The sequence below is a fragment of the Paraburkholderia graminis genome (assembly GCF_003330785.1).
GTDB lineage: Bacteria > Pseudomonadota > Gammaproteobacteria > Burkholderiales > Burkholderiaceae > Paraburkholderia > Paraburkholderia graminis.
Genome location: NZ_CP024934.1, coordinates 3841039 through 3896643, shown reverse-complemented (window position 1 = coordinate 3896643; position 55605 = coordinate 3841039). Strand labels below are relative to the sequence as shown.

At 61.1% G+C, this 55605-nt stretch carries 59 protein-coding genes and 1 riboswitch (2 of these 60 cut by a window edge); of the genes, 24 read left to right on the top strand and 35 right to left on the bottom strand.

Annotation, left to right across the window (positions count from 1 at the left end):
* The 17 genes from CUJ91_RS17595 to CUJ91_RS17520 all read right to left on the bottom strand — a co-directional run.
* On the bottom strand, positions 1 to 35 hold the beginning of the coding sequence (locus CUJ91_RS17595) for a tail fiber protein (protein WP_114156596.1). Its footprint begins 1555 nt before the window's first position; only the first 35 of its 1590 coding nucleotides appear in the window; it begins with the start codon at positions 33 to 35; the stop codon falls past the left edge of the window.
* A gap of 3 nt (positions 36 to 38) precedes the next feature.
* Complete coding sequence (locus tag CUJ91_RS17590; protein WP_114156595.1) at positions 39 to 581, bottom strand: phage tail protein I; 543 nt, start codon at positions 579 to 581, stop codon at positions 39 to 41.
* Positions 574 to 1488, bottom strand: a complete 915-nt coding sequence (locus CUJ91_RS17585) for a baseplate J/gp47 family protein (protein ID WP_114156594.1) — start codon at positions 1486 to 1488, stop codon at positions 574 to 576. Before CUJ91_RS17585 ends, CUJ91_RS17590 begins: the two co-directional genes overlap by 8 nt.
* Entirely contained in the window at positions 1485 to 1847 is a 363-nt protein-coding gene (locus CUJ91_RS17580) for a GPW/gp25 family protein (protein WP_114156593.1), read from the bottom strand. The genes CUJ91_RS17585 and CUJ91_RS17580 overlap by 4 nt, the downstream gene beginning before the upstream one ends.
* On the bottom strand, positions 1844 to 2503 hold the full coding sequence (locus CUJ91_RS17575) for a phage baseplate assembly protein V (RefSeq protein ID WP_114156592.1): 660 nt from the start codon (positions 2501 to 2503) through the stop codon (positions 1844 to 1846). The genes CUJ91_RS17580 and CUJ91_RS17575 overlap by 4 nt, the downstream gene beginning before the upstream one ends.
* An 84-nt stretch (positions 2504 to 2587) precedes the next feature.
* Complete coding sequence (locus tag CUJ91_RS17570) at positions 2588 to 3046, bottom strand: phage virion morphogenesis protein (protein ID WP_114156591.1); 459 nt, start codon at positions 3044 to 3046, stop codon at positions 2588 to 2590.
* Entirely contained in the window at positions 3043 to 3486 is a 444-nt protein-coding gene (locus CUJ91_RS17565) for a phage tail protein (RefSeq protein ID WP_114156590.1), read from the bottom strand. Before CUJ91_RS17565 ends, CUJ91_RS17570 begins: the two co-directional genes overlap by 4 nt.
* Positions 3479 to 3712, bottom strand: a complete 234-nt coding sequence (lysC, locus tag CUJ91_RS34860; RefSeq protein WP_244230948.1) for an Rz1-like lysis system protein LysC — start codon at positions 3710 to 3712, stop codon at positions 3479 to 3481. Before lysC ends, CUJ91_RS17565 begins: the two co-directional genes overlap by 8 nt.
* Positions 3603 to 4055 carry an Rz-like lysis system protein LysB gene (gene lysB / locus CUJ91_RS17560; protein WP_114156589.1) on the bottom strand — a complete coding sequence of 151 codons (453 nt, stop codon included), beginning with the start codon at positions 4053 to 4055 and terminating at the stop codon, positions 3603 to 3605. The genes lysC and lysB overlap by 110 nt, the downstream gene beginning before the upstream one ends.
* On the bottom strand, positions 4052 to 4858 hold the full coding sequence (locus tag CUJ91_RS17555; RefSeq protein WP_114156588.1) for an N-acetylmuramidase domain-containing protein: 807 nt from the start codon (positions 4856 to 4858) through the stop codon (positions 4052 to 4054). The genes lysB and CUJ91_RS17555 overlap by 4 nt, the downstream gene beginning before the upstream one ends.
* On the bottom strand, positions 4855 to 5121 hold the full coding sequence (locus CUJ91_RS17550; RefSeq protein WP_114156587.1) for a phage holin family protein: 267 nt from the start codon (positions 5119 to 5121) through the stop codon (positions 4855 to 4857). The genes CUJ91_RS17555 and CUJ91_RS17550 overlap by 4 nt, the downstream gene beginning before the upstream one ends.
* A gap of 2 nt (positions 5122 to 5123) precedes the next feature.
* A complete protein-coding gene (locus tag CUJ91_RS17545; RefSeq protein ID WP_114156586.1) occupies positions 5124 to 5465 on the bottom strand; it encodes a putative holin in 342 nt (113 codons plus the stop codon).
* A 15-nt stretch (positions 5466 to 5480) separates the two neighbouring features.
* Positions 5481 to 5687 (bottom strand): tail protein X, encoded by a 207-nt coding sequence (locus tag CUJ91_RS17540; protein WP_114156585.1) that lies wholly within the window; start codon positions 5685 to 5687, stop codon positions 5481 to 5483.
* Entirely contained in the window at positions 5687 to 6178 is a 492-nt protein-coding gene (locus CUJ91_RS17535) for a head completion/stabilization protein (protein ID WP_114156584.1), read from the bottom strand. The genes CUJ91_RS17540 and CUJ91_RS17535 overlap by 1 nt, the downstream gene beginning before the upstream one ends.
* 102 nt (positions 6179 to 6280) lie before the next feature.
* On the bottom strand, positions 6281 to 6967 hold the full coding sequence (gpM, locus tag CUJ91_RS17530; RefSeq protein WP_114156583.1) for a phage terminase small subunit: 687 nt from the start codon (positions 6965 to 6967) through the stop codon (positions 6281 to 6283).
* A gap of 14 nt (positions 6968 to 6981) precedes the next feature.
* The gene (locus CUJ91_RS17525; RefSeq protein ID WP_114156582.1) at positions 6982 to 7998 is read right to left on the bottom strand and encodes a phage major capsid protein, P2 family; all 1017 of its coding nucleotides are present in this window, start codon (positions 7996 to 7998) and stop codon (positions 6982 to 6984) included.
* Between the two features lie 42 nt (positions 7999 to 8040).
* The gene (locus CUJ91_RS17520) at positions 8041 to 9075 is read right to left on the bottom strand and encodes a GPO family capsid scaffolding protein (protein ID WP_114156581.1); all 1035 of its coding nucleotides are present in this window, start codon (positions 9073 to 9075) and stop codon (positions 8041 to 8043) included.
* Between the two features lie 151 nt (positions 9076 to 9226).
* Here CUJ91_RS17520 and CUJ91_RS17515 point away from each other — a divergent pair, with 151 nt between their 5' ends.
* Together CUJ91_RS17515 and CUJ91_RS17510 are read left to right on the top strand one after the other, a co-directional pair.
* Positions 9227 to 11002, top strand: a complete 1776-nt coding sequence (locus CUJ91_RS17515) for a terminase ATPase subunit family protein (RefSeq protein WP_114156580.1) — start codon at positions 9227 to 9229, stop codon at positions 11000 to 11002.
* On the top strand, positions 11002 to 12048 hold the full coding sequence (locus tag CUJ91_RS17510) for a phage portal protein (RefSeq protein WP_114156579.1): 1047 nt from the start codon (positions 11002 to 11004) through the stop codon (positions 12046 to 12048). Before CUJ91_RS17515 ends, CUJ91_RS17510 begins: the two co-directional genes overlap by 1 nt.
* Positions 12049 to 12142: 94 nt before the next feature.
* Here the strand turns inward: CUJ91_RS17510 and CUJ91_RS34015 are convergent, their stop codons facing one another.
* The 4 genes from CUJ91_RS34015 to CUJ91_RS17495 all read right to left on the bottom strand — a co-directional run bounded on the left by CUJ91_RS34015 (position 12143) and on the right by CUJ91_RS17495 (position 16698).
* A complete protein-coding gene (locus tag CUJ91_RS34015) occupies positions 12143 to 12805 on the bottom strand; it encodes a hypothetical protein (RefSeq protein WP_153067634.1) in 663 nt (220 codons plus the stop codon).
* A gap of 2 nt (positions 12806 to 12807) precedes the next feature.
* Positions 12808 to 13863: a DUF262 domain-containing protein gene (locus CUJ91_RS17505; protein ID WP_114156578.1), complete on the bottom strand. Its 1056-nt coding sequence runs from the start codon at positions 13861 to 13863 to the stop codon at positions 12808 to 12810.
* A 155-nt stretch (positions 13864 to 14018) separates the two neighbouring features.
* Complete coding sequence (locus tag CUJ91_RS17500) at positions 14019 to 15041, bottom strand: hypothetical protein (protein ID WP_114156577.1); 1023 nt, start codon at positions 15039 to 15041, stop codon at positions 14019 to 14021.
* Positions 15031 to 16698 (bottom strand): HsdM family class I SAM-dependent methyltransferase, encoded by a 1668-nt coding sequence (locus tag CUJ91_RS17495; protein ID WP_114156576.1) that lies wholly within the window; start codon positions 16696 to 16698, stop codon positions 15031 to 15033. The genes CUJ91_RS17500 and CUJ91_RS17495 overlap by 11 nt, the downstream gene beginning before the upstream one ends.
* Before the next feature lie 570 nt (positions 16699 to 17268).
* On the opposite strand from CUJ91_RS17495, the gene CUJ91_RS17490 reads away from it, so the two are divergent.
* A complete protein-coding gene (locus CUJ91_RS17490; RefSeq protein ID WP_153067633.1) occupies positions 17269 to 18627 on the top strand; it encodes an SRPBCC family protein in 1359 nt (452 codons plus the stop codon).
* A 380-nt stretch (positions 18628 to 19007) separates the two neighbouring features.
* Here CUJ91_RS17490 and CUJ91_RS17485 read toward each other — a convergent pair whose 3' ends face one another.
* From CUJ91_RS17485 to waaC, 4 genes are all read right to left on the bottom strand, one after another.
* Positions 19008 to 20402 (bottom strand): O-antigen ligase family protein, encoded by a 1395-nt coding sequence (locus CUJ91_RS17485; RefSeq protein WP_114156574.1) that lies wholly within the window; start codon positions 20400 to 20402, stop codon positions 19008 to 19010.
* A 97-nt stretch (positions 20403 to 20499) separates the two neighbouring features.
* Positions 20500 to 21489 carry a glycosyltransferase family 4 protein gene (locus CUJ91_RS17480; protein ID WP_114156573.1) on the bottom strand — a complete coding sequence of 330 codons (990 nt, stop codon included), beginning with the start codon at positions 21487 to 21489 and terminating at the stop codon, positions 20500 to 20502.
* 77 nt (positions 21490 to 21566) lie between these two features.
* Positions 21567 to 22691 (bottom strand): glycosyltransferase family 4 protein, encoded by a 1125-nt coding sequence (locus tag CUJ91_RS17475; protein ID WP_114156572.1) that lies wholly within the window; start codon positions 22689 to 22691, stop codon positions 21567 to 21569.
* Positions 22688 to 23656, bottom strand: coding sequence for a lipopolysaccharide heptosyltransferase I (gene waaC / locus CUJ91_RS17470; RefSeq protein WP_114156571.1), 969 nt, complete (start codon positions 23654 to 23656; stop codon positions 22688 to 22690). The genes CUJ91_RS17475 and waaC overlap by 4 nt, the downstream gene beginning before the upstream one ends.
* A gap of 762 nt (positions 23657 to 24418) precedes the next feature.
* Between waaC and CUJ91_RS17465 the strand changes: the two genes are divergently transcribed.
* The 4 genes from CUJ91_RS17465 to CUJ91_RS17450 all read left to right on the top strand — a co-directional run bounded on the left by CUJ91_RS17465 (position 24419) and on the right by CUJ91_RS17450 (position 28098).
* Positions 24419 to 24850 (top strand): outer membrane protein, encoded by a 432-nt coding sequence (locus CUJ91_RS17465; protein WP_244230947.1) that lies wholly within the window; start codon positions 24419 to 24421, stop codon positions 24848 to 24850.
* A 154-nt stretch (positions 24851 to 25004) separates the two neighbouring features.
* Positions 25005 to 25197, top strand: a riboswitch (yybP-ykoY riboswitch).
* Positions 25198 to 25333: 136 nt separating this feature from the next.
* Complete coding sequence (locus tag CUJ91_RS17460) at positions 25334 to 26344, top strand: sodium:calcium antiporter (protein WP_114156570.1); 1011 nt, start codon at positions 25334 to 25336, stop codon at positions 26342 to 26344.
* Positions 26345 to 26483: 139 nt separating this feature from the next.
* Entirely contained in the window at positions 26484 to 27260 is a 777-nt protein-coding gene (locus tag CUJ91_RS17455; protein ID WP_244230946.1) for an acetyltransferase, read from the top strand.
* A 100-nt stretch (positions 27261 to 27360) separates the two neighbouring features.
* Positions 27361 to 28098: an LbetaH domain-containing protein gene (locus CUJ91_RS17450; protein WP_114156569.1), complete on the top strand. Its 738-nt coding sequence runs from the start codon at positions 27361 to 27363 to the stop codon at positions 28096 to 28098.
* Positions 28099 to 28200: 102 nt separating this feature from the next.
* Here the strand turns inward: CUJ91_RS17450 and CUJ91_RS17445 are convergent, their stop codons facing one another.
* From CUJ91_RS17445 to CUJ91_RS17425, 5 genes are all read right to left on the bottom strand, one after another.
* Positions 28201 to 29346 (bottom strand): DegT/DnrJ/EryC1/StrS family aminotransferase, encoded by a 1146-nt coding sequence (locus CUJ91_RS17445; RefSeq protein WP_006050877.1) that lies wholly within the window; start codon positions 29344 to 29346, stop codon positions 28201 to 28203.
* Between the two features lie 38 nt (positions 29347 to 29384).
* Positions 29385 to 31760: a tetratricopeptide repeat protein gene (locus CUJ91_RS17440; protein ID WP_114156568.1), complete on the bottom strand. Its 2376-nt coding sequence runs from the start codon at positions 31758 to 31760 to the stop codon at positions 29385 to 29387.
* 217 nt (positions 31761 to 31977) lie between these two features.
* Positions 31978 to 32277, bottom strand: coding sequence for a flagellar protein FliT (locus CUJ91_RS17435; RefSeq protein ID WP_006050879.1), 300 nt, complete (start codon positions 32275 to 32277; stop codon positions 31978 to 31980).
* A 17-nt stretch (positions 32278 to 32294) separates the two neighbouring features.
* Positions 32295 to 33821 carry a flagellar filament capping protein FliD gene (gene fliD, locus CUJ91_RS17430; protein ID WP_114156567.1) on the bottom strand — a complete coding sequence of 509 codons (1527 nt, stop codon included), beginning with the start codon at positions 33819 to 33821 and terminating at the stop codon, positions 32295 to 32297.
* 137 nt (positions 33822 to 33958) lie between these two features.
* Positions 33959 to 35131 carry a flagellin gene (locus tag CUJ91_RS17425; protein WP_006050881.1) on the bottom strand — a complete coding sequence of 391 codons (1173 nt, stop codon included), beginning with the start codon at positions 35129 to 35131 and terminating at the stop codon, positions 33959 to 33961.
* 265 nt (positions 35132 to 35396) lie between these two features.
* Here CUJ91_RS17425 and CUJ91_RS17420 point away from each other — a divergent pair, with 265 nt between their 5' ends.
* Both CUJ91_RS17420 and rpsU read left to right on the top strand, forming a co-directional pair.
* Positions 35397 to 36338, top strand: a complete 942-nt coding sequence (locus tag CUJ91_RS17420; RefSeq protein ID WP_114156566.1) for an aldo/keto reductase — start codon at positions 35397 to 35399, stop codon at positions 36336 to 36338.
* 361 nt (positions 36339 to 36699) lie between these two features.
* On the top strand, positions 36700 to 36912 hold the full coding sequence (gene rpsU / locus CUJ91_RS17415; RefSeq protein WP_006050883.1) for a 30S ribosomal protein S21: 213 nt from the start codon (positions 36700 to 36702) through the stop codon (positions 36910 to 36912).
* A 125-nt stretch (positions 36913 to 37037) separates the two neighbouring features.
* Here the strand turns inward: rpsU and CUJ91_RS17410 are convergent, their stop codons facing one another.
* Positions 37038 to 37463 carry a hypothetical protein gene (locus CUJ91_RS17410; protein WP_006050884.1) on the bottom strand — a complete coding sequence of 142 codons (426 nt, stop codon included), beginning with the start codon at positions 37461 to 37463 and terminating at the stop codon, positions 37038 to 37040.
* Between the two features lie 369 nt (positions 37464 to 37832).
* Positions 37833 to 38465, bottom strand: a complete 633-nt coding sequence (locus tag CUJ91_RS17405; RefSeq protein WP_114156565.1) for a DNA-3-methyladenine glycosylase I — start codon at positions 38463 to 38465, stop codon at positions 37833 to 37835.
* 101 nt (positions 38466 to 38566) lie between these two features.
* On the opposite strand from CUJ91_RS17405, the gene CUJ91_RS17400 reads away from it, so the two are divergent.
* The gene (locus CUJ91_RS17400) at positions 38567 to 39457 is read left to right on the top strand and encodes a glucosamine kinase nucleotide-binding domain-containing protein (protein ID WP_114156564.1); all 891 of its coding nucleotides are present in this window, start codon (positions 38567 to 38569) and stop codon (positions 39455 to 39457) included.
* A gap of 155 nt (positions 39458 to 39612) precedes the next feature.
* Positions 39613 to 40434 (top strand): Cof-type HAD-IIB family hydrolase, encoded by an 822-nt coding sequence (locus CUJ91_RS17395; RefSeq protein ID WP_114156563.1) that lies wholly within the window; start codon positions 39613 to 39615, stop codon positions 40432 to 40434.
* A 127-nt stretch (positions 40435 to 40561) separates the two neighbouring features.
* On the opposite strand, the gene CUJ91_RS17390 is transcribed toward CUJ91_RS17395, so the two are convergent.
* Positions 40562 to 40888, bottom strand: coding sequence for a PXPV repeat protein (locus CUJ91_RS17390; RefSeq protein WP_006050889.1), 327 nt, complete (start codon positions 40886 to 40888; stop codon positions 40562 to 40564).
* A 385-nt stretch (positions 40889 to 41273) separates the two neighbouring features.
* The gene (aqpZ, locus tag CUJ91_RS17385) at positions 41274 to 42014 is read right to left on the bottom strand and encodes an aquaporin Z (protein WP_114156562.1); all 741 of its coding nucleotides are present in this window, start codon (positions 42012 to 42014) and stop codon (positions 41274 to 41276) included.
* 294 nt (positions 42015 to 42308) lie between these two features.
* Between aqpZ and CUJ91_RS17380 the strand changes: the two genes are divergently transcribed.
* Entirely contained in the window at positions 42309 to 42611 is a 303-nt protein-coding gene (locus CUJ91_RS17380; protein WP_006050891.1) for an H-NS histone family protein, read from the top strand.
* A 304-nt stretch (positions 42612 to 42915) separates the two neighbouring features.
* On the opposite strand, the gene CUJ91_RS17375 is transcribed toward CUJ91_RS17380, so the two are convergent.
* A complete protein-coding gene (locus CUJ91_RS17375) occupies positions 42916 to 43980 on the bottom strand; it encodes a glycosyltransferase family 4 protein (RefSeq protein WP_006050892.1) in 1065 nt (354 codons plus the stop codon).
* 708 nt (positions 43981 to 44688) lie between these two features.
* On the opposite strand from CUJ91_RS17375, the gene flhD reads away from it, so the two are divergent.
* The 12 genes from flhD to CUJ91_RS17315 all read left to right on the top strand — a co-directional run.
* A complete protein-coding gene (flhD, locus tag CUJ91_RS17370) occupies positions 44689 to 45009 on the top strand; it encodes a flagellar transcriptional regulator FlhD (RefSeq protein WP_006050893.1) in 321 nt (106 codons plus the stop codon).
* A 49-nt stretch (positions 45010 to 45058) separates the two neighbouring features.
* Entirely contained in the window at positions 45059 to 45619 is a 561-nt protein-coding gene (gene flhC, locus CUJ91_RS17365) for a flagellar transcriptional regulator FlhC (protein ID WP_006050894.1), read from the top strand.
* A 243-nt stretch (positions 45620 to 45862) separates the two neighbouring features.
* Positions 45863 to 46723 (top strand): flagellar motor stator protein MotA, encoded by an 861-nt coding sequence (motA, locus tag CUJ91_RS17360; protein ID WP_006050895.1) that lies wholly within the window; start codon positions 45863 to 45865, stop codon positions 46721 to 46723.
* A 19-nt stretch (positions 46724 to 46742) separates the two neighbouring features.
* Positions 46743 to 47750: a flagellar motor protein MotB gene (motB, locus tag CUJ91_RS17355; RefSeq protein ID WP_006050896.1), complete on the top strand. Its 1008-nt coding sequence runs from the start codon at positions 46743 to 46745 to the stop codon at positions 47748 to 47750.
* An 84-nt stretch (positions 47751 to 47834) separates the two neighbouring features.
* Complete coding sequence (locus CUJ91_RS17350) at positions 47835 to 48212, top strand: response regulator (protein WP_006050897.1); 378 nt, start codon at positions 47835 to 47837, stop codon at positions 48210 to 48212.
* Between the two features lie 84 nt (positions 48213 to 48296).
* Positions 48297 to 50597 carry a chemotaxis protein CheA gene (gene cheA, locus CUJ91_RS17345; protein WP_114156561.1) on the top strand — a complete coding sequence of 767 codons (2301 nt, stop codon included), beginning with the start codon at positions 48297 to 48299 and terminating at the stop codon, positions 50595 to 50597.
* A 63-nt stretch (positions 50598 to 50660) separates the two neighbouring features.
* Positions 50661 to 51191, top strand: a complete 531-nt coding sequence (locus CUJ91_RS17340; protein ID WP_006050900.1) for a chemotaxis protein CheW — start codon at positions 50661 to 50663, stop codon at positions 51189 to 51191.
* A 42-nt stretch (positions 51192 to 51233) separates the two neighbouring features.
* A complete protein-coding gene (locus tag CUJ91_RS17335) occupies positions 51234 to 53156 on the top strand; it encodes a methyl-accepting chemotaxis protein (protein WP_006050901.1) in 1923 nt (640 codons plus the stop codon).
* 15 nt (positions 53157 to 53171) lie between these two features.
* Positions 53172 to 53360 (top strand): hypothetical protein, encoded by a 189-nt coding sequence (locus tag CUJ91_RS34630; protein ID WP_029970958.1) that lies wholly within the window; start codon positions 53172 to 53174, stop codon positions 53358 to 53360.
* Entirely contained in the window at positions 53357 to 54316 is a 960-nt protein-coding gene (locus CUJ91_RS17325) for a CheR family methyltransferase (protein ID WP_053858878.1), read from the top strand. The genes CUJ91_RS34630 and CUJ91_RS17325 overlap by 4 nt, the downstream gene beginning before the upstream one ends.
* A complete protein-coding gene (gene cheD, locus CUJ91_RS17320; RefSeq protein WP_053858877.1) occupies positions 54313 to 55134 on the top strand; it encodes a chemoreceptor glutamine deamidase CheD in 822 nt (273 codons plus the stop codon). The genes CUJ91_RS17325 and cheD overlap by 4 nt, the downstream gene beginning before the upstream one ends.
* A gap of 5 nt (positions 55135 to 55139) precedes the next feature.
* Positions 55140 to 55605, top strand: the 5' portion of a protein-coding gene (locus CUJ91_RS17315; protein WP_029970956.1) for a protein-glutamate methylesterase/protein-glutamine glutaminase. It continues 623 nt past the right edge of the window; only the first 466 of its 1089 coding nucleotides appear in the window; the start codon lies at positions 55140 to 55142; its stop codon lies beyond the right edge, outside the window.

Sequence of the window (55605 nt, the reverse complement as noted above, 5' to 3'; positions counted from 1 at the left end):
CCGGCGTCGGTGATGGTGATGAGAGTTCCGGCCATAGGTCAGATATCCGAGAGAGAAAGACGGCGATACAGCGCGGGCCGAACGGCCGCCGCGACGCGCTGCGTGCCTTGCATTGAAAAGCCTTGCGTGAATGAGTAGTGCGCGCTCACGGGCTTGGTGCGATCGATTTCCGCGATGATGTCGGCGACGAGTGCCGCGGTCGGTGCTTGCCCTTCTCGCGAGCTAACCGTGAGCACTACGTCGAACGTGCCGGGCACGCCGCGAGGCGTCATCTCGAACCATTCGCGCAGGGCGATGTTTGCGCCGAACGCTGCGACGACTTCGCGCACGGCAGCGGCCGTGCCGTTCTTGCGCGCGATCGGAATGGCGGCCTTCACGCGGGCGCGCTTGGTCTGTTCGGACCAATAGTCTTTCCATGCGTCGACGCCGAGGTGCCACGCAAGCCACGGCAGCAGCGGCAACGGGATCGCATCAGGGTCCATCAGCACGGCGAGCGGTGACGGGATATCGCTAATGCGTGCCGCGACGCGCGCAAGGTTGCGCTCGTGCGTGGTCGAGTTCGGCGGGAGCAGATCACTCATTGTTGTAGATGCCTCCGTCCACCAGCTCGATCGCCGTGCAATACGGCGCTTCCTGTTTCGTAGCGGGAATGTCGGCGGCCGGCTCGGTTAGTAACACCTTTTGCACGCCGGCCGCGCGCGCAGCGGCATAAACGCCGTCGAGCGTGATCGCCATGCCGAGCTTGTGCATGTCGTCGGTGTACTTCTTCACGTTCTTCTGTGCCTCGGCGAGTGCGACAGAGCGATCGGGGCCGGCGAAGAAAATGAGCGTCGCGCGCACGGCATAGCGCTTGATGGTCGCGCTCTGCACGGTCACGAAATCAGTGAGCGGTCGCACGTTGTCGGACGCGAGCGCGACGCGCACCTTTTCGACGAGCGCATCGTCGGCCGTGCCGTCGCCTTCGCGCGAGAGCACCGTAACGACGACTTCTTTCGGCGCAGGGCTTACGGCAGACGCATCGAGCACGCGGCCGTCAGCGTTGCGAGCGTGCGAGATGTAAGCGCCTTCGGGGCCGGCAACGGAAAAGCCTTGCGGCGCGAGCTGCACGCGCGCGCGCAAATCGGGGTCTTCTTCGTAGACCGCTTCGATATCGTTCGCCGGGTCGGCCGGCGTGATTTCGAGGCGTTCGATTTCAAACAATGCGGCAAGGTGTTCGAGGTCTTTGCCCTTCGCATAGGCCAGCATCACGGCGCGCGCGGCGTCGTTCACGCGCTGGCGCAACACGATTTCGCGATAGGCGTTTTCCTGCAAATGAATGTTCATCGGCTCGGACTCGAGCGCGAGCGCCGCCGCGACTTCGGCTTGCTTGTCGGCCGGATACAGCGCGACGAGCGCCGCCTTGCGCTCGGCGAGCAGCGTTTCATAGTCGATTGTTTCGACAATATCGGGCGATGAAAGACGCGACAGATCGATCGGCGTAGCGCTCATGCCGCACCCCCGTTCGTGAGCTGCACGCGCGTCGACACGGGTTCGCCGGTCTCGGTGGTGGTGCCTTCAATGTCGACGACTTGCACACCCGCGCCGGTGTCGCTCAGCTCGGTCGAGAGCTGCACGCGCGACAGGCGCAAGCGCGGCTCCCATTGCATCAGCGCGGTCGCGATCGCGGCATACAGGCGCACGCGCGTCGCGCCATTGTTCGGCGCGTCGACCAGCTCGGGCAGCTCGGAACCGAAATCGCGACGAGCGATGCGCGTGCCGATCGGCGTCGTCAGAATCTTCGAGAGGGATTGATACAGGTGGGCGATTCCGGCCGTTGCGCGGCCGGTCGATGCGTTCATGCCTCTCATAGCGGTTCGCTCACGTTGTTGCCGTCGCCTTGTTCCTTGTGCGTGTGGTGCGCCAAGCTCTTGCCGCCGGCGATCACGTCATCACTCACGGCGACGGTGCCGGTAATGACAGCAGCGGGGCCGCCGCTTGTGCCGGCCTTGCCGCTCATGCCGTTCTCGAACACGAAAGCGCCCTTAACCAGCATGTTTCCCGTGACGGTCGTTTGCTTTGCGTCGAGCGTCACATCGTCGGCCTTAACCGTCGCGGTTTTAGTCGTGACGTTGACCGCGCCGGGGGCGGTGATGTTGACGGTTCCACCATCGGGAAAGACGGCGTTGAGAACATGGGCGGCCATGTCGTATTCGATCGATGCGCCGTCGCGATAGACGCGCATATGTTTCGCCGGGTCAGTGCTCGGCGGGGGGAAATCTTCGGAAAAGTAACCGCGCATCGCGAGAGCTTGCGCAGGGTCGCCGCTCGGGCAAAACAGCACTACGCCTTCGCCGATCGAGGGCGCGAGCCACTCGATCGTTTCTCCGGCAGAAGGCACGAACCATTGAATCCAGTCGGTATGTAAATCGCCGCTCACTACACGGCATAGCGCGCCGTCAACCGACTCAACGGTGCCTTTGCGTATGCAGTTTAGAAATTGGCGTGAGGATTCGTTTGCGTTCATGGCTCCATGTTGCCGAGCACGCACGCGCGAGTCGACACGCTGCATTTGTTAGCGCGTCGGGTACAAACTTAGGGAGCCGAATGGTTAAGGCGAGATGTGTTTGAGCAGTAGATCGCGGATCATTTCGCGGTCGGCGTCGGTGAATCCGAGCAGCACGCGGGCCGGGTAGGTGTATTGCGGGCCGCCCGGCGCGACGCGATCGCTTTCGCCGAATTGGTGGATGCGCGCCACGCGTGCGACGCGGCCGGCGAATCCGATCGCGAGGCCTTGCGCGTCAGACTCGGCACGCAGAAAGCGCGCTTGCCGTAGCCTCGCGAACATCGCCGCACGCTTGATGCGGCCGGCCTTGTCGCGCAGGTGTTTCGGGCGCGGCTTGCGCTTCTCGTATGCGCTCCCGTCCGGGTTGCGCTGCTGCCCGATGCGCGTGCGTTGGCTTCGCGTCAGCTCGCGGCCGATATCGCGCAGAGCAGCGCGACGAGCGGCCGGTGAGAGCTGCGACAGCAGCCCGCCCGCCCACGATTCGAGTGCGCTTAGTTCGTTCATAGCGCCGAGGGATCGTAAAGGCCGCTCACTTCCCATTCGGGAACAGGTTCGTCGACGTGCGTGATGGTCTGAGCGCCGTTGGCGTCGGTGCCGACGACGACGCTTTCAGTGAGCTTGAGCTTGATCGACAGATCGACCGTCGTTTGCGTCAGTTGCTCGGCTTCGAACGAAATGCCCGTTTTGCGCAAATCGTCGTTCGTGAGCAGGTCCGATTGATTGCGCTTGATCCACACCATCAGCGCGGCGAACACGATATCGGCGTCGCCGGTGAAGTCGAGCAGCATCACGTTAAGCGTATAAGCGTAATCGAACGAGCCGGATGCCGCGCCCGTGGCGATGATGTTGCCGGCGTCGATGAATATGAGCAGCTTGTCGGGGTCGGTCGTGAGCGACGGCACGGCCGCATTGAGCGCCTTGCGCAGACTGTTCGCCTTATTCATGGTCGAGGCCGGGAAGGGAAAGAGCTTTCGATTGGCAATCGACGATCAGATCGACACGGGCCGCGCATTCGCCCCATGCCGCCTCTGTGATATCGAGCGCGCGGCGCAGCTCGTCGTTAGTGCGCGGTGCCGTCGCCGGCAGCGTGCAGCGCGCGACGGGCGCGCATTGCAAGGTATTCGTCGGCTCCGGTGATCGCGGGGCGGCCGTACAGGCGCACAACGTCATCAGGCAAAGCGCCATCAGCCCATGCGCGCAACGCTTCGTTTTCATGTTTCAACGCCTCAAAGTCGGTTTCGGACTGCGCGAGGCTAGCCGCGATGCCGGCGCGCTTCGCGTCGAGCTGCGCGAGCGCCTTCGCGTGCTCGCGCTCTTTATGCTGTAGATCGGCGATCGTCGCGTCGCGCCGGCCGACCGTCTCTTGCGCGGTGCGCGCTGTGTTCTGTGCGTCGACCAGCTCGGCGCGCAGCGACTTCACGTAAAACCAGCCGGCCGCGATCGCGAGCACGACGAGCGCGATCGCGGCAGCGCGCAGGGCGATCGGCGCGAGGCGCGCGGCGATCGCATTCATGCCGCAGCCTTTTCGCGCTCGGCATACGTCGCGTATGCCTGGGCGAGCTTCGCGTCGTACAGATTGCGCGCGTAATCGGGGCCGTTGTAGCCCTTGGCGAACGCGGTCCACTTCCTACCCCTCAGCGCGGAAAGCAAGGCCGTGTCGGCCGCGATAAACCGCACGAAAGCGTCGAGGTGATCGGCTTCGCTTCGTTGCATGCGTGCGACCCAATCGGCGACACTCGAATATTCGAGCGCTTGCCAGTGATAGCCCATGATTTGAAACGCGCCCCAGCTCGCCGACTCGTGCGCGGTGTCGGCGTCGATGCGCTCGGCGATCGCAAGGCGCGTGTACTCGGCCGCCTTGCCCATGTACCCGCCGGCGGTGCTCGATACGAGGTTCGGATATCGAGCGGCGAGCGCATCAACATCAAAGCCGCGTGCCTTCAGGCGCTTATAGAACACATGCCGCTCGAAAAGGATCGCCGGCCGGCCATCGGGCAAGAAACCTTCGCCGCGCGATTCCACTTCGTTGACCGCGCGGATCGCCGCGACGGATACGCCGAGCGTGTCGGCCGCTTTCACGAGGTCATCGTCGGACAGGTGCCGAGGCAGTGCGACGCCGGCCAGGGCAATGAGAGTTTTCGGGCCGGCGATGCCGTCGATCACGAGGCCGCGCGCTTTCTGGAGGGCCATAACCGCGGATTCGGTGTCATGGTCGAAAACGTGCGTCTCTGCGACAGGAAAGCCGGCGCGCGTGAGGCGCTTTTGTAGCAACGCCACTTCGTCGCCGATATCGCCCTTTCTCAAAATCATCGTCATTCGCTCCGCAGCAGGCGCGCAACGTTGCCGCGTGCGCCAAAAATGAGAACAGTGAAAAGAACGGCGCGAGCCGCTTCGAACATGCCGACCGCTTTCGCATGTACGGCCAGCTCGATCGCCGAGCCGCCGAGCGCGACGAGCATCAGCCAGGCGAACCATGAAACGTGATGCCGGTGCCGCGCTCCGTCGCGGCGATAGGCGAGGATGCGCAGCGCCGCGACGCTGTACGCGATCAATGCAATCAGTGCGAGGGGGTTGGTCATGGTCAGCCCTTTCGAAACAGCGACAACAGGTCGAAAGACTTGATGCGCTCGATCAGTTGCAGAGTGACGGTGATCGCCAGTGCAGCAGCGAAGAAAGCCGCAACGCCAGTGCTCGTGATCGGCGTGTGATTCACCACATCGGGCGCGGCCAGATAGCCGGCGATCAGCGAAATCACGAGATAGGCGAAGCGCTTGGCAAGCGTCAGGTCTTTCGACGTGACGACGACGAGCGCCGCGCCCGTGAAAGCGCCGATGAGCGCATTGCCGTCGATGCCGGGGAACAGGCTTGCGAAGCCGATGCCGGCCGACACAGCGGCGAGGGTGGTGGTGCTTGGTTCGGCCATGTTGGCGACTCCGGGTTAATCGAAAAGGTTGACGAGCTGGATCGTTGTTTGATCGTTCGGCGGGTCGGGAAGATCGACCGCGAGGCCGAGGGGCAGCACGGGGCCGTAATCGGCGAGACCGGCATTCATTTCGAGCGTGGTTTCGACGACGCCTTGCGTGCGGCCGAGGTAGCGGAAACAGAGGGCGTCGACCGTATCGCCCTGTTGTGCATAGACGCGCATCAGATCAGCTCGACCGTTGTGCGCGCAACGCCGCGCATGTCGTTGATCGCCTGGCGCGCGTTGCGGCGATCGGCGTCGATCGTCGTCACCAGCTCGTCGGCGTCGTTCGCGCCCGACTTCGTGCTATCGAAATCGCGATACTTCTCGGTGAGGTCCGCGCGCGCGAGGAAATAGACCGCTCGCCGATAGCGCGCGAGCTGCACGCTTTCGCCGCCGATCTTGTCGGCCGGCAGCTCGGCGAGCGACGCGACGCCGGCCGCTTCGTGTTCCGCGCGCCAGCTCGCCAGCTCGCGATTTACTTCGTCGATCGCGGCGATCGCCGCATCGCGCAGTCGCGCCGTTGTGACGGTGCCGGTAAGGCGCACGGCTTCGCGCATGTGCGCGAGGTCGACAGAGGGAAACCATGCGACGTTGCCGATCGTCAGCGCGTCGGCCGGCGGTGCCGGCTCGGGCGTGGTGGTGGGTTCTTCGATCGCGTTAAAGCTCGTCATGGCATCAGCTCGGAAAAGGTGGGCGGTGGGCCGGCGTCGGATCGCGTAGACCGTCAGGCGTTGCGATCGTCGGCCGGCGCCGCCCAGGCCGGGGTGGGCTCTTTACGTGCGGCCGGCGTCGGTGCCGGCCGCATTGCTCGCTTTCTCAATGCGGGCAATGTCCTGTTTCACGCCGGCGCGCTCGTCCAGTTCGAGCGCGCGGCGCAGGTGTTCGAGTGCGGCCGGCGAATTGCCGTCGCGCTCGAGCGTGTAACCGATCGCCTTGTGCAGCTTGGCGCGCACTTGGTCGTGCATGTCGTGCGATTCGGTGAGCTGCGCGACTTCCATGAGCTGCGCGACGCTCACGCGATCGCCGTTCGCGTCTTTCTTGAACGATGAAAGCGAAGCCTCGGCGAATTCCTCGGCGACCGCGGTCGATAGCGTGCGGTCGTATTGATCGGGCAGCGTCATCCGGTTCGCGATCGCATAGCGGGCGATATCGAGCGCGCCGGCGAAGTCGCCCACGTCGACGCGCCAGATCATCACGGTCGTTAAAACATCGTCCTGTGCGCCCCGCCCGCCACTCAGCGCGCCCGCAACGTATTCGACGTAATCGGGCAGCAGCTCTGCGCGCTTCACTTCGATCTTGCGCGCAATCGACTTGATTTCCTTCAGTCGGCGTTTGTCGATCGCGAGCTTGGCAAGCATCAGCTCGTAAGCGCTTCCGACCATCGTTTCGCCCGCGCCGGCCGAGGCCGACGCGAGCTTTGCCGATACGCGCTGAAAGTGGCGTTGTGCGGGGCTAGTCATCGCTTGTTGCTCCTTTACGCCGCCGGCGTGATTTCGATGTTCTCGGCAACAGCAGCGCGGCCGAGGTCTTCGACGACATACGCATCGTTGGACGATTCGTAGTTCTCGATACGGTCTCGCTTCGCGTTGTCGACGATCGTGCGACGGCGCGCGCCGTCTTGGAAATACAACGACAGGTTGTCGAAACTCGTCACGAACACGGCATTAGCCGGGAAGAAAGGAACCGTGACGGCCGGCAAGTTGCCGATGCGCTTTTGGCTCTGGATCACGTCAGCGGCAAGCATTTCGCTCGGCGCTTGCGGTTTGTTGATGAGCGGGAAGTACTTGTCATGCAGCAGGCCACGGCCGCACATCACGACCAGCGCGGTGTCGTCCTGGTGCCACGGGTCGATCATGCTCGCCACCAGATCGATAACGAGCGCATCGAGGTTCGCATAGTCGCCGTTTGCGCCGACGATGATCTTGCCGGCCGTCTTTGCGCCTTCGTCCATCACGCGTTGCGGGGCTTGGTCGCGCATGCGTTGCAGCCAGCCTTTATTGACATCCTGCAACATCGGGTTAGCTGCGCGATCGGACGTTGCCGAACGCTTCGTGCCGTTGAAACCGATCGCAATGCGGTCGAGCGCTTGACGGCGCACGATCACGTCGCGAATGCGGGTCTGGAAATCGGCAAACTTCGCCCATGCGTCGAGCTTCGCATAGCTCAGATGCGAATCGAAGTTCGTTTGCGTGCAGTTGTAGCCGTTCTCGTCGAGGTCGGACACATCGGCCGTTGCGCGATCCTTCAGCGTGGTGTCGGTCGTGCTCGCGATCGGCGAGCCGATGCCCAGGCCGAGCTTTGCGCCTTGTTGATCGGTAACGCCGATCATGTTGACGCGCTTGAGGAAATCGCTCGATTCCTGAATGCGGGTTTCGAGCTTTTGCTGCACGCTCGGCGCGACGGCGAATTTGTGCGTAGCGTTGTTGATGCCGTTGAGCTTGGCAATCGCGTCGAGGAAAGCGTCGAACGCGAAGCGGGTTTCTTTACGCATGTGGTGTGTTCTCCGTTGCAGTGAAAAGGGGTGATTGCCTGTTTAGCAATCGGTCGTGACGGTGCCGCCGGCCGAGCCGGTCGACGCGGGGCGTTGCACGCCGCTCTCGGTTTTCGAGAGCTGCACTTGCAGCTCGTCGAACGCTTTGCGATCGGCTTCGCGCGCCGTGTTCAGCTCGGCGACTTGCTTCGTGAGCGCTTCGATCGTTTCGCCTTGCGACTTCGTGACCGTCGCCAGCTCAACGCACGTTTGCGCCAGCTCGCTAAATTGCTTGTCGTCCCGTTTCTTCGAGCTGGACAGAATTTCTTTGACGCTGGACAGCAGCGCGCCGATTGCCGAGGGCTTCTCGGCTTCTTCAAACTCGATCACGGTTTCAGCGCCAGCCGTGAAAAGGTTCGTCGGCGATACCTTGCGGCCGGCGAACGGCGAGGCGGCCGGGTTCTGAGCTGCGAAAGAAAGGATTTCGGTGCCGAGGCTCGCGGGGCTATCGGTCACGGCCAAGCCGATCAGATAGGCCTGTTTCGTGTCGGCGAAAGACGGGTCGATTTCGCACGAGGTGTAAATCTTTTGCTTCGCCTTCGTCATGGCGACCAGCTCGGCAGTCGGCTCAATTTGCGCGAACAGTCCGAGCTTGCCGGCGAATTCGCCCGTCAGCTCTTGCGTTTCGACCGCGAGCACGTCGCCATACGCCTTGAACGGGCCATCGGGCAGCACGCCGCGAAAGTGTTCGAGGTTCACGCGTGCGCCGTATTTCGTCGGCGAGTAGTTCGCGGCAATCTGTTCGAGCCATGCGCGTTCGATCACGCGGCCGTCAGTCGTCGCGCCTTCGACGGCGATGCGGAACATCTTCGATTTCGCGAGCTTCGTCGCGTCGGCCGATGCGGTCGAGCCGATCGCCATAGCGCCGAGGCCAGCAGCGCCGGCGATGCTCATGCCGTGACCGCTCAAAAACGCGAGCACATCGGCGTGATTGGGAACAGCGTTCGCGGCGAGCGTCGCCGCGTTTGCGTCCATCGTGACAGCGAGCGCGATCGCCGCGACGGCGAACGACATAAGCGACAGCTTGCGAAATTGCATTGTTAGGTCTCCAACAGGTTCGGGAAGGGTTCAGCGTGAGTTGATATCTTGCGATCGCGGCCGAAAGCGCTCAACGTTTCGCGTTTGTTCGCGCTTCCGGTACATATGGGCGTGCGTGCTTGCGCGCGCGCGGCGCGGGAAACTTGGGGCCATGATCGATAAAGCCGATATCGCCCCTACCCTTGATTCGAACGCCGACCCTCGGCGGCTTGCACGCGCTCTCTACTGGCAGGGTTGGCGCATCACGTCCGTCGCGAATGAATTGCAGCTCAAACGCGCGACGGTCGAGGCATGGAAACAGCGCGACAAGTGGGACGAGGCGCAGCCGATCGAGCGCATCGAGTCGTCGCTTGAAACGCGCCTCGCGGTGCTCATTGCCAAGCCGGTAAAGACGGGTAACGACTTCAAAGAAATCGACTTGCTCGGCCGTCAGGTCGAACGGCTCGCGCGCGTGCGCAAGTACGGCGAAACGGGGAAAGAGAGCGACCTAAACCCGAACATTGAGGCACGCAACAAAGCGCCGCGCAAAGAGAAGGTGCGCAACGATTTCAGCGACGAGCAGATCGCGCGGCTTCACGAGGCGTTTCTCGATTGCCAGTTCGGCTATCAAAAGGTGTGGTATCGCAACGGCGACAAGCGCACGCGCAACATTCTCAAGTCACGGCAGATCGGCGCGACGTTCTATTTCGCACGCGAAGCGTTAGACGATGCCTTGCAGAGAGCGCGGAATCAGATTTTTCTCTCGGCGAGCAAAGCGCAGGCACACGTTTTCAAGTCATACATTCGGCAGTTCGCCGCCGAGGCCGCCGAGGTCGAGTTAACCGGCGATCCGATCATTTTGCCGAACATGGCCGAGTTGATTTTTCTCGGCACGAATTCGCGCACGGCGCAGAGCTATCACGGCAATTTCTATTTCGACGAATACTTTTGGGTGAGTGGTTTTCGCCAGCTCAACAAAGTCGCGTCGGGAATGGCGATGCACAAGAAATGGCGAAAGACGTATTTCTCAACGCCGTCGAGCATCACGCACGAGGCTTACACCTTCTGGACTGGCGAGCACTACAACAGGGGGCGCGCAAAAGCCGATCACATTCATATCGACACGTCGCACTCGGCGCTCGCTCGCGGCCGGCTTTGCGAGGATCGCCAGTTTCGGCAGATCGTGACAGTCGAGGATGCCGTCGCCGGCGGTTGCGACTTGTTCGATATCGACGAGCTGCGGCTTGAATACAGCGCGCAGGAATACGCGAATCTGTTGATGTGCCAGTTTATCGACGACACGGCATCGCTCTTTCCGCTCGTCGAGCTGCAACGTTGCATGGTCGACTCGTGGGAGGAATGGGCCGACGATTTCAAACCGCTCGCGCCCCGCCCTTTCGGCTTTCGTGCGGTATGGGTTGGCTATGACCCGGCGCTTTCCGGCGACTCGGCCGGCCTTGTCGTCGTCGCCCCGCCGGCGGTGCCGGGGGGCAAGTTCCGCGTGCTGCACAAGCAGCAATTTCGCGGCATGGATTTCGAGGCGCAGGCCGAGGCGATACACGCGATCACGAAGCAATACACCGTCGAGTACATGTCGATCGATACGACCGGCATCGGCCAGGGCGTTTATCAGCTCGTCAAGCAGTTCTATCCGAGCGCGGTCGCGCTCAACTATTCGCCAGAAGTAAAGGGCCGGCTCGTGCTGAAAGGCTTGTCGGTCATCAGCAAGGGCCGGCTCGAATTCGATGCCGGTTGGACAGACCTGGCGCAATCCTTCATGGCGATTCGAAAAACCATGACGGCCAGCGGTCGAAAGGTGACATATGAGGCGAGCCGCAGCGAAGAAACAGGACATGCCGATTTAGCGTGGGCGTGCCTGCACGCGCTCGATAACGAGCCGCTAGAGGGCGTGACCGCAAACAATACCAGCATCATGGAGTTCTCTTAATGAGCAAGCGCAAGCGCAGCAACTACGCATCGAGCACGACGCCGGCGGCCACGTCGACGCCGGCACGGGCCGAGGCCTTCACGTTCGACGATCCGGTGCCGGTGATGGATCGGGCCGAGATTCTGGATTATGTGCAGGCTTACGCGGTCGGCGATTGGTATGAGCCGCCGGTATCGTGGTCGGGACTGGCAAAGACGTTTCGCGCCGGCGTGCATCACGGCTCGGCGATCTACTTTAAGCGCAATGTGTTGTCGTCGACGTTCATTCCTCACAAGTTGCTATCGCGTGAGGAGTTCGACAAGTGGTCGCTCGATTTCCTCACGTTCGGCAACGGGTACATCGAGAAGCGAAAAAACCGCCTCGGCAGTGCGATCGCGCTCAAACGGGCGCCGTCGAAATACATGCGCCGGCGAGCCGACTTGCAACGCTTCGTGCAGCTCAACGGATACCAGCAGATCGAACACGAGTTCGAGCCGGGTTCGGTGCATCACTTGATGGAACCGGACATTAATCAGGAAGTGTACGGCTTGCCTGAATATCTCGGCGCGCTGCACTCGGCTTGGTTGAATGAATCGGCGACGCTCTTTCGCCGTAAGTATTACGAGAATGGTTCGCACGCCGGGTTCATTCTGTACATGACTGATGCGGCGCAAAGTCAAAGCGATGTCGACAAGATGCGCGAGGCGTTGAAAAACAGCAAAGGGCCGGGGAATTTCCGTAACCTTTTCATGTACGCGCCGAACGGCAAGAAAGACGGCATACAGCTCATTCCAGTTTCCGAGGTCACGGCGAAAGACGAGTTTTTCAACATCAAGAATGTCACGCGCGACGACTTGCTCGCGGCGCATCGTATCCCGCCGCAACTCATGGGTATCGTGCCGAGCAATACGGGCGGGTTTGGCGCGGCCGACACGGCCGCCGAGGTGTTCGGTGCGAATGAAATCGCGCCCCTGCAACGGCGCTTCACACAGCTCAATGATTGGATCGGCGAGGAGGTGGTTCGCTTCAATCCCTATTCGATTAACGTGCCGAAATCCGCTGGGTAGGCGCGTGGTTGGAGGTTGATCGAGGGCACTTTGGCACAAGTCGGCCGAAGCCGGCTTGTCTGGAACCACTCATAGGGCGACTACAAACTCGCCGCTACGAAATCGCCGCGAGAGCGGCATCGCGCAATTCCTCAACGGCGTGAAACACAAGGTAATCCCGCGTACTTGGCTCAACCCAATACAGAGACTGAATTGGATGAGTCGTTGGGAAGACCATAAATCTGGACCAGAGAACTAGTAAATCGGCACGCGTTTGTAGATTGTTGTGTGCCGCAGCGTTTCGAATGAGCTGCAACGCTTTGGCACTTCGATGCGCGGATGAAAATGCAGCCATAAGTTGCGCTTCGTTGGATGGCTGAAGCCGTGGGATCACCTTCGTAAGCGAGTCGACATCGCCCCACGTGGGTTCGTAACGTAGGACGGTATTTGTTGGACCCCAGAACGGCGGATTTGGCTTCTTTTTCGCGTTGATTGCCGCCCCGGATACGTGCGGCTCTGTCGCGGCTTGTGGGTGCGGTGTGATATTCACCCCCGCTCCGTCGATGGTTCCGAGACATGATTCAATTACACACGAGCGGCAAAAAATGGCCCACGCCTGCCACAAGCGCGAAAGCACGCCCTCAAGCAAGCATTCATCGTCGGTAACGAAATCCGCCGATGCGGAGATACTCGACCTAGCAGTCGTAAAGTCCCTGAGGCATTCGACGAGTAGATCGAATTCATCACACAGCGCCGTCCACGTGTCATAGAGACTCATGGCTATTGGGCAAACTCGCCAAGAAGTGCTCGGCACAACCACTTCACGCGGATTGCTCTTTGCGGGCCGCGATTACCACCTTCTGATGCCGCTCTTACATATTCGCTGAACTCGCCGACGTCCTTTTCCTCATGTGCGGCGGCGAGTCGCCTAATGGATTCAACAGCTCTACCTGCATCGGCAAAATACTCTCCGGAAGGCGCGATTCCGGTTGAGGCCTCTGCACCCGGCAGCCCGAAACGATTGTGGATCAATGCACAAAGCAACGAATGGAAAACGTGAGGTTTTGTCGCGTATGTATCTTGAATCGCTGAGAGATGCTCAAGAGTGGCCTGAAAGGCGCCCATGATCCTTTCGTCGACGCGCTGAAGATCTTCGAACCCCGTGTCATTTCGTTTATATAGGCTGCGCAGTTTGGCGGGACTTGTGCTAACAATGCCCTCTTCAACGGCGAGTGCAAGGTCAGAGATGAATTCAGCGTCAGCCATCCGGACAATTTGGCGGCTTGTCAGCACCTTCCAGTCGATCAGGACCGATCCGATGCGATCAAGCGTTTCATTCACCCAATCCTTGAATTCGCCGAAGAACTCGCTGTGTCGTTTTTCCGCTTCATTCAATGGCAGTGTGAACGCGTTCATGCGCCTGAACATTTGCAGAATCTCGGACCGATCTGCATTTCGGATGACGTCTACAGATACCGTGTATGACCAGAACACTTCGTGAATTGCTTCCGGCAAATCCTCGAAGCGTTTCCCCTCGTATTCACGCGCGTTTCGTCCGAGAGCAAACTTGCCGTCAACGAATTCGACAATGGTACTCAGCCGTTGCTGACCGTCGACGATTTCGCGTCGAGGTTTTCTCGTGCTCTTGTCGACGTACTCATGAAAGTACACTTTCGGAAAAGGAAAGTCCCGGAGGATTGTGTCGATAAAGTAGCTTTTTGCGGCCGGTGGCCACAACCCGCCCCCGCGTTGGTATTCCGGATTCACAATAAGAACACGGTTTCTAAACCAGTCTACCAACTCGGCAAGCGAGTATTTACCTTCTTCGACCTTCATTGTTAGTCCTTATGGTCCTCAGACCGATCACCGTATTACCTGACTAATTTCTGCAACACGCAGCACATCGATGTGGAGCGCTTAGGTCCGGTGCACACTGACACTCGAACATTCAGCCGCACATGAAACTTAACAGAGCCCTCCAGCGACGGTCGTTATCGTAGCTCGGGCGAAGCACGTCGTCGTCGCGCTTCCTCGTGCATGTTGACCGGCGTAGCGGCAAGAACACGCGTGACCATCGCTGCGAGGAAGCGGTCAGGTGTGAGATCGTCTGGAATCTTTTGTTCGACTATGGTCACTTTGGGGAGTTGCCCAATCTCTCGGTCAACTTCCGACTCGGGGACGATGGCCGGTGCATCCTCTTCGCCGACCAATTCAGGCCCAGGTTCCGGCACGCCTTCAGGGGGCCGCTCTTCCCCGGTATCGGGGATTGCGGCTTCGTCTGAGTATTCCATCAAGACGAGGCAGGTCGCGTGGTATGCATCGTCCTCACGTCCGAGTTTCGCGAGCAAGTCGAATAACCAATCGGCAGTTTTCGGCTCCTTTTGGAGGATGTCGGAGCGAAGTCCAAACACAAAGCCGAGGGCGGCTAGGGGGTGCCTCAACCGCAGATTCTTAGCGTCGCCGTACGACTCCTCAATTCGATTCGGTGCGTTTTTGCCGTAGGAGGAATCCATGCGCTTCGTCGAAATCAGCAACTCGGGCCCCGTTGCCCAGTCCGTGATGATGACGTCAACCTGCTTAAGGTAGTTCTTGCCAAGGATGGATGCGCTGGAGGATGTAACGTCAGGAATCGAAGGTTGGCTGTTCACGCGATCCGCCACAGCATCCCGGATCTTGCGAGGCAATGCCTTCAGCAAGGACGCTACAGCGGCCGGCAGGATGCGCGGATGGACGGGGCGTGGCCAAGCCTGATCAGAGTCGAAGCCAGCCCGTCGCAACTCATAGCTCAGCCATACATCAAGGGCTAAGGCCGGGACTCCGGACTGGGTCCCGGCCTTTAAGTAAAGGGGAACGCCCAACAGTTTGACAAGCGTGTTGTAGTCCGGCGCGAAGCGCAACTGGCCGTCGGCGTTCTTGATCCAGGGGTTGCTGTGCACACCGCCGGGAGCGGCGAGGGAGACGATTCGGTCGAAAATGACCCACGCTGCTGCTTTCGCGGATTGTTTAGCGGCCACTGGCTCCCCTCATCGTTCGGCGGTTGGCTAGTTCTGCTCGGGCTTCCCGGATTTGCTTGATCCGTTTTGCCGTTAAGTCACCGCAGCCCGCAAGAACGACTTTATCGACAACATTTACGGCGTCGAGCAGCCTACCTTCGCTTAAGATCTCAGCGACTTCTTGCTTGATTGTGCGAAGCGCATCTGCTTGGGCCAAGATCAACGCGGGCGAGGGCATTGCCCAGACGTCTGCTTCCTTCGGCTCAATCTTCAAAATCCCGCCACCGTACGCGCGCCCCACCATCTCTGCATGCAGCAGCGTGACCGAGTTCAGGCTCGCTAGCGGCAAAAGTTCGCGTCCGAGTTCACGGTTTTTTGCATCGAGGTAGACGCCGTGGACCGAGTTGAGGTGGCGGGCCCCAGCGTCATTTGCTGTGAGTCGGGGCGTGTCTGCGTTCATGCAAGTCAATAACAGGTCCGCAGCGGGAACGAGTGGCACTTGATACCAAGTCTTTCGGACGCGGCACTTGTATGCGGTGTCGACGCCAGTTCGGTGGCCGTTTTCGATGTATGCCGCTGCTTCAGCCGAGGGTGGATCGCTCGGATAAAAAAGGTAGGTAGCGTGCCCTTCGCGGCCCAACTTGGCAAGCATGGCGTTGGAGAGCGAGAGACCCCGCAGGTGAGAACTTCCAGGCGGCGAGAGGCGCAGCAACTCGTTGCGGCGCAGGCCAAGCTCCTTCACACGCTGAGGCGAGAGCGTGAAGAATTTGTTGTTGCCCGTGACGATGCCGAGGGTGGTATCACCCCACGTCTCCAGGCTAGTAAAGAGTCCTCGCTGCAGTAGCTTGTGCAGCGGCTCGATAGCCTTGGGGTCGATGAGGCTGCTAGTCCACTTGGCCGCCGGGTCAGTCGGCGTCCAGATTAGTCCTGCGCCAAGCGACGCAAGGTCAGTGGCGTTCTTCGATTGCCGGATGGTCGCGTGATGTGCGGGGCCTTCGAGATAACCGTCGGCTAGTAGCAGCACGACGTCGGCCTCGGCCTCAGGGAACACCCGTTCGTCAAAGAGCACGAGCTGCACGTCGCGGAAGCGGTTGAAAAGAAAACGGCGCACCGGAGCCGCGTAGTTCACTGAAAGCAACTCGGCCGGGAGAACGAGCCCGAGCCGCCCACCCTGTTTCAGGAAAAGAGCTGAGTGAATAGTGAATGCGGCCCAGCTGGACGCGAGGCCGGTGAGCGAGACGCCACCCCGGAGGGCAGCCTCGCGGGATCGAGCACGCGATTCGCCCGAAAAGTCTTGGTATCGGATGTAAGGCGGGTTGCCGATCACAGTGTCGTAGACCGGTTCAGGCTCGACCGAAAAAAAGTCACTGTGCCGGATTTGCGCTTTGCCACCAGCCTCCCGCACGCGTTGGTTGGCGACGCGGGCGCTGTGGCCGTGAATCTCGACACCGTCAACGGTCGGGCGGGCATCCATACTCGGCGCCAGCTCGCGAAGGCGGTTCACGGCGGCGACGAGGAAAGCAGCATCGCCTGCAGATGGCTCCAGCACCAAGTCGCTCGGCGTGCGAATGGCCCATTTCGCCAAGAACCGGGTTATCTCGTCAGGTGTAAAGAATGCGCCTCGTTCCTTGCGGAGAGCCGGCGTGTCGTCGGGATGGATGGAGCGCGCGAGGGTCACCTGCAAATCCTGGGGGCAGCGGCACGGACCTCAAAGCGGAGACCTTCCGCGCCGGCTTCGCTGGGGTGAGAGTTCATTGTCAAGTTACCTTCTTGTTTACCAAACTGTTCCGCTGCCCTGACGGTAAGGACGTACTCACCGAGTCCAAGCGTCCTAGCCCGCGCAATTTTAGCTCGGTTGCAGAGCGGTCGTCGAGGTGATGACCGCTTCCCAGTCCGCGGCGATTGTATCGGCGGTGCCGCAAAAAAAGAGATCAGCACGAACCGCGGTGAAACGCGGTCCCCCCCGCGCCTGCCGTGGTCGCTTAGAAGGCGCTTTTTGCTGCAGCACGCTCAGACCGCTTCCCCCGTTGCCAGCTGGACTTGCGCGCGACAATCGGGCGGGGCATATGCTGCACTTTGATGCACCCACCCGCATTTTATTAGATTGAGGCGGAGGGTAAGCGGTCGTCGCAACAAGGGTGTACAAGCCGAATAGAAGTCGCCACAATTTGTCGCCAAGCTTCGTCATGCGGGGCAGGAATCAAAAATTTAAATCCACATCGGGGGCGTTGTGATTTCGAGATTTTATGTGAAGTGCAAGACCTGCAGTCATCCGCATATGTTGAGGGTGCAGATCGGGCACGCGAAGGAGCAGAAACATGCAATCAACTGCGTGCACTGTAGGGAGCCAATAGAATTTTCTCTGAAGTTAGATCAGAAGAATCCGTCGATCAGCTTCGCGGTTGTAGATAATTGTGAGCGCATTGAACCGACGGAGGAGGCAACTCCATATTATGTCAGCTCAGACATTGCCGTCGATTCCGCGCGTCTGCACGATCCGCTGTATTTTCCCTCTCTCCAAACGATGCAGTACCTCATGCAGCATCCCAACGGAAGGCAGATGTTTCGAGATGCGCAAAGACCGAACAGTCAGGTGGTGAGCGAGATTTGGGACGACGTGCAAAAGATATGGAGGCTGCAAAACTCTGGAAAATATGCGGTAGCCAATCAGTTGATGGCGCAGTTTTGTGCGAGAAATGGAATCTCAGAGGTGGTGCTGAGGGAAGTGCTGTATTGGTTTAATGGAGGTTTGTTTGCGATCGATAAATCTATTGATCGCGAGGTCGTGGAAATAATGCGATCTAATCGGGACGAATGCTTGCGGTTTTTAAACTACTATCATTTTAATCTGAGACCGCACCACCGACGGTCACTCTTCGAGATATATTCGCGATACTTTGAAGCGTTTTCGGAATTCTCGCAGGTGCTCATGTACGCCCGAATCGATGTTCCTTTGCCAGATGGTTTTCGGGTGACCTCTACTAAATTTTCTATGGTACGGAGGTTCTATGCCGACGCGTATGAGTTTTTTGCCTCATTCGTTGCGATATACGCTTGTCTGAATAACATTAAAGATGGGAGGCGCTTTGATGAGTTCAAAAACATCGGATTGTCTAAATATTTGACGACGGACAAAGCAAAGAGAAGAGACGCATTCGCTGATAACAAGCTCTTTTTAGAGGCATCCGCTGAGTTCGATAACGACATTAGAAATGCATCGTTCCATGACTGGTTCTTTCTTTTGCCGGACAACGAAACTATCGAATTTCGGCCCGGGGGCACAGGGGTCACTCAAACGGTGTCTTACAGCCAGTATCTGTATCGGTGCACGGCGCTTTTCAGGCAGATAGTCAGTTTGTTTTCTGTAACGCTACGATTTGATGAGGTAATTAATTCGACTTCGCTTGTAACTAGCCCCACGTTTCAAAAGACATTACGTGAACGGACGGAGCGTCACGCACGCTTGTTAAGTGCTGCAGGGTTGGGCTCCAGCAGCACCCGAGCTTTACACTCAGAAAGGGGGGCGGGAGGAGGAGGAGGAGGGGGGCAGAGACAGGCGGAAAACTTCATTAAGGCTCTCGGACGTCTGCACAGGCAGGTACAGTGAAAATACAGTTTGGGTGGCGTTGAATAGCCTTGATTGACCTTGCTTAGCCTTGGTTTTCGAGTTTGCGAGTCGCGTAAGGCATTGATTTCTAAGGCGGCGTGGCCCGGCTTTAAAACTCCGAAGGCAGGGGTTGCTGGTTCGATCCCAGCCGGGCGCACCAACCCTCCCGAGGGTTGCGACGATCTACCTGTTTACTCCCTCTCCGAATTCCAGGCAAATCGCAGCTAACTGCGGTATCGCTGACGCCATCATCGGCTATAACTACATGCGCCATCTCGGCCAGGTGCGTCGGCAGCCCGGCCAGCAGAAGCCCACCCGCGGCTGTGGCCAGCCAGCATATTCAACGCACATTGGCCTTCGACCCCCCGAACTTGACGACGTTAATCGGCGGCTGAAAGTGTTTCTTTGGCCGGCCCGTTCGTGTCCTCCCGCCGCGGGCCGCTCGCAAGCAGGATGCCGATCAGGAAGATGAACAGATTGCCTTCTGTGAAGTTGAGCAGCAACGAGTTCGCGAAACAGCCAATGACAAAGGCGAACAGGTAACCGTAGACGACCGTGCGCGCAAGTGTGTCCAGACGCAAGCTTTCCCGCGCGATCGCGATCAGGAGCCAGGCGAACAGGGCCACTCCCACCATTCCGAGCTGTACGCCCATCAGGAAAAACTCGTTGTGCGGATTGCTGGCCATCGCCGCACGCCCACCAGAGCTGTTCTTCGCGAGCCGTTCGAATTCGGTTCGAACGCTACCGACGCCGTATCCGGCAATCGGCCGATGCAGAATCAGCTCCAGGCTGCGCTGATAAAACTCGAGCCGCACGCCCATCGACGTGTTCTTGTTGTAGACCTCGAACTGTGTGATTTCCTGTTGCGTTTCGGCAAGGCGTGAGTTCTTTGCCGTGAAGGAATAGACCACCAGACACATGCACAGCATGACGCTCGCGGCGGTCGTTATCCAGCGCGTCCGTTTGCCCTGATGCTTGAACTTCATTAGTTGAACGACGACATAAACTGCCATGTAGGCGATCGCTACGACCTGCCCGGTGCGTCCCTGTAGCACGAACAGCACGTTGACGAGCGCGAGCAGGGCGACGAGGCGCAGCAGCCACTGTCCGATGCCTTTAGGCGAAGCTGTCGCGAGAGCCATCGACAGATAGGCCAGAAACGCCATCATCAGGCCCGCCGATATGTGGTCCTTGAAGACCCAGGGCTTCGTAATCGGATCGTTACCGTGCAGCGGTCCGATTGCCGTCCAGCCGAAAAAGTTCGTGTAGGTGAGCAGCATGGTCAGCGTTAGCGCCGAGAACAACGCCCATATGGCCACGCGGCACCACTTTGATCGGTCGCTGCCGTAGAAAACCAGGAACAGCATGGGCAGCAGCAACAGTTTTCGGTACTTCAGGAGAAAGTTGAAAGCCTCGTCATTGCTCGCCGACGTATAGGCCATGCTAAGAGCGAGCGCAACGAAGAGGATCAGCGCGACGATGCTCGTGGGCGACGTGCGGATTTTCCCGCATGCCCTCCACACTTCGGGAGACAGCAGCGCAAACAGCAGTACCAGGCCGGAACCGAGATTGACTCCGGCCGTGGAAATGGGTACGGCGCACAGGGTGACAAGTGCAAACGTCCTCGCGAGGAACAACTGGTACGACTCAGTTTTGGGCCGGAGGCTCTTTTCTGACAGCATCGCTTTCATATTCATTCGTTTCTCATCCCGTGCCGAAATGGCAATCGCTGGACGGCACTCGCACGCTACCTGCTGGTTGTGCGCCGTGTCCATGCGATACCCCTCGCTTTACTCAAAGGTGCGGAGCCTGGACCGCTCCCTATGACCCTGCAAGTGATGATCCGTATTTACAGTGCATTCCGGGGTCTGACTAGTCCTGGCCCGGCGCCTGACGATAAAACGCAGCACGAAGCTCCAGGGCCTCTTTCGAGTACATCGATTCGACGGTTTGCCGGGCGCGCTGTCCCACGGACGTACGCAGTGCCGGATCGGCTAGCAGCGCGCCCACAATCCGTCGCGCCTGTTCGGTCGTGTCGAAGAGAAAGCCGTTCTCGCCGTGCCGGATCGAATCGGCGTAGCCGCCGTTCCGATGGCATACCACCGGAAGGCCGCAGGCCATTGCCTCGAGCACGACCCGGCCGAATGTTTCGACGTGAGACCCTGTCCGGTAATAGAAGACGTCGAGAGAGCGCAGAAAATCCGCGGCTGGCGTAGCTCCCTCGGGAAGAAGCTCGATACCTGTGTTGTCCCCGAGCGCGTCGCGCAGACAAGTAGCACCCTGCAGCCTTACACCGACCCCTTGAGCAGACCATTCACGATACAGCACCAGGTCTTCTTCGTTATGCTTGTCGTTGGTGTCGCGGCTCAGACGCCCTACCACCGGCCGATTGCGTGCCACGCCAGGTACCGCCGCGAACAGGTCGATGTCAATTGGTGATGGATGCACCACGCCATCCACGCCTACCAGCTTTTTCTGGAATTCGGAGATGAACACGTACTCCGTCTTCGGCCAGCGCAGCAAGGGCGGATGCTTCGACGTCAGCGTCAGTATCTTCGGATGGAACGTGTTGAACACGTAGATCAGACGTTGTGGCACTGCGGCGAGATACGGCCATACCGTGTTGCGCCAGTGTGCTCCGACGAAGACATAGGTGCCTCCGTTCGGGCGGTGCCTCGGTGCAATGCCGAGAGGGGTGATTCCGAACTTTTCCCTCAGTTCGGGCGAACTGCGCGACGATGTCGACCACAGTCTCACTTCGCTTTGCTTGCCAAGCAGGTGAGCGAGGTTGAGCGTCTCCTGTTCGCTGCCGCCGTGCGGATTCTGGAATCCGTTGAATATGTGAATAACCTGTTTTGGCATATTAGATAAGAGCGGCTGGAGCCCGTTTGACCGATCGCATCAAGTCGGGCCGACAGCGACCATTGCGAATGGACCTATTACGACTGGCTTAGTCGGTAGACCATCTCCGTCCTGTCGACGAACAGCCCTTGAGAAAACTCGTCGACTGCCTTTGCTCGCGCCATCTTTCCCATGTCCGCCAGGCGGTCGCCCCGCTCGAGAATTCCTTTAAGCGCCCGAGTTAACGAATCGGGGTCGTGCGGCGGGACGACCCAGCCGTCGACGCCATCACGAACGTTCTCCGGCAGACCGCTGTAGCTCGACACTATCACAGGCTTGCCCATCGCCATCATCTCGCGGCAGGCAAACGACACAGTCTCGACCGCATATGACGTGACAAAGCCGATATCGAACGCCCGGATATAGGGCTTCACGTCTTCCACGAAACCCGCGACTTCGAGCTGGCTGCGCATACCCACCGAATCAATAACCTGCCACTGCTCTGCGCTCGGCTCCGTTCCGACAACCACGACTGCAATCTTTTCACGCAGCGATGGCGGCAACGCGCTCACTGCGGCGATCACGTCCATGGTGCCTTTGTACCAGTCGAAGCCTGTCACGGTCCCGAGCACCAGTTTGTCGGCTTTCGATTCGCCGAGCAGCGACTTACGCGCCGAGGCGATCTCGGCCGCGTCCGACGGCTTGAAGTCGTCGGTGTCCACACCATTCTTGATGGTGATAAGCGAGCAGTGTCGATATACCGAATCGCGCACAAGGCTCGCAGTCGAATCAGACACGGCAATGACATCATCTGTCGCGCGGGCTCTGATCTTCGTGACGAAGTCACTCTTGATGGCGATGGAGTTGTGTTTGGTCAATACAATGCGTGGCTTGCGGCCCTTGAAGCACATCAGGCTGAATACCACCAGGCGATGGTCTGGGGAGCCGTTGACGTGCACAACATCAAAGCGTTCTTTCTCCAGCAGCGAGCGCAATGCGCGCCACGCTGAAATCATGCGGCCGGCGTCTTTCAGCTTGGCTGGGAATTCAAGCGGCAGTGTCGTCACGTGTTCGAGCTTGCTGGCCTTTTCGAATAGCCTGCTACTCGAGGGCGCAGCCACAAATATCTGATGCCGCCTGGAAAGCCCCTTGGCAATCGCCAGAATGTACGTATCGTGACCTCCGCCGCGCCCATAGTGAAAATTGGTCAGCAATATCTTCAAGGCAAAGGCTCCAGCGAAGCAATGGCGTCCAGGACTTCCGTTACCGAGGGTGGGCGCCCGTCGTCACCAACGGACACCGATACGCCAGGCACGTCGACGCCAAAATAACGCCGTGCTGTTGCAGTGAAGATCATGACCGTGGGCTTGCCGAGTGCGCTTGCGAGATGCACGAAGCCGGTATCTGTCCCGACGATGAGCGTGGCGGCATCGACGTACTGCGCGACCTGCAAGATAGACATCCGCGGCAGTATACGAGAGCCCCTCACTTCCTTCGCAATTGCGATGGCCTCCTGTTCCTCGCGGGCTGAACCCCACGGCAGAAGGGGGGTAATGCCGCGCTCGACAAGCGAGCGGCCAATGGCAACCCAGTGAGCCGTCGGCCACTTCTTTACATCGCTCGAAGTGGCATGGAACAGCATCGCGTACCGCTGTTCTTCTGGCTTGACGGAAGGATCGGCAGACCTGGGAATTGACAGGTCGAAGCGCGGTGCCCCGCTCACCTCGTAGCCGAATGCGTCGGCGACAGTGCGGCGCAAGCCGTCCCACGCATTGAGATCTTCACGTGGCGCGAAGCGGCCAGTGTAAGCAAAGGCGGCGCCGCTCTCGCCGAGGTCTGCCGAACGATAGCCTAGACGCCGGCGCGAGCGCGCAAGGAAAGAAATTATCGCGCTTTTGTAGACGCCCTGGAGATCGAGAACGATGTCGTATTTCTCGCGTCGCAGTTCAGATATCGATGTAAAAATCGCCTTGAGCTCGGCCCCAGAGCGGTTTTTCTTGAAGCCCCGCAATGGCGCGCACAGCACGCGGTCGATGCCCGCATTCCAGCGTGGAACATCGGCGAAGGACGCATCGGCGGCCCAGTCAATCTTGACGCCAGGAAAGGCGCGATGCAGGTCGGCCACCACGGGCTGACCATGTACCAGGTCACCTAAGGAGGTGACTTTTACTATTAGAATGCGTTTCATTCCATTACCATTCAACAAGCGGACTTCACTTCAGCATCCGTGAGACCTATACCTCGATGCTGTGCAGTGACCTGAGGGAAATCAACGGCAGGATATCCAGCTTAGATTATCCCGGACTTGGTCCGAGGGTTCCCACACGCCGGGAGCAATCAAAACGACTTTGGTTCAGATCGGCGGCAGGGCGGTTCGTAGCAGCGGTATTTTCGACATAGCAATAGAGCAACTATCTATTTGCAAGCTATCGGAAGGCTGCCTGGGGCGCCCGGGTTCCGGGTTGTTGCACGCGAGTCGCGTAGGATCATACAGGACCCAGCGGGTACGGGACCTTGGCGTACTCAGTCTCCGGTCGTGCGTGGAGAGACGTTTCGTAGACCTTAGGCGGAGCAGATCCGGCTGTCGTGCTCGAAAGCGTGGTCCCGCAGTACCATCGACAAACCGCCAACAACTCGAACTCGCCCGACGCGCTGCCCCACCCACACGCCTCCTAGCCCCCGCCTCACATCTTCGCTGAAATTTCAGATCGTTCTCATCCATTCGCTGAATCGGCGCGCGCTGCCTATGCAATTCCCATCGATATGGGAATAGTTGCGCGTCGGCCTACGCCGACCCTTTCGCATTCCAGTGCGACAGGCATTGCGAGATCACTCGCCGGACTAAGAGCTTTATTTGCAATTCATGCACAAAATAACCAGATCAATTCTCGCGGCATCGGTGGTTCTTCTTTCACAGCTTCCTTGCGCACAAGCGGCGCCGCAAGCGGGCGTGAGCCAGTTCGCCGGTCCTTATGTTGGTTTCAAGCTAGGCGTCAATAATTCGGATGCATCGGGCGCATTCAACAAGGCGTCGCATAACACGGTGTTTCCGGGCTTCACCGCCGGATACAACTTCGACGTGCAGCGGTTCGTGGTAGGAGCCGAGGCTTTCGCGGATTTGCACCACGGCTCCACCACCTTCAAGGACGCCGGAATCGACGCCAAATTCGGCATGCCGTTTAACCAGTTCATGCCGTACATTCGCGCCGGCTTTACGGGCGACGACCCCGATACGCGGTTCCATTGGGGCCTCGGCGTGGACTACAAGTTCGCGGAGCATGTCAGCGCGGTCGCCGAATGGACCACGGACTCGAGCCATCACGACGGCACGAAGAGAACAAACAATAGCTTCACGGTAGGCGTCCAGTATCACTTCAATTAATGACTCGATGAGCTTGCGCGCGGCAAGAAAACAGACCGCTGCGCAAGCTGCATAGACACTACACTTGGCACGCAGTAAAAGCTCGGCCCACGGCGAACACAGTCAACAAGCTTCTTTGCGAAGGCTTGTTGCCTCCGCCCACTCCCGCTAAAATCCCCGGGTCACTGGGGAGTAGCCTTCCTTCACGCATCGCGGCATCGCGGCATCGCCTGAAGGAGAGCGCGTCAACATACTTGGCCTGCGGGTCATGGCGCGTTCGACCGGGTCGGTTTGGCGAGACCATTGGCGCACTGCTTCGTTCTGGTCGGACGGGTCGCGGTGCGTCATGGTTCGTCTTACGTCCGACCTCGGAGCCGCTGTGAAATCCCGCGCTGTTCAATCTCCTCGTCTTCTGCTCAACTTGCTGTCGCGCGATCTGCCGCGCCGCACGTTTTCGGTCCACCACGTCGATCACGTCAATCCCTTCGATGCACGGAGCCGCGCATGACCGGTCTTCTCATCGAATTGGCCATCATGCTGGTCGTCATCCTCGTGGCGGCCGAGCTTTTCACCAACGCGCTCGAACATCTCGGCGAGCGGCTTAAGATATCCGAAGGCGTGACCGGCTCGTTGTTCGCTGCAGTCGGCACCGCGTTGCCCGAGACGCTCGTGCCGCTGATAGCGATTGTCGGCGGGACGAGCGATCGTGCCGTCAACGAGGAAATCGGCGTGGGCGCGATTCTCGGCGCACCGCTGATGCTGTCCACGCTGTCTACCTTTCTGATGACGCTCGCCGTGCTGCGCTCGCGCGGCGTCGGCGGACGCGTCGCGCCGGAGCGTTCGGGCTTCACTCGCGATCTCAACTATTTCCTCTTTGCGTTCCTGCTGGCCGCCGCGGCCATGTATGTGCCGCATGAGCAGCGCATCGTGCGCGCGTTGTTCAGCGTCGCGCTCGTCGGCGTGTATGTCGCGTATGTCGTGGCGACTTTCCGCGCGTCGAACGATCTGGTCGATGCAGGCCACGGCACCGAAGCGCCCGGCAAGATGATGCTCGCGCGCCTCGGCGTGCCGACCAACCTAGCGACCATCGCCGTCCAACTGCTGATCGCGGTTGGGTTGCTCGTGTGGGGCGCGGAGGGTTTCATCCACGGCGTGCGGGGCGTGTCCGCGGTGGTCGGCGTGTCGCCGCTGCTGCTGTCGCTGCTGATCATTCCGATCGCTACGGAGTTGCCGGAGAAGGTCAACAGCATCCTGTGGATTCGCCGCGGCAAGGACACTCTGGCGTTCGGCAACATCACGGGCGCGATGGTGTTCCAGGGCACCTTGTTGCCGGCTATCGGCATTCTGCTGACGCCGTGGACGCCGCGCATCGAGGTGGTGACGGGCATCGTCATCACGCTGGTCGCGGCGGGCTGGCTGCGGCTCAACGCGCGCGAGCACGGCGCGCCCGTGTGGGCGCTGCTGGTCTGCGGCGCGCTGTACGCCGCTTATCTGGCGATCACGCTAAGCCGTTAGGCGTTCGAGCCACGTCGCCGGCGAATCACAAGCCGCGGCGATGCTCCCGCCCAATACATCGATCTAACGGCTTTTCTCTCGCCAACTCCCGGAATCGCGCGATGCGGGACGACGGCATAATTTCACAAACCATTGCGACATGGGTCTCGACAAGCGCCGCCGACGAAATCACCGTTGCGCGGCGCATTATTCGCGCATGTTGTCGATGCATCAAGCGGCAGGGAACCAGTCGAGCAAGTCCGCGGAGGCGGGTATGAGCCACATTGTCATCGTCGGATCGGGCGGCCATGCAAAAGTCGTCATCGATATTGTCGAGCAGGAAGGAAAGCACAGCATTGCCGGGTTAATCGACGCATACCGCAACGTGGGTGAACGGACGCTCGACTATCCGGTGCTAGGCGGCGAAGCCGATCTTCCCCGTCTCGTGGCTGAACACGATCTGCAAGGCACCATCATCGCAATCGGCGACAACGTCGTCCGCTCGAAAGTGGCGGCGAAGGTCGGAGCGCTTTGCCCCCAACTGCAGTTCATGAATGCCATTCATCCGCGGGCAACGATTGGTCGCGGCACAACGGTCGGGGCGGGCAGTGTGGTGATGGCTGGAGCGGTCGTTAATCCCGACTGCCGCGTAGGCCAGTTCTGTATTCTGAACACGAACTCGTCGCTGGATCACGACTCTGTGATGGACGAGTTTTCGAGCCTGGCGCCCGGAGCGATAACGGGTGGCAACTGCCGGATCGGTGCGTATTCCGCCATTAGCATCGGCGCAGTGCTTCGCCACGGCATCAACGTCGGAGAGCACAGCATCGTTGGCGCGGGAGCCACCGTTTTGAGGGACGTCGAGCCCTATTCGGTCGTCTACGGCAGTCCCGCCAGGAAGGTGCGCGACAGGGTTGCCGGGGCCCGCTATCTGTGAATGCAGGCCGCACCACGTTCACCCTGTCTACAACTTGCCCGGCAGTTCCATGCGGCAATAAAGTCATCGTGCACTAAACCTCAACACGCACTGGATTTATATGAACGTTGTTACGTCGGATGACAGCATCGGCGTCGTGCCGACTCATCCTCTATCGAAGCATTTCATTGTGATCGGCTACCGGGACGGGGCGTTCTCGACCATCCCTAACAAGTTCTTCAGGAACTGGCTGGATGAAGAGGCCTCCGACGGAGTGTTTCATATCGGCCGATGCAGTGTTCTCGGCGTGGGTTCGGTCGCCAGATACGACGGCCATGCGCAGAAGCTGGTGATTGGAAAGAACGTCGCAGGCGGTATGGGGCTCAAGTTCATTCTGAACGCCCAGCATGAAACGAAGACCATATCGACGACCATGTTCAGCATCTACGGCAACGGTCTCACCAATGCAATGATGCCGCAATACGCTGACACCGTTATTCATAACGATGTGTGGATCGGCGACGAGGCTGTATTCCTGGGCGGCAGCGTCATCGAAAGTGGATGCGTTATCGGTGCGCGCTCGCTGATACCGCCGAACTTCCGCAGCGAACCGTATGGTATCTATGCGGGCTCGCCGGCGCGGCTGGTGCGTTTCCGTTTTTCGGAAAAAGTACGGGAGCGCTTGCTGGAGCTGGCATGGTGGGACATGTCGCTGCAGTGGATCAAAGACAATAACGACGCGTTCGTTGTCGATCTCACGGCGGACGAGGGTCGTGCGCTCGAAGTACTCGGTGAACTTCAGCGGGCGAAAGCCGCCGAACTGGCGACTGTGGCTGAACAGTCTCAGCAGACCTTGTAATTACTAGCGGGCTTCTTTCCTGACACAAACAAAGAGCACTCGACGCGTGTCACGCGTCGAGTGCTCTTTTGTATCTGGAGTTCACAAGAGAGCGTGCTGCTATTAATACGTCTTGATGATATCGACGATCCGTTCCACGTTCGCAGTGGAAAGACCGGGGTAAATCGGCAGACACAGCACTTTCCTCGCCGCATCGGCTGCGACCGGAAGGTTGGCGGGGTTGGCGCTGACGAGACCGCGATACATGGGGAAATCCGAGATCAGCGGATAAAAATAGCGGCGCACGATGATCTTGTGCTGACGCAATCTCTCGAACAACGCGTCGCGACTGCACGGAAAATCGTCTTCGACGAGAATCGGGAAGTAAGCGCGATTCGCAATGGGGCTGTCGCAGGCCGGCAGGCAACGGATGCCTGGCACATCGGAAAGCAGCGCGCAGTACTGGGAAGCGATATCGCGTCGACTGGCTAATGCTTCATCGATATTCTTCAATTGCAGAAGGCCGAACGCGGCATTGACTTCGCTCATCTTGCCGTTAATGCCGGGCGCGACCACCGTCGTCTCATCGACGAAGCCGAAGTTCTTCAGGTGGTTGACCCGCTGTTTGGTCTTTGCATCCGGGCAAATGATCGCGCCGCCTTCGAATGTGTTGAAGATCTTCGTCGCGTGAAAACTCAGAACGGAGAGATCGCCGTGGCGAAGAACGCTGCCGCCGCCCGTGCGCACACCAAATGCGTGAGCCGCGTCGTAGATGACCTTGAGGTTGTAGTTGTCGGCGATCTTCTGAATGGCTTCGGTGTCGCAAGGATAACCATAGCAATGCACCGGCAGGATCGCCGTAGTCTGCGGCGTGATGGCGGCCTCGATCTTTCGCGGATCCATATTCAGCGTGTGCGGATCGACGTCGACGAAAACGGGCTTGATGCCGTTCCAGAGCAGCGAATGCGCGGTTGCCACGAAAGAATAGGGCGTTGTGATCACCTCGCCCGTAATGCGCAGCGCCTGCAATGCAGTAACGAGACCTAGCGTGCCGTTCGAAAACAGCGCAAGGTGGTCGACGCCGAGATACTCCTCGAGCGCCGCCTCGAGCCGTTGGTGAAACGGGCCGCCGTTAGTCAGCACCTTGCTGTCCCAGATCTCGCGAAGATACGGAATGAAGTCGTCAAGCGGCGACAGATAAGGTTGCGTGACAAAGATGGTTTCTTCTGTCAGCGCCGAAACAGCTTCAGCAGGCAGGCTTGCGTTCATGATTGGGTTCTTCGCTAGTAGGTGCAGCGCGCGGCTCGCTAGATCACCGCGTCCGTCGAAAGCGCAGCGGGCGACGGGGACCAGTCAGCCGGCAAGGTCGCTTCGAAGGCGGTAGGCGTTTGGTCCGCGCACCAACGCTTCCACATGGTGCGCAGCGCAATCGACAGACCCGCCGCGACCTTCTCCGGCTGGAATGGAACGGAGTTCAGGCAGCGCTCGCGCATGCCGATTCGAAGTTCGTTGAGCGCGTCCAGATCGCGAGTCAACTCGAGACTCTTGCGGACAAATTCTTCCTTGTCGCGCACGATGAACTGTTCGAGTCCAACGTGCTCGAGCCAGCAGGCGCCTCCGCGGCTCGGCATCGATATGCCGGGCATCGTGATCGTTGGGACACCCATCCATAGCGCGTTGAGCGTCGTGGTCGAGCCCGTGTAGGGGAACGTATCGAGGCAGAGGTCGACCTGGTGGTGCTGCTGCATGTAAAGAGGCAGCGACCCGCGCGGGCAAAACGTCAGCCGGTCCGCGGTGATGCCTTCGGCGGCGAACCATTCCAGATATGTCGGCTCGTCCAGCTTGCTTGAGATCGCGCCAATCACCATTCGCGAGGACGGTTCGGCGCGCAGAATGACGCTCCAGAGTGCGATAACTTCCTGACTCAGCTTGTTCAGCCGGTTGAAGCTGCCGTACGTGACATAGCCTTTATGAAGTGCGGGCAACGCATTCACGGGCGGGCAGTTCGGCGGCGGCATGAACGGAGCGATCGCGGGCAGCAGCGCCAGTTTTTCGACGAACTGATCCTCGAATTGCGCGGGAGGGGTGATGAACCGATCCGACAGGTAGTAATCGAATGCGGTCATTCCGGTGGTGGCTGGATAGCCGATCCACGACGCCTGAATAGGCGCGGGCTTGTGTGCGAGCGCAATGATTCGCGAATGCGCCGTATGCCCCGAAAGATCGATGACAATATCGATGCCGTCATCGGCAATCTTCCTGCTCAGCGCCGCATCGCTAAGATCGGCCACCGCGTGCCACGAGTCGGCGTATGCGCGAAGCTTCTCGGTAAGGTGGTCATTCACCCCAAAGGTGTAATAGAAGTGAAGCGATAGCTCGGGGTCATGGGTCAAATGCTGCACGACAGGCAGAAGATAGTAAGCCGCCGCATGATTGCAAAAGTCGCCGGAAACGAAAGCGATGCGCAGCTTGCGCTCGGGATCACGTCGATTGGTGTAACGGCGGCTCGCAACGATGGCGGGAACGTCGTGCATTTCCCCGAATACCCTGTGTTCCTTAAGGAACGCGGCCTTGCCGATCGTATTGCTGTGCGTCAGGCAGAACAGCAAATTCGTGCGTGCGTTGCTATTGGCCGGCTCGATTTCAAGCGCGGTGCGCAGCGCGGCTTCGGCTTCCGCGATAGCGCCGATGCCGAGATACACGTTGCCCAGCGAACTGTGTACAGAAGCCGAGCGCGGTGCAAGCTGTGCGGCTCGCATGCATGACGCAATCGCCTCGGCGCGCCGTCCAAGCGCGACCAGCGTGACGCCGAGAATCCGATGTGCCTCTGCGTGATCCGGCGCAATGGCGATAAGTTGCCGTGCGTGCCGTTCGGCTTCGTCCAGCGCGCCGGTGTGGCGCGATGTATCGGCGAGCAGTAACCGGCAAATCATGTCAGTGGGATCCAGCTCCACGCCTTTGCGCGACGCTTCGAGTACTTCGCGGAATTGATTGTTCTTGTGAAGCGAAATGGAGAGCGCACGCCAACTCTGGATGTCTTTCGGGTAGCGAGCGGTCAGCTTGCGAGCGAGCTTGATGGCTTCCGGGAAATTGCCCTTGTGCACCAGCGCGTTGTGCTTTTGAATTTCCGCGGCCGATGCTGCACGATGCTGAGCCGCGCTCAACGGTACGCGCGCGATTTTTGCCGGCTCCTCGGCCGCTTCGCCGATGACCAGATTCACGTCTTGCACAGCGTCCGGATGCGCATTGACTTTGATTTCCATCCGCTTTTCCGGCTGCGCCAACTGATGAATCAGGCTATTCATCGCGGGGCCTTGAACGCCCTGCTGTTGTGCCAGCTCCACCGCGGTCCATGCGGCTGCTAACTGATTGCTTTCGAACAGCGCATTGATATAGGCGACCCAATACTGTCCGTTGGACGGTCTCACGCCTAGCGCGACTTCGAAGTGCGGAACGGCTTCGGCGGCGCGGTTCGTCTGGACCTTGATCACGCCGAGGTTGTAGTTCGCGTCCGGATGCTCCGGCATGGCCTCGAGAATGGCTTCGAACAGCGCGCGCGCGTCGTCGATCTCACCCTTGTGATATTGCTCGATGGCGCTCTGCATGACGAGAGCGATGTCCTGAGCGCGCTGCTGTTCAGGAGTGAGAGGCTGGGACGTCGGGAACTGGAATTGGATGGACATGATGCTCGCACGAGGAAGCTGTACGTTGGATTATCAAGTCCGAATTCGCGCCGTGAAGGGTGGAAGTGACGGCAAAATGGCCACCAATTCACCTGATTACGAAGCACAAAAAGAAACGCCCGCGCAAGGCGGGCGAGGGTGCAACGAGCGCAGCTTTACTCCGGTGCGCAGTTGTTGTTGGTTATACGGTTAAGGCGTCTTTGCGCCGCTTATCGGCTTACAGCAACGCCGTTTTCTGATACTTGTCGACGGCGCTCGCGCGGCGCATCGCGGCCGTGAATTCGGCCTGCAATTCCACTTGCGTGGTTTGCGCGTTGGCGTAAAGCGCTGCGTCGCGCGCGACGATCGAACGGATCACGTCGAGCGAGCCTTGCACCTGCTGCGCGTCAAGCGACATGATCAGCGGCGAGCGGATTTCGGCGAGCCGCGCGGCTTCGGGCCAGTCGGCCAGCGCGGCCGCTTGCTCGATCTCGCCGGTCAGCGCCAGCACTTTCCCGATCAGGGCAGAGGACTCCATGTGCGTTCTCCGTGACGTTACTTGTTGGTCGCGAGTGCGCCGGCGCTGTTCGTGCCGCCGAACAGTTGCGTCAGGTACTGCGAGTTGTTGTTCATCGTCGCCATCAACGTGTTGAGCGCCGTGAACTGCGCCGAGTATTGGCTCGTCAGCTGCGCAATGTAGTCGTTCAGGCTCGTCTGTTGTGTCTGGATGCTCTTCAGGTCGGAGTTCAGCGCGGTGGTCCGCACGTCGATCATGCCGCCTGTCTTCGTGAAATTGGTGATGCTGGTGCTTAACTGCGCGCCGATGCCGTTGGTCGAATTGAACAGCGAGGCCACCGTCGACGAGTTGTTCTGCAATGCGTTGGTGAGCGCCGCGCTATCCACCTGCAGCGTGCCGTCGGCTTGCAGCGAGATACCGATCGAGCCGAGGCTCTGCGACGTGCCGCCGTTCTTCACGCCGCTCGCGACAATCGACGAAAGCGCGTTCTTGATCGTGTTGAGCGTGGAATCGCCGAGCAACGGACCCTGCGTCGTCGCGCCCTGCGTGTATTGCGCGAGCGTGCCCATGGTCGTCACGACCGTGTTGTAGAGCGACACGAAGTTGTTGATCGCGCTGGCCTGCGAGGTGGTGTCCGCGGCAACCGTCAGCGTTTGCGTGGTCGCGGGGGTCGTCACCGCGGCCGACGTCAGGTTCAGCGTCACGCCTGCGATCGCGCTCGTGACCGAGTTGGTCGAGCTCGACGCGGCAATGCCGTTGATCTTGAACTCGGCGTCTTGTGCAGCCGTGCTTTGTGTCCACGCGCTCGCGTTGTTGGCCGACGTGATGGTCGACTGGCCGCCCGTCGTGCTGGCCGTCGACGTCACGCCGAGGCTCGACAGACCGTTGTCGCCGCTCAGGTTGCTGACCGCCACGCTGATCGTATTGGACGCGCCGGTCGTGCTCGACGCGAGCACGAGGTGGGCGCCGTCGGTGCCGTTCACGACAGTCGCCGTAATGCCCGGGTTGCCGGTCGCGCTGTTGATTGCGGCGGCGATGCCGGCAACGGTGTTGTTGCTGCTCGTGATCGACACGTCAAACGACTTGCTGCCGAGCGACAGCGACAGCGTGCCCGTACCGAGCGCCTGGCTAGCCGTGAAAGCCGACGACGACAGCGCCTGCGACGCCGCGACCTGCGAGACCGCGACGCTGTAGCTGCCGGCGACCGCGCCCGTAGTGGCAGTCGCGGTGATGCCGGTGCCGCCGCTCAAGGTCGCGGTAAAAGTATTCTGGAGTCCGCCGTTGGACAGCGAAGTGAGGCCCGTTTCCAGCGCGCCAAGCGCGGCCGAAAGCGTGCCGAATGCGGAAATCTGGGTGTTGTCCGAGCTTTGTTGCGCCGTCAACGCGGCAACCTGGCCGGCAGTCTTCGAATTTACGAGAGCCGTGACGAGCGTCGACACGTCCAGCGACGAATTGCCCGTCGCGCCCGTGATGACCGACTGCATGGCCTGCTGCAGGGCTGCATTGTCGGCTGCGACAGTCGCTGATGCCGCGCTCGCCGCCGATGAACTCGTAATCGTTGACATGAAAATGCTCCGTGCGTCCGTTGTGATGCGTAAGGGGCGTAACAGAAATGCTGGATGGAAGGCGAGCCTTCCATCGAAACGCTAAAAACCGGACAACGCGCGGTGAAGCGCGAGGTCCGGTCAAACTTCAGAAGCTATTACTGGAGCAGCTTCAGAACTTGCTGCGGCTGCGAGTTGGCTTGCGCCAGAACCGAGATACCAGCTTGTTGCAGCACTTGAGCCTTCGAGAGGTTAGCAGTTTCCTGCGCGAAGTTCGCGTCGGTGATCTGCGATTGTGCCGACGACAGGTCGGTTGCTTCAGCTTGCTGCGACGTTGCAATCGCGCTGAAACGGTTCTGTGCTGCACCGAGACTTGCTTGCAGGTTGCTGACTGCGGTCAAGGCGTTGTCGATTGCGACCATTGCCACATTCGCGCCGCTGACCGTGCTGATGTCCAGCTTCGACACCGACGTGTTCGACGCGTTGACTGCGCCGATCTGTGCCGTTGCGGCGAGGACCGACTTGTCCAGCGCTGCGTTCGTCTGGTCGTATGCAGCCGTGTTCATCGTCAGCGTCGTGACCGGAGCGCCCAGCGTAGCGTTCGTCTGTGCGCCTGCCGAGAAAATCGTGCTAGCGGCTGCCGAGCTGATCGCCGAACCGTTCTGGTCGGTGAAGCTGAAGCCACCATGACCGTCCGACAGCACGTTGATCGACGTGATGATGTTCGCGCTCGGCGTCGACGTTGCTGCTGCGCCCGTCGCTGCGTCGATGTTCAGGTTGCTGATCGTGCCAGCCAGTTGGCCGGTTGCCAGCGAACCGCTGCCGAGGCTAGCGGCCGACATGCTCTTCGACAGGTCGAGGTTGATCGTCTGACCGACGTTCGCGCCAACCTGGAAGCCGACGATACCAGCCGAGCCGTCCAGAATGTTCGTGCCGTTGTACGTCGTTTGCGACGCGATACGGTTCACTTCCTGGATTTGCTGCGCAACTTCCTTCTGCAGCGCTGCCTGGTCCGACGACGACATCGTGCCGGTCGAAGCCTGCACAGCCAGCGTACGGATACGTTGCAGGCTGGAAGTCAGCGAGGACAGCGCGCTCGACGCCGTCTGAATCAGCGACACGCCGTCGTTCGCGTTCGACACGCCCTGGCCCAGACCGTTGATCTGGGTTTGCATACGGGTCGAAATCGCCAGACCTGCTGCATCGTCAGCCGCGCTGTTGATGCGCTTGCCCGACGACAGGCGGGTGATGGCTTGCGACAGGGCGCTTTGCGAGCCGCTGAGGTTTTGCTGTGCAACCAGCGAGTTGATATTGCTATTGATTCCGAGCATGGAAAATCTCCTAAATAAGCCTGAGCCCAATACGCCATATTGGCATCGGCGGAAGCTTCGTTCATTGCTGGCCGCCTCAGTGAAGGTTGACGGCCCTCCTAAAAAAAACTTGAGGAACTTTCTGTAATCGCACACCGATTGGCTCGCCTGATCGGGCGCGCGGGCCGCGCCGGACAAGCGTTTGAGGCCGATCCGCCAGGCGCGCTGCGGGATTTGAAAAGGCGGCGTATCCTCTTTTTCTCTTGCGATAAAGCCGGGAGAAATCATGCAAAAGCGCCGCATTGGACACTCTGAATTGCAAGTCGCGCCGCTTATGTTCGGCGGCAATGTATTCGGCTGGACCGCCGACGAAGCGACTTCGTTTTCGATTCTCGACGCGTTCGTCGACGCCGGGCTGGACTTCATCGACACGGCCGACGTGTATTCCGCGTGGGCGCCCGGCAATCACGGCGGTGAGTCGGAGGCGATCATCGGCAAGTGGTTGCAGCGTAGCGGCAAGCGCGACAGGATCGTGCTCGCGACCAAAGTGTCGAAGCATCCGCAGCGCAAGGGGCTCTCGGCCGCGAACATTCAGGCAGCCGTCGAAGATTCGCTGCGGCGCTTGCAGACCGATTACATCGACGTCTATTTTTCCCACGACGACGACACCGCGACGCCGCTTGCCGAGACGCTCGGCGCGTATCAGCGGCTGATCGAGGCGGGCAAGGTGCGGATGATCGGCGCGTCGAACTACAGCGGCGCGCGTGTCGAAGAAGCGCTGGCGCTTTCCCGTCAGTATGGGCTGCCGGAATATCAGGTGTTGCAGCCGGAGTACAACCTGTACGATCGCGCCGGATATGAGACCGATCTGGAGCCGGTGGCGCTCGCCTATCAGCTCGGCGTGGTCGTGTACTGGAGTCTCGCGAGCGGATTTTTCTCCGGGAAATATCGCTCGAAGGAAGATCTTGCCGACAAGGCGCGCGGAAGCCGCGTCGAGAAGTATCTGAATGAGCGCGGCCTGCGAATCCTCGGTGCGCTCGACCGGGTCGCGGCGCGGCACGCCAGTACGCCGGCCAGCGTCGCGCTGGCGTGGCTGATCGCCCGGCCGAGCGTGACCGCGCCGATTGCGAGCGCGACGTCGCTGCGGCAACTGGAGAGCCTCGTCGCCGCTGTTCATCTGACGCTGACGGGCAGCGACATCCGGGAACTGGACGACGCGAGCGCGTGAACTGCCGCGGCGGCCTGGCGTAATCCCTAAACCCCTGGTACGATGGACAGTTTCCTGATATCATCGGGAGTGAATTGAGATCTTTGCCTGTTTCGTCATCGTCTTTTCGTTGATGGAAGGTTTGGCGAAACGGCAGCAGGCGCGGCTTTGCAATACGTCTGTCCGCGTTCCGCGGTGAGCTCCACACCTCTCTTTTCCGGCCTCCGTGGCCGCTTTGCCTCTCGTTTCATTCGTGGTTTGGCCGGGTTCTTCCCGCGTTTGCCTGTTACTGGCCATGAATCGAAACGACCGGAGGGCCGGCGCGTGAGCGGTTTCCCCGCCACGCAATTAACCCCTATCAAGTGATTGAGTTAGGAATTACATGACGACGATTCTTCTGAAAGAAAACGAGCCGTTCGAAGTGGCGATTCGCCGCTTTCGTCGCGCAATCGAAAAGAACGGCCTGATCGCAGAACTGCGTGAGCGCCAATCGTACGAAAAGCCGACCACGGCACGTAAGCGCAAGAAGGCTGCTGCTGTGAAGCGCCTGCACAAGCGCCTGCGCAGCCAGATGCTGCCGAAGAAGCTGCACTAAGCACGCTTTTTCAGCACGGTCAGAACGGCGGTGTGAGCTTCGAAAGAAGCCACATCGCCGTTTTGCTTTATGGGCGCCAGGTTGCCTCGCGAGTTGGCGCGGGCTGCGGCGCGCGCCTTGTAGCGTTAAGCCGCGTTCTTCAGCATGTGCGCCGACAGACCGAACTGGCGTGCAATCGAATTCAAGCGGTCATCCCATTCCCACGTGCCGAACACATCGTGCACGTTTTGCAGGCAGCTAAGCAGATCGATCGTCTCCTGATCGTACACATTGATGCGCGACCGCAGCAGCGCCTTGCGCAGAGCGGCGATGCCGGCGTCCATGTAAGCGGGCGCCGCGACGGGCGTTTTGCCGATATAGCGCACGGGCACGCCTTCCATGGCCGTCATGTAATCGCGCAGTTTGATGAAGTTGCCGACTGGGCAGCCGCCGCAATAGCCGCGGTAAGCGCCGCCTCCGCGCGGCAGGAGCGCCGCGCGCTTTTGCCCGAAGAGATGGCTGACGGCCTGGTCGAAAATGTCCTGATGGGTGAGGAAGGTAAGAGTTTTCATGATGGTTTCGCTATGCGACGCGGTCGTTACTCGTTATTGAGCGGCTGATTCCAGTATCCCGCTTGCGTTCGCTGGCGAAACCCCGACTAGCATCGCGAAACGTCCTCAATTCGAAGATTCGCGCGAGTCCGAGGAGCGCTTTGCGCCGGCGTTGCGGCGGCGAACGCAGCGGTCACTGCTGCTTGTGACCGCTCATAACCGTATAACGGCCGGCACCGGCGATAAGCACAGCAGGGCTTTACCGGATAGCTGATGCGGACGGGCGTGTGATGATCTCGCAAGGGGACTGTTGCGAGAGGGCCGTCGCAATCAGGCGTGAGGTCCGCCAGCCCCAGCGACCATACGAGTCGCCGATTGAACGCCCCAACCTCAACCGGCCTTACGCGCGCGTCCCTTCTTGCCGAGCGCTGCACACCTGGCGCGGCACATGCAAGTTGCCTCGTGATCGTTGACCATGCCGACCGCCTGCATGAACGCATAGCAGATGGTCGAGCCCACGAACTTGCAGCCGTAGCGTTTTAGCGCCTTGCTGAGCGCATCCGATACTTCTGTCGATGCCGGCGCCTCCTTGTACGATGCCCATTCGTTCTGGATCGGCGTGTTATCGACGAAAGACCAGATGAAGTTGGCGAACGACCCATGCTCCGCCTGAATCTGCTGCACGGCGCGCGCATTCGTGATGGCGGATTCGATCTTGCCGCGATGGCGCACAATGCTTTCGTCCACGACGAGCCTCTCGACCTGCGCCGGCGTGAAGCGCGCAACCTTGTCGATGTCGAAGTCCGCGAATGCCCGCCGGTAGCCGGCCCGCTTGTTGAGAATCGTGGACCACGACAAGCCGGCCTGCGCGCCTTCGAGCACGAGCATTTCGAAGAGATGCTGGTCGTCGCGGGACGGCACGCCCCATTCGGCGTCGTGATAATGTGCGAGCGCTTCGCTCGATACCCAGTTGCATCGCTGTGTCAATTTAGCGCTCCCCGTTGTGATGTCGCTCGCCAGCATAGCCGAACGCCTGAGCGCCGCAAGCTGGCCATTCGGCCAATTGCCGGATCGAAAAGGACCTGCCACGCTATGCCTATTTCGCAAGAAACGCATTTCAATCGATGAACAAAGACCTATTTCTGATCGGCGTCGACGGCGGCGGCACCGGAACACGCGTCGTGCTCGCCGACGCGCAGGGGCGCGAACTGGCGCATGCGGCGAGCGGGCCGTCGGGCTTGGGGCTTGGCGTCGAACGTGCGTGGCTTGCCATTGCGGCCGGCTGCGAGCAGGCATTCGCGAACGCCGGCGTTGCGCTCGGCTGGTCGCGCTGTGTGCTCGGTTGCGGCCTCGCGGGCGTGAACAACCGCGACTGGCTGGCGTCGTTTCTCGCGCAGGCGCCCGCGCTGGCCGGACTCGCCGTCGAAAGCGATGCGTACACGACACTGCTCGGCGCGCACGGGGGCGCCCACGGCGTGATCGTCGCGCTCGGCACGGGCAGCATCGCGGCAGCGGCGGATCATGAGGGCGGCGAATGCCGGATTGTGGGCGGCTACGGTTTTCCGTCGGGTGATGAAGCGAGCGGCGCCTGGCTCGGTGTGCGCGCCATCGTCCATGCGCAGCACGCGCTCGACGGCCGCGGCCCCAACGACGACTTCGCGCAGGCGCTGCTTGCGCACGTCGGCGCGAGCGATCGGGACGCCCTTACCGTGTGGCTTTGCGAGGCGAATCAGACGGCGTACGCGAGTCTCGCGCGGGTCGTGATCGCGCACCGCACGCATCCGTTTGCCGCGCGGCTGCTCGGCGCGGCGGGCGTTGAAATCGGCAAGATGATCGCGGCGCTCGACCCATCGGCGAGATTGCCGATTGCGTTGTGCGGCGGGCTTGGTGCGCCGTTGCGCGAATACGTGCCGCAGGCTTATCAGCCGCGCTTGCGCGAGCCATTGGCGGATTCCGCGCATGGCGGCTTGCGGTTGGCGCAAAGGGAAGCTGGGCGGCTGGCGGGTGAGGGTTGAGGCGGAGCCGAAGCTCGGAGCCGAGCCCTAAAGGCGAACCTTGGAGCCGAACTTTGAGGTGGAACTTGAAGCCGAACCTTGAAGCCCAACCTGCCAGCCGAACACCGAGGCATCGACGGTAAAATACAGCCTCCCAAGCTGCCTGCCATCTCGCCATGTACAAAGTCATCGCCACGGATCTCGACGGCACGCTGCTCAATGCCGATCACCAGGTCGACCCCTTCACGGTCGCCACCGTGCGCAAGCTCGAAAGTGACGGCGTGCAGTTTGTGATCGCCACCGGCCGCCATTTCTGCGATGTCGCGGGCATTCGCGACATTCTCGGCATCAAGCCTTATCTGATCACGTCGAACGGCGCGCGCATCCATGCGCCGGACAACACCGTGATCCACGCCGACGATCTGCCGCCCGCTATCGTGCAACGCCTCGTGCAGCCGGAGATTGTCGGCGCGCACGGTCGCGTGATCGTCAACCTGTTCGCCGATCAGGCGTGGCTGATCGACCGCGACGCGCCCGAGCTGCTCAAGTTTCATCAGGATTCGGGCTTCACCTACGAAGTGGCCGAACTGCTGGCGCACGACGGCGTGGACATCGCCAAGGTGCTTTATATCGGCGACCCGGCGGACCTCGCGCAGGTGGCCGCGAACCTCGCGCGCGAATTCGGCGACGCGCTCTACGTGACGTACTCGCTGCCGGACTGTCTTGAAGTGATGACGTCGAATGTGTCGAAGGGACGCGCGCTGCAGATCGTGCTCGAGCGCGTGGGCGTCGATGCCGCGCACTGCGTGGCTTTCGGCGACAACATGAACGACATCGACCTGCTCGAAACAGCCGGCCATCCGTTCATGATGAACAACGCCAATCCCGACCTGATCACGCGCCTGCCCAACGTGCCGCGCATCGGCAATAACTTCGAAGCGGGCGTCGCGCACCACTTGCGCAAGCTCTTTTCAATCGACGACGAACTGATGGCCTAGCGCCTCGGGCTGCAAACGGCACTGGCCCGCATCTGCTTTCGCGGATGCGGGCCAGTCGGTGAAGCCCGGCTAGCTCAGGTCACGTTCGTTTCCGGGCCGGCAATCGGTCGCGCCATCAGTATCGCAATCAGTCGCGCCATCCGCCGCGGCGTCCGTCGTGGTCGCCACGATCGCCGCGGCCGCGGTCGTCGTAACCCCAATGGCGATCGTTCCGGTTCCAGCCGCGTTCGTAACGGTGGTCGCCGCGATAGTAGTCGCCGCGATCGTACCGATGGCCCCAGCCGCCGTTGCCGTAGTACACCGGTTGCGGCGCTGCATAGACCGGGGCGGGCCGCGTGTAGACCGGCGCGCCGAGCGAGACGCCGATATTGAGATCCGTATGCGCTTGCGCGACCCCGCATGCGCCTGCTGCAAGGCCCGCGGCAACCAGCAATTGAGTGACGATGCGTTTCATGTTTTTCTCCTGCAAGAGGCTTGCTGTGACGCGACAGATGTTTGTCGCACAGGTCCAATCTACGCAATCCACTCCGCCGGGACTGCGACCAGATGTTACGGACTGCAAGCAACTCCGCAGGATCTGAGGACCGGCGAGTTTGCGCTCGTGCGGTGCCTGGCGCCGGGTGATGACGACGGAAAGGCTGTCGGCGCAGGCCGCGGGCCTATTCGAACGCCGCCACAAGCGCTCCGCCGTTACGCCGAAGCAGCGTCGCGGCGCGCAACGCGTAATCGCGGCTTACATCTGTATAACGGATTAATCAAATCGAATGGTTGCGACATAAGCCCAAAAACAAAACGGGCGCCGCAGCGCCCGCCTTGCTCACTCAGACAACCGGGCTCGATCAGTCGAGAGCCAGTTTCTGCGCATTGCCGCCACGGCTTTCCGCGATCAGCGGATACACCAGGCCGGCAACCACCGCGCCGATGATGGGCGCGATCCAGAACAGCCACAACTGATCCACCGCAGCACCGCCGACGAACAGCGCCGGGCCAGTGGAGCGCGCCGGGTTGACCGACGTGTTCGTGACCGGAATCGAAACCAGGTGAATCAGCGTCAGACACAGGCCGATGGCGATCGGCGCGAAGCCGGCCGGCGCGCGCTTGTCGGTCGCGCCGAGAATGACGAACAGGAAGAAGCCGGTCATGACCGCCTCGCAGGCGAACGCCGCGACGAGCGAGTAATGGCCCGGCGAGCGGTCGCCGTAGCCGTTGCTCGCGAAGCCGCTCGCAACGAGGTCAAAGCCGGGTTTGCCGGACGCGATGAGCGCGAGCGCCGCGGCGCCCAGCACCGCGCCCGCCACCTGCGCGACGATGTACGGGAGGAGGTCGCGAGCCGGGAAGCGGCCGGCCACCGTCAGGCCGACGCTGACCGCCGGGTTCAGATGGCAGCCCGAAATGTGTCCGATCGCAAAGGCCATGGTCAGCACCGTCAGCCCGAAAGCGAGCGACACACCGACGAAACCGATGCCGAGACCATGCACCGGACCGGCGAAGTTCGCGGCGAGAACCGCGCTGCCGCAGCCCCCGAGCACGAGCCAGAATGTGCCGAACAACTCGGCGGCAAGGCGCTTTGACAACTGCATGTTTGGGTATCCTAAAATAATTGACGCTCGGGAAGCACGGAGCGTGAACGCACGGCCGGCGCGGGCGCGTGCTGTGAACGTTCAATTCTAGGGAAAGAGTGGCCAATCGAGTGTCAAGAATCGTCAATGCCGGCTGGCTTTACCAGTTATTACGGGATAAAGCCGTTTTACAATTGAGCTATGTTTAATAATTATCAGAAGATAGCTCGCTTAATGGGTAATGTTATCCATTGCGAATTTTTATAATTACAGTTAGTCTGCGAGGCGAATGAGTTCTAAAAGGGGAGAACCGGAATGTCTCAATATGCAGACCTCAAGGCGCAGATCGCCAAATTGCAGGCACAAGCAGAAGAAGCTCGTCGCACGGAAATTGACAATGTGATAGCCGACATCCGCCAAAAAATCGCCGAATATGGCCTGACTGCACAGGACCTCGGCTTTGCAGTGGCCGCCAAGCGGGGCCGTCCGCCCAAGAAGGCGCCGCTGCCGGCTAAATATCAGGACCCGAAAACGGGTAATACGTGGAGCGGCCGCGGCAAACCGCCCAAGTGGATCGTCGGCAAGAACCGCGAACGTTTTCTGATTGGCGCGAGCTGAGTTGCTTGCGAGTGACGCGAAAGCGGATTGAAGGACCAACGCCGCTGCGTGTTTACTCGACTGTGCTAATCGGATGTGGAAGCGCATCCACGGCGCCATTAAAAAAGCCGCCTTTGCCAGGCGGCTTTTCTTAAAAGTAGCGCGATAAGACCGGCTTATCGTCCGCGCAAACGATTCACATGGAAAAATGTGCGCGGTTTTCAATGAATCGAAAGCGCCGGTAGCGAATCAGTTGTATCGGCAACGGAACGCTCGTCCGTTTAAAGCACCGCGCGCATGACAGGCCGCGCGGCGCTCGCCGTTATCAGCCCACGGCGACCTGGCGCAGAACCGGCCGGCGCGCGGCTTCGATCAGCGCCGAATACGCGTCCACGTAGTTGCGCGCCATCGTCTTCGAGCTGAAGCGGCGCTCGAACTGCGCGCGGATTTCCGTACGCGACAACTCGTCCAGACGCTGCAGCGCGGCCACCGCGCCTTGCACGTCCTCGACGATGTAGCCGGTCACGCCATGATCGATCACTTCGGGCACCGAGCCGCGGTTAAACGCGATCACCGGCGTGCCGCAGGCCATCGACTCGATCATGACGAGGCCGAACGGCTCGGACCAGTCGATCGGGAAGAGCAGCGCCTTGGCGCCCGACAGAAACTCCGGCTTCTGCGCCTCGTTGATTTCGCCGACAAACTCGACATGCGCCTGCGACAGCAGCGGCTCGATCTCGCGCTTGAAGTAATCCTGGTCGGCCTTGTCCACCTTGGCGGCGATCTTCAGCGGCAAACCGCTTTGTGCAGCGATCTTGATGGCTGTATCGACGCGCTTTTCCGGACAAACACGGCCGAGGAACGCAAGGTATTCCGGCTTCTTGTGCGTCTGCGGCGTGAGTAGCTGCTCCGGCAGACCGTGATAGATGGTGTTCAGGAAGTTCGCCTGCGGTAGCGGCACCCGCTGCGAATCCGAAATCGAGATGACCGGCGCGCCCGGGAACGCATCGAACACCGGCTGCAGCTCGGGCAGGTCGAGGCGGCCATGCAGCGTGGTCACGAACGGCGTGTCCATCGTCGAAAAAAGCGGGAACGGCATGTAGTCGAGGTGAAAGTGCAGCACGTCGAACTCGTGCGCGACCCGGCGCACCTTTTCCATCATCAGGATGTGCGGGGCGAGCGCGTCGCGAATCGTCGGGTCGAGGCGCAGCGCACGAGGCCAGCACGCATCGAGCTTCGCCGATGTCACCGAGTCGCCGCTCGCGAACAGCGTGACGTCGTGGCCCTCGTCGACCAATGCCTCGGTGAGGTAGGACACGACACGTTCGGTGCCACCGTAGAGCTTCGGCGGGACTGCTTCATACAACGGCGCAATTTGTGCGATTCGCATGCGTTTCTCCTGTTTGACACGGCTTCGCACAGCAGCGCTCGAGTCGAGCGGGGAGCGAATGCCTGACGGACGGTTGGGCGCGGTAAGCCGCCGCCCGGGGGTGCTCCGAATCTGCATCGGGTTATCCCTTAGCTTCATTATCGGGATCGGCCGCGCCAATTCGAGTTATTTTTCAAACGCTTAACGTTGTTACAGCGCGAAACACGAGACGTTACACGCGCCAACGCCCGTCGCTGGGCGCTCACAGGCCAATTTCAGCCCCAGCTCCCGACGGCGCTGGTAAACGGCGCGTTCCCCTGTAGAGCCGCGAGCCCGCTCCCGCCGCACAAAATATTACGCAGTGGTGAAAAGACCTTATAATCCGGCTCACCGTCGTACGGTGCGAGGCGCGGCTCCGCAAAACTCACCGTTTAGTTCATTTACGCCGAATCCTCGGGCGCTAAGTATTCACCGCGCATAAAGAGTTGCCGCGCGGCATCGCGCAGTCTCATTCCTTTCTCTCCCAACCTGGCAAAGTAGGAAAAATTCCTACACGAATGACGGATTAATCCGTCAAACAAGCTGGGTGTCTGTCCGATTTTGTTTCGCTCCCCCTTTGGCGACAATGGCCGCAAGACCAGAAACGAGCCGATTCGTGCGTTTAAGTGCGCGCGTCCGAGCAAACGTTTCCGTAACGGCCTGACCAGCCAGATACACCCCGGGGGAATCATGAGCGCGACAAGCGAAATGCTCAATGAGATCAGAGAAGTCAACCTGTCTTATCTCCTGCTCGCGCAGCGCCTGCTTCGCGAAGACAAGCCGATGGGCATGTTTCGCATGGGGATCTCGGACCAGCTAGCCGATGTGCTCGCCAACCTCTCGTTGGCGCAGACCGTCAAGCTCGCGGCGTCCAATCAGGTGTTGTGCCGTTTCCGTTTCGACGATCATGCCGTGCTCTCCGCACTCGCGGACAAGGGCAAGTCCAGCGCCGTCGCGCAGGCGCATTCCGCGATTCTGATGGCCAGCCAGCCGGTCGAGCAGCTCGGCTGAATGGCGTTTCGCAGCTTCGGCAAGGCAATCGGGACGGGACGCAAGCAGGATGGCATATAAAAGTGTGGTGCTCGAAGTCAAGGAAATCACCCTGGCCATCGAACTGATCGAACTCGGCGCGCGTTTGCAACTGCTCGAAGCGGAAACGAGCCTGTCGCGCGACCGGCTCATCAAGCTGTACAAGGAACTGAAAGGAGTTTCGCCGCCCAAGGGCATGCTGCCGTTTTCGACCGACTGGTTCATGACCTGGCAGCCGAACTTTCATTCCTCGCTGTTCTACAACATCTACCGTTTCATGGCCGATCATGGCGGCTGCGCGACGATCCAGTCGATCGTGAAGAGCTACCGGCTGTATCGCGAGCACGTGCAGTTGCACGACGACGAACCCGTGCTCAGCCTCACGCGCGCGTGGACGCTCGTGCGATTCTTCGACTCGGGCATGCTGCAGATCACGCCCTGCTGCCGCTGCGGCGGACATTTCGTCGCACACGCTCACGACCCGAAGCATGGGTTCGTCTGCGGACTGTGCCAGCCGCCATCGCGCGCCGGTAAGACAAAGAAAGTCGCCGACGCCCGCGCCCGCGAGAGCCTCGCGGCGCTCGACGCGTAGCGCCCGCAGCGGCCGCCGCCACGCGGCCTTCCATTCATCGCCTTATGCCGACGGCTTGCCCGCCCGGCGCAACGCAACCCAGCGCAACGCAACGCCAAACCTGCCGCAAGCGGCGCCTTGCCGACCGCGTCCGCCTCTGGTTTACACCGTCGCGGCAAGCCGCTTTTCCGTCAAAGTTTTCTGCTGTGTTGCCGTAAACCAGTTTAACGACGGTCACCGTCGCTTCTTTGTGAGGGCTCGGCAGTGCTGATTTTCGTGGGAACACTCGTGACGCTTTTGTCCGTTTTCGGCGGTTACGCGCTGGAAGGCGGCCATCTCGGCGCGCTGTTGCAGCCCGTTGAAGTGCTGATGATCGTCGGCGCAGGCGTCGGCGCGTTTATCCTCGGTAACGGGATGAAGACGATCAAGGCAACGCTGCGCGTCATTCCGACCCTGTTCAAGGGCGCGAAGTACAACAAGGACGTCTACATGGAGCTGATGGCGCTCCTCTACGTCCTGCTCGCCAAGGCGCGCAAGGAAGGCACGCTGACGCTGGAAGCGGACATCGACGATCCGTCGAAGAGTCCGATCTTCACGCAGTACCCGAAGATTCTCGCCGATCACCACATCATCGAGTTTCTGACCGACTACCTGCGGCTGATGGTGGGCGGCAACATGAATGCGTTCGAGATCGAAAGTCTGATGGACGAAGAGATCGAAACGCATCACCAGGAAGGCGAAGCGCCCGCGCATGCGCTGAACAAGGTCGGCGACGCGATGCCGGCGTTCGGTATCGTGGCCGCGGTCATGGGCGTGGTGCACACGATGGCGTCCGCCGACAAGCCGCCTGCCGTGCTCGGCGAAATGATTGCGCAGGCGCTGGTCGGCACCTTCCTCGGCATTCTGCTTTCGTATGGACTGATCGGGCCGCTTGCGAGCGTCGCCGAACAGCGCGTGACCGAGTCGACCAAGATGTTCCAGTGCATCAAGGTGACGATTCTCGCGAGCCTGAACGGCTATGCACCGGCGATCGCCGTCGAGTTCGGCCGCAAGGTGCTGTTCTCGACCGAGCGTCCGTCGTTCGCCGAGCTCGAAGAGCACGTGCGCCGCGTGAAGGCCAAGTAAGGGCGCCGGGACCGAACCGATGAGCAAGGACAAAGACCGCGCCATTGTCGTCAAGCGCGCTGCGCCGAAGAAGGCCGGCCACCACGGCGGCGCCTGGAAGCTCGCGTATGCGGACTTCATGACCGCGATGATGGCGTTCTTCCTGCTGATGTGGCTGCTGAGCTCGGCATCCACGGTGCAGTTGAAGGGCATCGCGGAGTACTTCAACCAGCCGTTGAAGATCACGCTGTGGGGCGGCGACCGCAGCGCGGAAGACTCGAGCATTCTGAAGGGCGGCGGCCGTGATATCTCGACCGACGCGCAGGGCGTGACGCGCTCGACCGACGGTTCGAACAATCGCGCCGAGCGCACGGTGTCGAAGAGCAGCGAAGACTCGATGAAGCAGTTGCAGGGCGAGTTGGAGCGTCGCGAGCAGGTGCGCCTGCACGACTTGCAGGTGAAGCTGATGGCGGCGATCGAAGCGAATCCGGTGCTGCGCCAGTTCAAGCAGCAGATTCGCATCGACTCGACGCTGACGGGCTTGCGCATCGAGATCGTCGACTCGCAGAAGCGGCCGATGTTCGCGACCGCGAGAGATCAGGTGGAGCCGTACATGCGCGACATTCTGCGCGAGATCGGCCACACGCTGAACGACGTGCCGAACCGGATCATCGTGCAGGGTCACACCGACGCCGCGCAGTACGCGGGCGGCGAGAAGGGTTACAGCAACTGGGAACTGTCCGCGGACCGCGCCAATGCGTCGCGCCGCGAGCTGATCGCAGGTGGGATGGACGAAGCAAAGGTGATGCGCGTACTCGGTCTCGCGTCGACGCAGAACCTGAACAAGGCGGACCCGATGGACCCGGAAAACCGCCGCATCAGCGTCATCGTGCTGAACAGGAAGTCCGAGGAGGCGCTCAACCATGACGACTCCACCACGACGACCTTGTCGGACGACGCAGCGGGCTCGAAGCCGCTGCTGCAAAAACTGGCGCCGCCCGTGACGGTCGCGCCGAAGGTGCCGGCGGCAACGCCGGCGACTCAGTAACGGAAAGACGGTCGCCCGGCCGTTACCGTGCCAGAGCGGCGCGGACAGCCAGGCGATTCACAGCGTAAGTGCAGCGAGGTTTTCATGATCAGGCATATCCTGGCAATCGACGATTCGGCATCGATGCGGCAGATTCTTTCCGCGACGCTGACGGCGGCCGGCTATGAGGTGACGCTCGCGGCCGACGGCGCGGAAGGGCTCGAAAACGCGCTCGCCGTGCGGTTCGACCTGGTGCTCACCGATCAGCACATGCCGGGCAAGACCGGCCTCGATCTGATCGCCGAGCTGCGCGGCAATCCGGCTTATGCGGACACGCCCATCCTCGTCCTGACGACGGAATCGGGCGAGCCGTTCAAGGCCGCGGCGCGCGAAGCGGGCGCGACCGGCTGGATCGAAAAGCCGCTCGACCCCGAACTGCTGACCGAACTGGTCGCGGCTCTGGCCGAGCCAGATCACGCATAACGCAACCCTAGCAAGTTATAGAAGCTCTCGACGCTGCGGCAAGGTAGCCCAGGCCTAGACAGGAACTCTCGCGGTGACCCAGGCATGACACTCGACATCACTCAGTTCTATCAGACGTTCTTCGACGAAGCGGACGAACTGCTCGCGCAGATGGAGCAGTTGCTGCTCAATCTGGACATCGCGCATCCCGATCCCGAAGACCTCGCGGCAATCTTCCGCGCGGCGCATTCGATCAAGGGCGGCGCGGCGACGTTCGGCTTTACCGCGCTGACGGAAACGACTCACATCCTCGAATCGCTGCTCGACCGTGCGCGCAATAACGAACTCGTGTTGCGCAAGGACATGATCGACACGTTCCTCGAAACCAAGGACGTGCTCTCGGGCCAGCTCGCCGACTACCGCGCGAGCGCCGAGCCGGACGCGGCGGTCGCGAAGGCGATCTGCGCGAAGCTCGAGCAGTTGCACGCGGAAAGCCGCGGCATGGCCGCGCCGGCTGCTGCGGCGCCGGTCGAAGTCGCGGTGGCCGCGCCGATCGAAGAATTCGCAACAGTAGAAGAAGGCAGCGCGCCCGAGCACGTCGTCGATCAGGCGGTGCAGGCGGCGGGCGAATGGAATGACGGCGAACCGGCACAGACCGGGCAAGCCGAAGGAGCCGGCGACGCGAACGACGCCGCCGGCCCGCATCTGAAAATTACGCTACGGGGCGTTGATGCGAAGGACCAGGAACTGCTCGCCGAAGAGCTGGGCAACCTGGGCAACATCGTCGGGCAGGTCAAGAGCGGCGGCGATCTCACGCTGTGGCTTCAGACCGATGTCACGTCCGACGACATCATCGCCGTGTGCTGCTTCGTGATCGACGAAAGTCAGATTTCGATCGGCCGCGGAACCGCGCCGGCGGACGGTGCTCAGCAAGGCGAACCTGGAACGCCCGACGCTGAGCCCTCGTCTCCGGCGCAAGCAGCACCGGCGGCTTCGGCCGCCACCCAACACTCAGCGGCTGCCGAACCGGCGCAGCAGGCGGCAGCGCCGGCGCAGGCGGAACGCGCAGCCGAGCCTGCGAAGGCCGCAGCGCCGGCTCCGGCTCCGGCCGCGGCTAAACCGGCGGCTGCTCCTGCAGCTTCTGCCGCCGCAGCACCCGCCGCCGCGGCAGACTCCGACCGCAAGGCCGCCCGCCCCGCAGCAGCGGCAGGCGGCGCGGAAGGCAGCTCGATTCGCGTCGGCGTCGAAAAGGTCGATCAGTTGATCAACCTCGTCGGCGAACTGGTGATCACGCAAGCGATGCTGGCGGAAACCACCAGCACGTTCGACCCGGCGCTGCATGATCGCCTGTTCAACGGCATGGCGCAGCTCGAGCGCAACGCGCGCGATCTGCAGGAAGCCGTCATGTCGATCCGCATGATGCCGATGGATTACGTGTTCAGCCGCTTCCCGCGTCTCGTGCGCGATCTCGCGGCGAAACTCGGCAAGGAAGTGGAGCTCGTCACCTTCGGTCAGGCGACCGAACTCGACAAGAGCCTGATCGAGCGGATCATCGACCCGTTGACGCACCTCGTGCGCAACAGCCTCGACCACGGCATCGAAACCGTCGAAGCACGCCGCGCGGCAGGCAAGGACGCGACCGGCCAACTGGTTCTGTCGGCGGCACATCATGGCGGCAACATCGTCATCGAAGTGAGCGACGACGGCGCCGGCCTGCGCCGCGACAAGATTCTCGCGAAGGCCGCGAAGCAGGGCATGCAGGTCAGCGAAAGCATGACCGACGAGGAAGTCTGGAACCTCATCTTCCTGCCGGGCTTCTCGACGGCGGAGCAGGTCACGGACGTCTCCGGCCGCGGCGTCGGCATGGACGTGGTGAAGCGCAACATCCAGTCGATGGGCGGTCACGTGGAAATCACGTCGCACGCCGGCAAGGGCAGCACGACGCGCATCGTCTTGCCGCTCACGCTTGCGATTCTCGACGGCATGTCCGTCAAGGTCGGCAACGAGATCTTCATTCTGCCGCTGAACTTCGTGATGGAGTCGCTGCAGCCGCAAGCCGAGGACATCTACACGGTCGCCAACGGCGAGCGCGTGGTGCGCGTGCGCGGCGAATATCTGCCGCTCGTCGCGTTGCACGAGGTGTTCAACGTGGACGGCGCGAAGCAGGAGCCGACCCAGGGCATCGTCACCATCATGCAGACCGAGGGGCGCCGCTTTGCGATGCTGATCGACGAACTGGTGGGACAGCAGCAGGTCGTCGTGAAGAATCTGGAAACGAATTACCGCAAGGTGCGCGGCATTTCCGCAGCGACCATTCTGGGCGACGGCCGCGTCGCGCTGATCGTGGACGTGGCGGCGCTGAACCGCGAATCGCGCAACGCGCATGGCGCAATGAGCCTCGCATGATGTCCGCCCGGCTCGACGTATCACTCACTCAACTCAATTTATCCCAACCGTTTGGGGGCTAACGTGGCAGAAGTTCAATCCATCAATTCGAGCGTCGCGAACGCGACGAATGGTCGCCGCGACGCGCAGCAGGCCGATGCCGGCGGTCAGGAATTCCTCGTCTTCACGCTCGGCGCCGAAGAGTACGGCATCGACATTCTCAAGGTGCAGGAAATCCGCGGCTACGACAACGTGACGCGCATCGCCAATGCGCCCGAGTTCATCAAGGGCGTCATCAATCTGCGCGGCATCATCGTGCCGATCGTCGACATGCGCATCAAGTTTCATCTGGGCCGCGTCGAGTACGACCACCAGACCGTCGTGATCATCCTGAACGTCGCGCATCGCGTGGTCGGCATGGTGGTGGACGGCGTGTCCGACGTGCTGACGCTCGCCGTCGATCAGATCATGCCCGCGCCGGAATTCGGCGCGACGCTGACGACCGAGTATCTGACGGGCCTCGGCACCGTCGACGGCCGCATGCTGATTCTGATGGACATCGAGAAGCTGATGACGAGCCGTGAAATGGCGCTCATCGAAACGCTCGGCGTGTAACCGCCGCGGCGTTCAGAAAAGTTAGGAACAGGGAGCATTGAGATGCTAAGCAGGTGGTCGATTCGCACATCGCTCACGCTAGTGGGGATCATTCTCGTCGCGCTGACCATGGTGGTCGGCGTGCTTGGGCTGACGGCGCTCGGCAGCGCGAGCCGTTCGCTCGACCGTATCGCGCGCGGCGACCTCGTCGCGATTCACGCGCTCGACGACGCTTCGGCCTATCTGCTGCGCTCGCGTGTCTCGCTGGATCGCTTCACCGCGCTCACCGCGGCGGGCGACACGGAAACCGCGAAGAAGGTGCTGGACCGCGCGGTCGAGCTGTACGGCTTCAGCAACAAGAACTGGCAGACCTATCTCGACGCGCCGAAGACGGGCGTCGACCAGGCACAGATGGACGAACTGCTGGCGCGCCGCACGACGCTCGTGCGCGACGGCATGGAGCCCGAGTTCGCCGCGCTGCGCGCGAACGATATGGCCGCGTACCACGCGATCGCCGACACGAAGATCAGCCCGATGTTCGTCGTCTACGACAACGCGGCTTCGGCGGTGATCAAGAGTCTGCAGCAACAGGCGGTGGATCAGCAGGCCGGCGCGCAGTCGAACATTTCGCTGATGACGACGCTCATCATCGCGTTCTCCGCGCTCGCGCTGCTGCTCGTGGTCGGTCTGCGCTTCGCGCTGCGCGGCCTGATCGTGAAGCCGCTGCAGGATGCAAGCGAATGCTTCGAGCGGATCGCGTCGGGCGATCTGTCGGAAACGATCGAGGTGACGAGCCACAACGAAATCGGCCGCCTCTTTGCCGGCATCAAGCGGATGCAGGAAAGCATGGCGTCGATGGTGACGGCGGTGCGCAGCAGCACCGAGTCGATCGACACCGGCGCGCGCGAAATCGCGATGGGCAACACCGATCTGTCGCAGCGTACCGAACAGCAGGCCGCGTCGTTGCAGCAAACGGCGCAGAGCATGGAACAACTCACGGGCACCGTGCGGCAGAACGCCGAGAACGCGCGCCAGGCGAGCCAGCTCGCGGTGAATGCGTCTGACATCGCGACACGCGGCGGCGACGTGGTGAGCCAGGTCGTCACGACGATGCAGGACATCGCGACCAGTTCGAGCAAGGTGGTCGACATCATCGGCGTGATCGAAGGCATTGCGTTCCAGACCAACATCCTCGCGCTCAACGCGGCGGTGGAAGCGGCGCGTGCCGGCGAACAGGGCCGCGGCTTCGCGGTCGTGGCGGGCGAAGTGCGCAGCCTCGCGCAGCGCAGCGCGAGCGCCGCGAAGGAAATCAAGGAACTGATCGGCGACTCCGCCGACAAGGTGCAAAGCGGCTCGACACTCGTCGGACGCGCGGGCACGACGATGGACGAGATCGTGCAGGCCGTGCGCCGCGTGACCGATATCATGGGCGAGATCAGCGCGGCTTCCGAGGAGCAATCGGGCGGCATCGAGCAGGTCAATCGCGCGGTCGTGCAGATGGACGAAGTGACGCAGCAGAACGCCGCGCTCGTCGAAGAAGCGGCGGCAGCAGCAGGGTCGCTCGAAGATCAGACGCGTCAGTTGCAGGCCGTGCTGAGCGGCTGGAAGGTTGGCAGCGGTTCGGGTCGCGGCTTCAGTGCTCCGAGCGCGCCGGCCGTGCCGCAAGTGAAGGCGCGTGCCATGAGCACGAGCCGCAAGCCTGCGGCAAAGGCCGCGCCGCGTGCCGCGCAAGCGACGGCAAATGGCTCGGTGGCGCATGCGGCAACGGCAAACGCGACGGCGCATGCGGCAACTCACGCGACGACCGCAAACAGCGCAGCAGCGGCTCCGGCCAACCAGCAAGCAGCCGCTGGACAAGCAGGCACCGCACGCGTCGAACCCGCGCTCAAGCCGAAGACGCCTCGCGCGGCATTCGAGCCGGCGGCACGTCCCGCAGCGGCGAGCGCAAGCTCGGCGGGATCGGACGCCGACTGGGAAACCTTTTAAACATGGCGATGAAACATGCAGTCATTCGATATCTCGCGCCAGCGGGCGCGAATCATCGAAGCACGCTTTTACGGCGTGTCGCGGGCCGACTGCATGGTGATGGAACTTGCGGGCGGGCGCGACCCCGCAAAAACAATCCCTTGCTCGCCGGTACGTCCGTCGGGCAAGCGTGATGGCTCGTATCGCAGGCAGGAACTTTCATGATGGCAACGCGCGCACAGCAACGCATCGACCGACCGGAGCCGACCCGGTCCGGCGAACAGGGACGTGATTTCGAATTCACCTCCGCGGATTTCGGCCGCATTCGCGAACTGATTCACCGCAGCGCCGGCATTTCCCTCTCCGATCACAAGCGCGACATGGCGTATAGCCGCCTCGCGCGCCGGCTGCGCGCCCGCGGCCTCGATTCGTTCAAGCAGTATCTCGATCTGCTCGAAGCGGAAAACGATCCGGCCGAGTGGGAAGCGTTCACCAATTCGCTGACCACGAACCTGACCGCGTTCTTCCGCGAGGCGCATCACTTTCCGATTCTCGCGGACTTCGTCGCGCGTCGCGCGCAGCCGGTTTCCGTGTGGTGCTCGGCGGCCTCGACGGGCGAAGAGCCGTATTCGATCGCGATGACGCTGATCGAAGCACTCGGCGAAAGCGGCGCACGCCAGGCCACGGTGCTTGCCACCGACATCGACACGCAGGTGCTCGCGAAAGCCGAAGCCGGCGTGTATCAGTTCGATCAGGTGAAGCACCTGTCGCCCGAGCGGCTCAAGCGCTTCTTCCTGAAGGGCACGGGCGCGCATGCCGGCATGGTGAAGGTGCGTCCGCAAGTGCGCCAGATGGTGCGCTTCGAGCAGTTGAACCTCACCGACCGCGATTACCAGTTGCGCACGCAGTTCGACGCGATCTTCTGCCGCAACGTGATGATCTATTTCGACAAGCCGACGCAGGCGCAGGTGCTCTCGCGCTTCGATCCGCTGATGAAGTCGGGCGGTCTGCTGTTCGCCGGCCATTCGGAGAACTTCACGTATGTCACGCAGGCGTTCAGGCTGCGCGGCCAGACCGTGTATGAACTGACGCGCGATGCAGCGGGCGCACGCGCGCCGGCACGTACGGCCGCATCGACAAGCACGACCACGAGCGCGACGACGAGCGGGGTGACGGTATGAGCAGCGCCTTGCCTATCGCAACCAACCTCTACTACGACAACCACTTCCAACGCCCCGGCGTGAAGCTGTTGCCGAACGAGTTCTACACCACGCACGACGACATGGTGCTCGTCACCGTGCTCGGTTCATGCGTCGCGGCCTGCATTCAGGATCGCACGGCTGGCATCGGCGGCATGAATCACTTCATGTTGCCCGACGACGGCGCGGAAGTCGGCCAGGCGGCATCGGATTCGATGCGCTACGGCGCCTACGCGATGGAAGTGCTGATCAACGAGCTGATTAAAGCCGGCGGCCGGCGCGAGCGTTTCGAAGCGAAGGTGTTCGGCGGCGGCGCGGTGCTCGCGGGCATGACGACGATTAATATCGGCGACCGCAATTCGGAATTCGTGCGCCGCTATCTCGCGCTCGAAAAGATTCGCATCGTCGCCGAAGATTTGCAGGGCTCGCATCCGCGCAAGGTCGCTTTCATGCCGCGCACGGGCCAGGTGATGGTGAAGAAGTTGCGCCTGCAACAGGACCCGAGCGTGGCCGAGCGCGAACAGACGCTCATGCGTCAGACCGCCGAAGCGCGCGCCGAACGGCTTGCCGCCGCGAGAAAGCGCGTCGAGCTGTTTGCGACGCCGGCCGCCGCGCGGCCCAGGGTCGAACTGTTCGGCGCTTCGGGCGCGGCCAAGCCGAAGGTCGAGCTTTTCGGCGCCGCAGGCGGCGCGAATGGTCCATCAAACAGCGCCGGCGCAGCGAAGCCGCGCATCGAACTGTTCGGCTCCACCCCGCGCCCGACTAATTCAACTAACGCCAGAACCGTAGAGGAGGCGTGAGCGCTGTGCAAAAGATCAAAGTACTGTGTGTCGACGATTCGGCGCTAATCCGCAGCCTGATGACGGAGATCATCAACGGCCAGCCGGACATGACCGTCGTCGCAACCGCGCCCGACCCGCTCGTCGCGCGCGACCTCATCAAGCAGCACAACCCGGACGTGTTGACGCTCGACGTCGAAATGCCGCGCATGGACGGCCTCGACTTTCTCGAGAAGCTCATGCGCTTGCGGCCGATGCCAGTCGTGATGGTGTCGTCGCTGACCGAGCGCGGCAATGAAATCACGCTGCGCGCGCTGGAACTCGGCGCGGTGGATTTCGTGACCAAGCCGAAGGTGGGCATTCGCGACGGCATGCTCGACTATTCGGAAAAGCTCGCCGACAAGATTCGCGCCGCGGCGCGCGCGCGTGTGCGCCAGGCGGCGCCCGCGCATCATGCGCCCGCTGCCGGCGCGCATGCGCCCGTTGCCGCCG

Bases quoted from the DNA above. Each gene is read 5' to 3' on its own strand.
- CUJ91_RS17590 (WP_114156595.1), bottom strand. From the start codon at position 581: ATGAGTGATCTGCTCCCGCCGAACTCGACCACGCACGAGCGCAACCTT.
- CUJ91_RS17585 (WP_114156594.1), bottom strand. From the start codon at position 1,488: ATGAGCGCTACGCCGATCGATCTGTCGCGTCTTTCATCGCCCGATATT.
- CUJ91_RS17580 (WP_114156593.1), bottom strand. From the start codon at position 1,847: ATGAGAGGCATGAACGCATCGACCGGCCGCGCAACGGCCGGAATCGCC.
- CUJ91_RS17575 (WP_114156592.1), bottom strand. From the start codon at position 2,503: ATGAACGCAAACGAATCCTCACGCCAATTTCTAAACTGCATACGCAAA.
- CUJ91_RS17570 (WP_114156591.1), bottom strand. From the start codon at position 3,046: ATGAACGAACTAAGCGCACTCGAATCGTGGGCGGGCGGGCTGCTGTCG.
- CUJ91_RS17565 (WP_114156590.1), bottom strand. From the start codon at position 3,486: ATGAATAAGGCGAACAGTCTGCGCAAGGCGCTCAATGCGGCCGTGCCG.
- lysC (WP_244230948.1), bottom strand. From the start codon at position 3,712: ATGACGTTGTGCGCCTGTACGGCCGCCCCGCGATCACCGGAGCCGACG.
- lysB (WP_114156589.1), bottom strand. From the start codon at position 4,055: ATGAATGCGATCGCCGCGCGCCTCGCGCCGATCGCCCTGCGCGCTGCC.
- CUJ91_RS17555 (WP_114156588.1), bottom strand. From the start codon at position 4,858: ATGACGATGATTTTGAGAAAGGGCGATATCGGCGACGAAGTGGCGTTG.
- CUJ91_RS17550 (WP_114156587.1), bottom strand. From the start codon at position 5,121: ATGACCAACCCCCTCGCACTGATTGCATTGATCGCGTACAGCGTCGCG.
- CUJ91_RS17545 (WP_114156586.1), bottom strand. From the start codon at position 5,465: ATGGCCGAACCAAGCACCACCACCCTCGCCGCTGTGTCGGCCGGCATC.
- CUJ91_RS17540 (WP_114156585.1), bottom strand. From the start codon at position 5,687: ATGCGCGTCTATGCACAACAGGGCGATACGGTCGACGCCCTCTGTTTC.
- CUJ91_RS17535 (WP_114156584.1), bottom strand. From the start codon at position 6,178: ATGACGAGCTTTAACGCGATCGAAGAACCCACCACCACGCCCGAGCCG.
- gpM (WP_114156583.1), bottom strand. From the start codon at position 6,967: ATGACTAGCCCCGCACAACGCCACTTTCAGCGCGTATCGGCAAAGCTC.
- CUJ91_RS17525 (WP_114156582.1), bottom strand. From the start codon at position 7,998: ATGCGTAAAGAAACCCGCTTCGCGTTCGACGCTTTCCTCGACGCGATT.
- CUJ91_RS17520 (WP_114156581.1), bottom strand. From the start codon at position 9,075: ATGCAATTTCGCAAGCTGTCGCTTATGTCGTTCGCCGTCGCGGCGATC.
- CUJ91_RS17515 (WP_114156580.1), top strand. From the start codon at position 9,227: ATGATCGATAAAGCCGATATCGCCCCTACCCTTGATTCGAACGCCGAC.
- CUJ91_RS17510 (WP_114156579.1), top strand. From the start codon at position 11,002: ATGAGCAAGCGCAAGCGCAGCAACTACGCATCGAGCACGACGCCGGCG.
- CUJ91_RS34015 (WP_153067634.1), bottom strand. From the start codon at position 12,805: ATGAGTCTCTATGACACGTGGACGGCGCTGTGTGATGAATTCGATCTA.
- CUJ91_RS17505 (WP_114156578.1), bottom strand. From the start codon at position 13,863: ATGAAGGTCGAAGAAGGTAAATACTCGCTTGCCGAGTTGGTAGACTGG.
- CUJ91_RS17485 (WP_114156574.1), bottom strand. From the start codon at position 20,402: ATGGACACGGCGCACAACCAGCAGGTAGCGTGCGAGTGCCGTCCAGCG.
- CUJ91_RS17480 (WP_114156573.1), bottom strand. From the start codon at position 21,489: ATGCCAAAACAGGTTATTCACATATTCAACGGATTCCAGAATCCGCAC.
- waaC (WP_114156571.1), bottom strand. From the start codon at position 23,656: ATGAAACGCATTCTAATAGTAAAAGTCACCTCCTTAGGTGACCTGGTA.
- CUJ91_RS17460 (WP_114156570.1), top strand. From the start codon at position 25,334: ATGACCGGTCTTCTCATCGAATTGGCCATCATGCTGGTCGTCATCCTC.
- CUJ91_RS17455 (WP_244230946.1), top strand. From the start codon at position 26,484: ATGGGTCTCGACAAGCGCCGCCGACGAAATCACCGTTGCGCGGCGCAT.
- CUJ91_RS17450 (WP_114156569.1), top strand. From the start codon at position 27,361: ATGAACGTTGTTACGTCGGATGACAGCATCGGCGTCGTGCCGACTCAT.
- CUJ91_RS17445 (WP_006050877.1), bottom strand. From the start codon at position 29,346: ATGAACGCAAGCCTGCCTGCTGAAGCTGTTTCGGCGCTGACAGAAGAA.
- CUJ91_RS17440 (WP_114156568.1), bottom strand. From the start codon at position 31,760: ATGTCCATCCAATTCCAGTTCCCGACGTCCCAGCCTCTCACTCCTGAA.
- CUJ91_RS17435 (WP_006050879.1), bottom strand. From the start codon at position 32,277: ATGGAGTCCTCTGCCCTGATCGGGAAAGTGCTGGCGCTGACCGGCGAG.
- fliD (WP_114156567.1), bottom strand. From the start codon at position 33,821: ATGTCAACGATTACGAGTTCATCGGCGGCGAGCGCGGCATCAGCGACT.
- CUJ91_RS17425 (WP_006050881.1), bottom strand. From the start codon at position 35,131: ATGCTCGGAATCAATAGCAATATCAACTCGCTGGTTGCACAGCAAAAC.
- CUJ91_RS17420 (WP_114156566.1), top strand. From the start codon at position 35,397: ATGCAAAAGCGCCGCATTGGACACTCTGAATTGCAAGTCGCGCCGCTT.
- rpsU (WP_006050883.1), top strand. From the start codon at position 36,700: ATGACGACGATTCTTCTGAAAGAAAACGAGCCGTTCGAAGTGGCGATT.
- CUJ91_RS17410 (WP_006050884.1), bottom strand. From the start codon at position 37,463: ATGAAAACTCTTACCTTCCTCACCCATCAGGACATTTTCGACCAGGCC.
- CUJ91_RS17405 (WP_114156565.1), bottom strand. From the start codon at position 38,465: ATGCTGGCGAGCGACATCACAACGGGGAGCGCTAAATTGACACAGCGA.
- CUJ91_RS17400 (WP_114156564.1), top strand. From the start codon at position 38,567: ATGAACAAAGACCTATTTCTGATCGGCGTCGACGGCGGCGGCACCGGA.
- CUJ91_RS17395 (WP_114156563.1), top strand. From the start codon at position 39,613: ATGTACAAAGTCATCGCCACGGATCTCGACGGCACGCTGCTCAATGCC.
- CUJ91_RS17390 (WP_006050889.1), bottom strand. From the start codon at position 40,888: ATGAAACGCATCGTCACTCAATTGCTGGTTGCCGCGGGCCTTGCAGCA.
- aqpZ (WP_114156562.1), bottom strand. From the start codon at position 42,014: ATGCAGTTGTCAAAGCGCCTTGCCGCCGAGTTGTTCGGCACATTCTGG.
- CUJ91_RS17380 (WP_006050891.1), top strand. From the start codon at position 42,309: ATGTCTCAATATGCAGACCTCAAGGCGCAGATCGCCAAATTGCAGGCA.
- CUJ91_RS17375 (WP_006050892.1), bottom strand. From the start codon at position 43,980: ATGCGAATCGCACAAATTGCGCCGTTGTATGAAGCAGTCCCGCCGAAG.
- flhD (WP_006050893.1), top strand. From the start codon at position 44,689: ATGAGCGCGACAAGCGAAATGCTCAATGAGATCAGAGAAGTCAACCTG.
- flhC (WP_006050894.1), top strand. From the start codon at position 45,059: ATGGCATATAAAAGTGTGGTGCTCGAAGTCAAGGAAATCACCCTGGCC.
- motB (WP_006050896.1), top strand. From the start codon at position 46,743: ATGAGCAAGGACAAAGACCGCGCCATTGTCGTCAAGCGCGCTGCGCCG.
- CUJ91_RS17350 (WP_006050897.1), top strand. From the start codon at position 47,835: ATGATCAGGCATATCCTGGCAATCGACGATTCGGCATCGATGCGGCAG.
- cheA (WP_114156561.1), top strand. From the start codon at position 48,297: ATGACACTCGACATCACTCAGTTCTATCAGACGTTCTTCGACGAAGCG.
- CUJ91_RS17335 (WP_006050901.1), top strand. From the start codon at position 51,234: ATGCTAAGCAGGTGGTCGATTCGCACATCGCTCACGCTAGTGGGGATC.
- CUJ91_RS34630 (WP_029970958.1), top strand. From the start codon at position 53,172: ATGCAGTCATTCGATATCTCGCGCCAGCGGGCGCGAATCATCGAAGCA.
- CUJ91_RS17325 (WP_053858878.1), top strand. From the start codon at position 53,357: ATGATGGCAACGCGCGCACAGCAACGCATCGACCGACCGGAGCCGACC.
- cheD (WP_053858877.1), top strand. From the start codon at position 54,313: ATGAGCAGCGCCTTGCCTATCGCAACCAACCTCTACTACGACAACCAC.